Origin of the sequence: Paenibacillus sp. FSL H8-0332, from assembly GCF_037963835.1 — a bacterium.
GTDB classification, from domain to species: Bacteria; Bacillota; Bacilli; order Paenibacillales; family Paenibacillaceae; genus Paenibacillus_AQ; species Paenibacillus_AQ rhizoplanae.
The window spans coordinates 1,671,161-1,728,831 of the sequence record NZ_CP150145.1; the positions used below are offsets into that span (position 1 = coordinate 1,671,161).

46 protein-coding genes, 1 pseudogene and 1 riboswitch (2 of these 48 running past the window's edge) are annotated in these 57,671 nt (G+C 52.5%); of the genes and pseudogenes, 38 read left to right on the forward strand and 9 right to left on the reverse strand.

What is annotated here, in order from left to right; genetic code table 11:
* From NST43_RS07185 to NST43_RS07200, 4 genes are all read left to right on the forward strand, one after another.
* A protein-coding gene (locus tag NST43_RS07185) for a cobalamin biosynthesis protein (protein WP_339223420.1) crosses the window boundary here: on the forward strand, window positions 1-228 show its final stretch. Its footprint begins 957 nt before the window's first position; 228 of the gene's 1,185 nt are visible here — the last part of the coding sequence; the start codon falls outside the window, past its left edge; it ends in the stop codon at window positions 226-228.
* Window positions 229-298: 70 nt separating this feature from the next.
* Window positions 299-1,756, forward strand: a complete 1,458-nt coding sequence (locus tag NST43_RS07190; RefSeq protein ID WP_339225360.1) for a cobyrinate a,c-diamide synthase — start codon at window positions 299-301, stop codon at window positions 1,754-1,756.
* A 206-nt stretch (window positions 1,757-1,962) separates the two neighbouring features.
* Entirely contained in the window at window positions 1,963-2,844 is an 882-nt protein-coding gene (locus NST43_RS07195; protein ID WP_339223422.1) for an ROK family protein, read from the forward strand.
* Window positions 2,845-3,010: 166 nt separating this feature from the next.
* Window positions 3,011-4,027: an HRDC domain-containing protein gene (locus NST43_RS07200; protein WP_339223424.1), complete on the forward strand. Its 1,017-nt coding sequence runs from the start codon at window positions 3,011-3,013 to the stop codon at window positions 4,025-4,027.
* Between the two features lie 176 nt (window positions 4,028-4,203).
* On the opposite strand, the gene corA is transcribed toward NST43_RS07200, so the two are convergent.
* Window positions 4,204-5,139, reverse strand: coding sequence for a magnesium/cobalt transporter CorA (corA, locus tag NST43_RS07205; RefSeq protein WP_209991434.1), 936 nt, complete (start codon window positions 5,137-5,139; stop codon window positions 4,204-4,206).
* Between the two features lie 426 nt (window positions 5,140-5,565).
* Window positions 5,566-5,697, forward strand: a riboswitch (SAM riboswitch).
* A gap of 116 nt (window positions 5,698-5,813) precedes the next feature.
* Here corA and metA point away from each other — a divergent pair.
* From metA to mqnC, 3 genes are all read left to right on the forward strand, one after another.
* Window positions 5,814-6,731, forward strand: a complete 918-nt coding sequence (gene metA / locus NST43_RS07210) for a homoserine O-succinyltransferase (RefSeq protein WP_209991433.1) — start codon at window positions 5,814-5,816, stop codon at window positions 6,729-6,731.
* Window positions 6,732-6,860: 129 nt separating this feature from the next.
* On the forward strand, window positions 6,861-8,027 hold the full coding sequence (locus tag NST43_RS07215; protein ID WP_339223427.1) for an aminotransferase class I/II-fold pyridoxal phosphate-dependent enzyme: 1,167 nt from the start codon (window positions 6,861-6,863) through the stop codon (window positions 8,025-8,027).
* A 227-nt stretch (window positions 8,028-8,254) separates the two neighbouring features.
* Window positions 8,255-9,391 (forward strand): cyclic dehypoxanthinyl futalosine synthase, encoded by a 1,137-nt coding sequence (gene mqnC, locus NST43_RS07220; RefSeq protein ID WP_209991431.1) that lies wholly within the window; start codon window positions 8,255-8,257, stop codon window positions 9,389-9,391.
* Between the two features lie 95 nt (window positions 9,392-9,486).
* Here mqnC and NST43_RS07225 read toward each other — a convergent pair whose 3' ends face one another.
* From NST43_RS07225 to NST43_RS07235, 3 genes are all read right to left on the reverse strand, one after another.
* The gene (locus NST43_RS07225; protein ID WP_339223430.1) at window positions 9,487-10,188 is read right to left on the reverse strand and encodes an HAD-IA family hydrolase; all 702 of its coding nucleotides are present in this window, start codon (window positions 10,186-10,188) and stop codon (window positions 9,487-9,489) included.
* Window positions 10,189-10,434: 246 nt separating this feature from the next.
* Window positions 10,435-11,340, reverse strand: coding sequence for an IS3 family transposase (locus NST43_RS07230; protein ID WP_209994904.1), 906 nt, complete (start codon window positions 11,338-11,340; stop codon window positions 10,435-10,437).
* 14 nt (window positions 11,341-11,354) lie between these two features.
* Complete coding sequence (locus NST43_RS07235) at window positions 11,355-11,693, reverse strand: transposase (RefSeq protein WP_209994905.1); 339 nt, start codon at window positions 11,691-11,693, stop codon at window positions 11,355-11,357.
* 210 nt (window positions 11,694-11,903) lie between these two features.
* On the opposite strand from NST43_RS07235, the gene NST43_RS07240 reads away from it, so the two are divergent.
* The 21 genes from NST43_RS07240 to NST43_RS07340 all read left to right on the forward strand — a co-directional run bounded on the left by NST43_RS07240 (window position 11,904) and on the right by NST43_RS07340 (window position 40,104).
* Window positions 11,904-16,277 (forward strand): bifunctional 2',3'-cyclic-nucleotide 2'-phosphodiesterase/3'-nucleotidase, encoded by a 4,374-nt coding sequence (locus NST43_RS07240; protein ID WP_339223432.1) that lies wholly within the window; start codon window positions 11,904-11,906, stop codon window positions 16,275-16,277.
* Between the two features lie 481 nt (window positions 16,278-16,758).
* Window positions 16,759-18,696 (forward strand): threonine--tRNA ligase, encoded by a 1,938-nt coding sequence (gene thrS, locus NST43_RS07245; RefSeq protein ID WP_339223434.1) that lies wholly within the window; start codon window positions 16,759-16,761, stop codon window positions 18,694-18,696.
* 260 nt (window positions 18,697-18,956) lie between these two features.
* Complete coding sequence (locus NST43_RS07250; protein WP_339225361.1) at window positions 18,957-19,565, forward strand: 3D domain-containing protein; 609 nt, start codon at window positions 18,957-18,959, stop codon at window positions 19,563-19,565.
* A 134-nt stretch (window positions 19,566-19,699) separates the two neighbouring features.
* The gene (locus tag NST43_RS07255; protein WP_209991427.1) at window positions 19,700-19,846 is read left to right on the forward strand and encodes a hypothetical protein; all 147 of its coding nucleotides are present in this window, start codon (window positions 19,700-19,702) and stop codon (window positions 19,844-19,846) included.
* 237 nt (window positions 19,847-20,083) lie between these two features.
* Window positions 20,084-21,163, forward strand: a complete 1,080-nt coding sequence (liaF, locus tag NST43_RS07260; RefSeq protein WP_339223437.1) for a cell wall-active antibiotics response protein LiaF — start codon at window positions 20,084-20,086, stop codon at window positions 21,161-21,163.
* Window positions 21,164-22,228, forward strand: a complete 1,065-nt coding sequence (locus tag NST43_RS07265) for a sensor histidine kinase (RefSeq protein ID WP_209991425.1) — start codon at window positions 21,164-21,166, stop codon at window positions 22,226-22,228.
* Between the two features lie 63 nt (window positions 22,229-22,291).
* Window positions 22,292-22,945 (forward strand): response regulator transcription factor, encoded by a 654-nt coding sequence (locus tag NST43_RS07270; RefSeq protein WP_339223439.1) that lies wholly within the window; start codon window positions 22,292-22,294, stop codon window positions 22,943-22,945.
* Between the two features lie 54 nt (window positions 22,946-22,999).
* Complete coding sequence (locus tag NST43_RS07275; RefSeq protein ID WP_339225362.1) at window positions 23,000-23,995, forward strand: ROK family protein; 996 nt, start codon at window positions 23,000-23,002, stop codon at window positions 23,993-23,995.
* 155 nt (window positions 23,996-24,150) lie between these two features.
* A complete protein-coding gene (locus tag NST43_RS07280; protein ID WP_339223441.1) occupies window positions 24,151-25,362 on the forward strand; it encodes an MFS transporter in 1,212 nt (403 codons plus the stop codon).
* Window positions 25,363-25,623: 261 nt separating this feature from the next.
* Window positions 25,624-27,267, forward strand: a complete 1,644-nt coding sequence (locus NST43_RS07285) for a trypsin-like peptidase domain-containing protein (protein ID WP_209991422.1) — start codon at window positions 25,624-25,626, stop codon at window positions 27,265-27,267.
* A 130-nt stretch (window positions 27,268-27,397) separates the two neighbouring features.
* On the forward strand, window positions 27,398-28,084 hold the full coding sequence (locus NST43_RS07290; RefSeq protein WP_209991421.1) for a response regulator transcription factor: 687 nt from the start codon (window positions 27,398-27,400) through the stop codon (window positions 28,082-28,084).
* A 1-nt stretch (window position 28,085) separates the two neighbouring features.
* Complete coding sequence (locus tag NST43_RS07295) at window positions 28,086-29,537, forward strand: HAMP domain-containing sensor histidine kinase (protein WP_209991420.1); 1,452 nt, start codon at window positions 28,086-28,088, stop codon at window positions 29,535-29,537.
* A gap of 57 nt (window positions 29,538-29,594) precedes the next feature.
* A complete protein-coding gene (locus NST43_RS07300; RefSeq protein ID WP_209991512.1) occupies window positions 29,595-30,551 on the forward strand; it encodes a 4-hydroxy-3-methylbut-2-enyl diphosphate reductase in 957 nt (318 codons plus the stop codon).
* Between the two features lie 354 nt (window positions 30,552-30,905).
* Window positions 30,906-31,952 carry a 3-deoxy-7-phosphoheptulonate synthase gene (aroF, locus tag NST43_RS07305; protein ID WP_209991419.1) on the forward strand — a complete coding sequence of 349 codons (1,047 nt, stop codon included), beginning with the start codon at window positions 30,906-30,908 and terminating at the stop codon, window positions 31,950-31,952.
* A gap of 89 nt (window positions 31,953-32,041) precedes the next feature.
* Window positions 32,042-32,245 carry a hypothetical protein gene (locus NST43_RS07310; RefSeq protein WP_339223444.1) on the forward strand — a complete coding sequence of 68 codons (204 nt, stop codon included), beginning with the start codon at window positions 32,042-32,044 and terminating at the stop codon, window positions 32,243-32,245.
* On the forward strand, window positions 32,235-33,659 hold the full coding sequence (gene glnA / locus NST43_RS07315; RefSeq protein ID WP_209991417.1) for a type I glutamate--ammonia ligase: 1,425 nt from the start codon (window positions 32,235-32,237) through the stop codon (window positions 33,657-33,659). Before NST43_RS07310 ends, glnA begins: the two co-directional genes overlap by 11 nt.
* A 448-nt stretch (window positions 33,660-34,107) precedes the next feature.
* Window positions 34,108-36,855, forward strand: a complete 2,748-nt coding sequence (locus NST43_RS07320; RefSeq protein ID WP_339223446.1) for a cellobiose phosphorylase — start codon at window positions 34,108-34,110, stop codon at window positions 36,853-36,855.
* A gap of 145 nt (window positions 36,856-37,000) precedes the next feature.
* Entirely contained in the window at window positions 37,001-37,885 is an 885-nt protein-coding gene (locus tag NST43_RS07325; protein WP_339223448.1) for a hypothetical protein, read from the forward strand.
* 106 nt (window positions 37,886-37,991) lie between these two features.
* A complete protein-coding gene (gene serC / locus NST43_RS07330) occupies window positions 37,992-39,083 on the forward strand; it encodes a 3-phosphoserine/phosphohydroxythreonine transaminase (RefSeq protein ID WP_339225363.1) in 1,092 nt (363 codons plus the stop codon).
* 148 nt (window positions 39,084-39,231) lie between these two features.
* Window positions 39,232-39,696: a tRNA (uridine(34)/cytosine(34)/5-carboxymethylaminomethyluridine(34)-2'-O)-methyltransferase TrmL gene (gene trmL, locus NST43_RS07335; RefSeq protein WP_339223450.1), complete on the forward strand. Its 465-nt coding sequence runs from the start codon at window positions 39,232-39,234 to the stop codon at window positions 39,694-39,696.
* Window positions 39,697-39,849: 153 nt separating this feature from the next.
* Complete coding sequence (locus tag NST43_RS07340) at window positions 39,850-40,104, forward strand: AbrB/MazE/SpoVT family DNA-binding domain-containing protein (RefSeq protein WP_209991413.1); 255 nt, start codon at window positions 39,850-39,852, stop codon at window positions 40,102-40,104.
* Window positions 40,105-40,492: 388 nt separating this feature from the next.
* On the opposite strand, the gene NST43_RS07345 is transcribed toward NST43_RS07340, so the two are convergent.
* Window positions 40,493-41,560: a phosphodiester glycosidase family protein gene (locus tag NST43_RS07345; protein WP_339223453.1), complete on the reverse strand. Its 1,068-nt coding sequence runs from the start codon at window positions 41,558-41,560 to the stop codon at window positions 40,493-40,495.
* On the reverse strand, window positions 41,557-41,964 hold the full coding sequence (locus NST43_RS07350) for a hypothetical protein (protein WP_209991411.1): 408 nt from the start codon (window positions 41,962-41,964) through the stop codon (window positions 41,557-41,559). The genes NST43_RS07345 and NST43_RS07350 overlap by 4 nt, the downstream gene beginning before the upstream one ends.
* Before the next feature lie 282 nt (window positions 41,965-42,246).
* Here NST43_RS07350 and NST43_RS07355 point away from each other — a divergent pair, with 282 nt between their 5' ends.
* The 5 genes and pseudogenes from NST43_RS07355 to NST43_RS07375 all read left to right on the forward strand — a co-directional run.
* Window positions 42,247-42,903: a response regulator transcription factor gene (locus NST43_RS07355; RefSeq protein ID WP_339223455.1), complete on the forward strand. Its 657-nt coding sequence runs from the start codon at window positions 42,247-42,249 to the stop codon at window positions 42,901-42,903.
* 67 nt (window positions 42,904-42,970) lie between these two features.
* Window positions 42,971-44,188, forward strand: a complete 1,218-nt coding sequence (locus tag NST43_RS07360; protein ID WP_209991409.1) for a PLP-dependent aminotransferase family protein — start codon at window positions 42,971-42,973, stop codon at window positions 44,186-44,188.
* 185 nt (window positions 44,189-44,373) lie between these two features.
* Window positions 44,374-45,066, forward strand: coding sequence for an ABC transporter ATP-binding protein (locus tag NST43_RS07365; RefSeq protein ID WP_339223457.1), 693 nt, complete (start codon window positions 44,374-44,376; stop codon window positions 45,064-45,066).
* Between the two features lie 26 nt (window positions 45,067-45,092).
* Entirely contained in the window at window positions 45,093-45,866 is a 774-nt protein-coding gene (locus tag NST43_RS07370; protein WP_339223459.1) for a hypothetical protein, read from the forward strand.
* Between the two features lie 440 nt (window positions 45,867-46,306).
* Window positions 46,307-47,671 (forward strand): annotated as a pseudogene (locus NST43_RS07375) (IS1182 family transposase); the annotation flags it as partial.
* Between the two features lie 554 nt (window positions 47,672-48,225).
* On the opposite strand, the gene NST43_RS07380 reads toward NST43_RS07375, so the two are convergent.
* Window positions 48,226-49,116 (reverse strand): DUF2161 family putative PD-(D/E)XK-type phosphodiesterase, encoded by an 891-nt coding sequence (locus tag NST43_RS07380; protein WP_339223461.1) that lies wholly within the window; start codon window positions 49,114-49,116, stop codon window positions 48,226-48,228.
* Window positions 49,117-49,286: 170 nt separating this feature from the next.
* Here NST43_RS07380 and NST43_RS07385 point away from each other — a divergent pair, with 170 nt between their 5' ends.
* Window positions 49,287-51,182 carry a PrkA family serine protein kinase gene (locus NST43_RS07385; RefSeq protein ID WP_209991405.1) on the forward strand — a complete coding sequence of 632 codons (1,896 nt, stop codon included), beginning with the start codon at window positions 49,287-49,289 and terminating at the stop codon, window positions 51,180-51,182.
* Window positions 51,183-51,306: 124 nt separating this feature from the next.
* Here NST43_RS07385 and NST43_RS07390 read toward each other — a convergent pair whose 3' ends face one another.
* Window positions 51,307-52,188 carry a hypothetical protein gene (locus NST43_RS07390; RefSeq protein WP_339223463.1) on the reverse strand — a complete coding sequence of 294 codons (882 nt, stop codon included), beginning with the start codon at window positions 52,186-52,188 and terminating at the stop codon, window positions 51,307-51,309.
* Window positions 52,189-52,349: 161 nt separating this feature from the next.
* Here NST43_RS07390 and NST43_RS07395 point away from each other — a divergent pair, with 161 nt between their 5' ends.
* The 3 genes from NST43_RS07395 (at window position 52,350) to NST43_RS07405 (ending at window position 54,944) form a co-directional block, all read left to right on the forward strand.
* Window positions 52,350-52,934, forward strand: coding sequence for a TetR/AcrR family transcriptional regulator (locus NST43_RS07395; protein ID WP_339223465.1), 585 nt, complete (start codon window positions 52,350-52,352; stop codon window positions 52,932-52,934).
* Window positions 52,935-53,033: 99 nt separating this feature from the next.
* A complete protein-coding gene (locus NST43_RS07400; protein WP_339223467.1) occupies window positions 53,034-53,966 on the forward strand; it encodes an AraC family transcriptional regulator in 933 nt (310 codons plus the stop codon).
* A gap of 42 nt (window positions 53,967-54,008) precedes the next feature.
* Complete coding sequence (locus NST43_RS07405; RefSeq protein WP_339223469.1) at window positions 54,009-54,944, forward strand: VanZ family protein; 936 nt, start codon at window positions 54,009-54,011, stop codon at window positions 54,942-54,944.
* A gap of 48 nt (window positions 54,945-54,992) precedes the next feature.
* Here NST43_RS07405 and NST43_RS07410 read toward each other — a convergent pair whose 3' ends face one another.
* Window positions 54,993-57,395, reverse strand: a complete 2,403-nt coding sequence (locus NST43_RS07410) for a transglutaminase domain-containing protein (RefSeq protein ID WP_339223471.1) — start codon at window positions 57,393-57,395, stop codon at window positions 54,993-54,995.
* 257 nt (window positions 57,396-57,652) lie between these two features.
* Between NST43_RS07410 and NST43_RS07415 the strand changes: the two genes are divergently transcribed.
* Window positions 57,653-57,671, forward strand: the start of a protein-coding gene (locus NST43_RS07415) for a Uma2 family endonuclease (protein WP_339223473.1). 551 nt of this gene lie beyond the right edge of the window; only the first 19 of its 570 coding nucleotides appear in the window; its start codon is at window positions 57,653-57,655; the stop codon falls past the right edge of the window.

The following is a 57,671-nucleotide window of genomic DNA, read 5'->3' on the forward strand; positions in this document are numbered from 1 at the left end:
TGGGAGCTGGTTCTGTACACCCCGGAGCAGCTAAATACAGTAGAGCTGGACCATCCGTCTGAAGTGGTGTTCAGGGCAACGGGGGCTTACGGTGTCTGTGAACCTGCTGCGCTGTTGTCCTCAGGTGCGCATTCGCTCCTGCAGCCTAAGCTCAAGAGCGGCAATGTGACCATCGCCGTAGCCCGGATTGTCTATCCCGGAGAGAAGGAGGGGAGCAGCGGTGAATGATTCAAGGAATGTAGCTGGGTATGAAAAAGAGCCTGGATCAGCCCCACGGGAGCCGCAGGCGCGTCCCCGCCTGGTCATCGCAGGCACAGGCAGCGGCTCAGGCAAAACAACGGTCACGCTGGGGCTGATGCGTGCTTTTGCCCGGCGGGGCCTGAAGGTTCAGGGCTTCAAATGCGGCCCTGACTATATCGATCCCGCCTATCACAGTGCGGTCACAGATCGTCCCTCGCGCAACCTGGACTCTTGGATGACTTCAAGCGCCTATCTGCAGGAGTATTTCCTGCAGGCTTCGGCAGAGGCCGACTTGTCCGTCATTGAGGGCGTCATGGGGCTGTATGACGGCAAGGAGGATACGGCACTGACCGGATCAACGGCGGAGATCGCCATCCTGACCGCCAGTCCTGTGCTGCTGGTGGTCGATGTCCGCAGCATGGGCCGCAGTGCTGCGGCGATTGTGCTGGGCTTCCGGCAGCTGGAGCCGCAGGTGCGGATTGCCGCCGTTCTGGTGAACCGCTGCGGCAGCGAGGGTCACTACCGGTTAGTTAAGGCGGCCATTGAAGCAGCCTGCGGGATTCCCGTGATCGGCTGGCTCCCCCGCGACAGCGGACTGGACATCCCGGAGCGGCATCTGGGCTTGCTGCCCGCAGTGGAGCGCGGGGAGCTTGCGCCCTTGTTCGACCGTGCCGCCGACATGCTGGAGCAAGGCACGGATCTGGAGCGGCTGCTGGAGCTTGCAGCTGCCGCGCCTGCTGTGCGGGAGATGCTTGCGGCTGGGGATGACCAGGGTAATCCTGCCGGGCAGATAATACATAAGACACAGACAGGCCCGGTGGAGTCTGGCCCGGTCATTGCCGTCGCCCGGGACGCGGCGTTCAACTTCTACTACGCCGATAATCTGGAGCTGCTCGCACGTGAAGGTGCTAGGCTGGTTTACTTCAGCCCGCTCAGAGGTGAAGGCATTCCGCCGGAAGCCGATGGCATCTATATTGGCGGCGGCTTCCCGGAAGAATTCGCGGCGGTGATTGCCGCGAACCAGCTTTTCCTCGGCGGACTGAGGTCTGCCGCAGCTGCCGGAATGCCGCTGTATGCGGAGTGCGGCGGCTACATGGTGCTGGCCCGCAGCCTGACCGACCGCACCGGTGCGGCGCATGAGATGGCCGGAATCGTTCCGGCACATACCGTGATGCAGGAACGCCGGGCGGCACTCGGGTATCGTGAAGTTACGGCAATTCACGACTGTCTGCTGCTGAAGCAGGGCGAGCGTCTGCGCGGCCATGAATTTCATTACTCCGTCATGAGCTATCCTGAGGGGGCAGACCGGACCTATGCCTATGAGAGTAAGGGCAGAGGGGGGAGCCAGCCGGAAGGCTACATCAACGGCAGCATCATGGCTGCTTATGTGCATATCCATCTGGCCTCCCATCTCCCGGCAGCAGCCCGGCTTGTAGCAGCCTGCCGGGCCTATCGAGACCGCAAACAGACTATGCAGCAACACGATCCCGATTCTTGCAAACAACAAATGGAATAACGAATCTACCATATGTCAACCGCTTGTCATACGTATAAGAGCCACGTATAATAGGGCAAGAGAACGCTTTATTACCGCGCTCGGGCTGATCAGCCGGTTAGTTCTAGCGCAGGAAACTATCATTGTATTTATCGTATCTCAGGAATCTATCGAAATTATCAGTAGCAACAGCATATGGATGCATCAGGAGAAGGGGGAACACTGCAGTGAAATTGTTGGGAGCGATTGAAGCAGGGGGAACGAAGTTTGTATGCGGTATCGGGAATGAGGACGGGACGATTATCGACCGGGTGAGCTTTCCGACTGCCACTCCTCAAGAGACTATGAGCCAGGTAATGGATTATTTCAGCGGAAAATCCGTGGAGGCTATCGGCATCGGTTCATTCGGACCGATTGATCCCGTTATTGGCAGCCCCACCTATGGATATATTACAACCACACCGAAGCCCCATTGGGGCGGGTATAATCTGGTGGGAGCCGTGGAGGAGCAATTCCAGGTTCCGATCGGCTTCGATACAGATGTGAACGGCGCGGCGCTGGGCGAATACACCTGGGGGGCAGCGCAAGGTCTGGATAGCTGCCTCTATATCACGGTAGGTACCGGGATTGGTGCCGGTGCTGTGGTGGGCGGGAAGCTGGTTCACGGGCTGTCCCACCCGGAGATGGGCCATATTCTGGTCCGTCGTCATCCCGAGGACCACTACGAAGGCTTCTGCCCTTATCACGGCGATTGCCTGGAGGGTCTGGCAGCGGGTCCGGCCATCGGCAAGCGCTGGGGTAAGCCGGCGGGCGAGCTGTCTGCGGATCATCCGGCCTGGGCGATGGAGGCCCACTATCTGGCCCATGCGCTTATGAACTATGTGCTGATCCTCTCTCCGCAGAAGATCGTAATGGGCGGCGGTGTGATGAAGCAGAGCCAGCTTTTCCCGCTGATCCATGCCAAGCTGCAGGAGCTGCTCGGCGGATATGTGCAGCATCCGGCGCTCAATGAAGAGATTGGCAGCTATATTGTGTCTCCGCAGCTTGGAGATAACGCCGGTCTGTCGGGTGCACTGGGTCTGGCCAAGCTGGCTTTGGACCGCAAGTAGGATCTCCTGTCAAAAAGACATTGACTGTTTCGTAATATATGGTATTCTAGGTTTTAACAGTATAGCATTTAAGAGGAAGCACCTCTTTCACGAATTTCGTGGGAGAGGTGCTTTTTTTGCGTTCAAATATCATGCGTACTGTAAGACGACGAAAGTAGGGATTCATATGCAGATCGTATTTATGAACCGTTTGTGCAGAAGATCAGGAGTGGACGGGGAGGTTTTTGCCCAGCTGTGGATTGGAGAGGAAGAGGGGCAGTGGCGTCTTGGCTGGCGTGATTTCTCCGGCGAACAAGAGACGGGCGACAGCCTGTGGTATGAAGGCGGATCATGGAATGAGATGCTCTGTGTATACCGGCACGAGCTTGCCGTGAAGATGGGGGATGGCTACCGCCCGCTGATTGACGGGGTATTTCATGACGAGGATAACCTCAGCAGCCGCAGCCAGGAGCAGCTTAAGCTGCAGTATTACAGTGAGCAATACGGGAATGAAGCCATCTTCGAGGAGCTATGCTCCTGGCGCAGAGGGAAGGCCTCCAGCGAACGGAAGGCACCTTATATCCTGGCCAGCAACCGTCTGCTGCGCATGATCAGCGCGTTTCTTCCCCGCACGGAGGAGGAGCTGCTGCAGCTTCCGGGTGTCGGTGAAGGCAAAGCCTCACAATATGGAGCGGACTGGCTCAGCATCACCGCGGCGGCTGAGCGTGAGCATGATTTTCCGCTAAGCTGGGTGAATCATGCCATTGACGAAGAGAGCTTTGTATCCTGGCATTATAAGCAGAAGGAGCTTAAGTACAAGAAGCAGCTGGAGCGGCTGAGACTGCGGCGTGTTCTGTTACAAGGGATCGAAGAGGATCAAGGGATGGAGCAGCTTAGAGTGCTTAGCGGAGTTTCCCGCCGTGAAGTGCTTGAAGTGGTAGAGGAGCTGGAGAAGGACGGCTACTCGGCCGAGAAGCTCATTGCCCTGGAGCTGAGCGAAGTGAGCCCCGAAGAACAGAACAATATTTGGACCGCCTATGAACTGATCGGCGACAACTTCCTGAAGCCTGTCCTCTACAAAGCTTACGGCGACAACTTCGTTCCTGCTGACGGACTCGATCTGTATTACGAACGCCTGCGGCTGATCCGCATCCGTTTCCGGCGTGAGCATCCGGCGGTGGTAGGGATGGTCACGCCTCAATAATTATTGAGGGGTGACGGCCTGCATCAGCTTCAATCCGGCGGTCCTGATGACCTGAACTCCTGGGCAGCGCGCAGACGCATTACATAACGGTGACATATCAAAAAGACGAAGGCTCTCCGAGTCCCGGAATAGCCGGGTATACGGTGCCTTCGTCCTTCGTATTCGTCCGCTCTGCTTCATAGCCACTCCTTCTTACGGAAGATAATGAGCATTCCGCAGCCTAACGTCACCATGACGGCAATGACGCCATAGTAGCCGTACTCGGTGTGAATCTCCGGTATATTGTCAAAGTTCATGCCGTAGATCCCGGTAATCACGGTCAGCGGCATGAATATGGTAGTAATCGCTGTAAATACTCTCATGATTTCATTGGCGCGGTTAGCAATACTGGACTGATAAGCTTCACGTAAGTTGCCCATGAGATCGCGGTACGTTTCGAAGGTTTCAGAGATCTTTACCGCATTCTCGTAGATATCGCTGAAATACTTCTGCAGCTGATCGTCAATCAGGCGAAGATCCTTTTTGTTGAGCGTGTTGATAACTTCCTTCTGCGGGCCGAGCATCTTCTTCAGCCAGAGAATCTCACTGCGCAGACCGATGATCTCACTCAGATGCGATTTCTTGGTATGCATGAGGATGTCTTCCTCCAGCTTCTCAATCCGCGCTTCAATCCGGTCACCGACCGAGAAGAAGTTGTCGACAACGAGGTCGATCAGCAGATACAGGAAGCGGTCAGGCGTATTGACCTCCTGCTCCCACAGTACGGGCTTCAGGACACGCAGCTCATGGATCTTCTGCTTCGTAACGGTAATAATGAAATGTCTGCCAAGGAATACGTTGAGCGCACGGAGGAAAATTTCCTCATCATCGAACCGGATGCTGTTCACCACGATGAAATAATGACTCTCATAAATCTCCAGCTTCGGACGCTGATCCTCTTCACTTAGACAGTCTTCCACAGCCAGATCATGCAGGCCGTATATAGGCTGAAGCTCTACAAGGTCTTCCACATCCGCATCAATCCAGTAGAACCCCTCGGCAGGGGCGGTTAAAGTTTCTTCAATATTGTCAATAGGCGTAAAAACCCCTGCATTTACCAGCCGGATTTTCATCTGATTCACTCCTTATGTCCCTGGTCTTCTCCAGGGGTATGCTAATTTCAGCACACGGAAAAAAATCAGCTTGGCCGGTGGTACAATCATGGATGAAGGCCAAAAGACGGTCCGAGAGCATGAAGAAAAAGGGCTCCCGCCGCCGGCAAGCTGATGTTAATCCTGTGTGGTTGTTCATTCTGCACGCTTATTCGCGAGCCCGGGTCGCCTTCCATTTTCTCTCACCTCTTCTTTTCGCCGTTTTGGGTTTGAAACACTTGTCTAGTATAACGCCGGGATATGGCTCTTACAAGAGAAATTGTTTTCTGTCATAAGGCCCCTTCAGCATTGTATGGACTTGACGAAAAGGAGGTTCATGATTTAAAGTGAAATTTAAGAAAAAGCATCTTTCGGATGCTTCAAGGTTATTTAACTGAATACAGCTAAATCTTATCAAGAGCAGGTGGAGGGACTAGCCCGATGAAACCCGGCAACCGGCGTGTGAACGCACGGTGCTAATTCTTGCGGAAGCTTTGCAGGGCGTTATTCGTCCGGCGGAAGTTCTCTGGCAGATGAGAGAGGCGCATATGACTGCATGATATGACCTTTCTCGCCCGGGAAAGGTCTTTTTTCGCTACCCTGCCTCAGTATTAACCACCAAGTGGAACCCCATTTCAGTTAAGGAGTGAACAGCAATGCCTATCAAAATTCCCGACAGCCTGCCGGCCAAAGAAGTGTTATCCGGTGAGAATATTTTTGTAATGGATGAAAGCCAGGCCTTCCATCAGGATATTCGTCCCCTTCGAATCGCCATCCTGAATCTGATGCCAACCAAAGAAACTACGGAGACACAGCTGCTGCGCCTTATCGGGAATTCCCCGCTTCAGGTGGATGTTGTCCTGCTGCATCCCAGCTCCCATACGTCGAAGAATACTTCGGCTGAGCATTTGAAGAGCTTTTACAAAACCTTTGATGAGATCAGCCACCGCCGGTTCGACGGCTTGATTGTAACGGGCGCTCCCGTAGAACAACTGGAGTTCGAGGATGTCAACTACTGGGAAGAGCTGAAAGTGATTTTTGAGTGGAGCAAGCAGAATGTAACCTCGACGATGCACATCTGTTGGGCCGCGCAGGCAGGGCTGTATCATCACTTCGGCGTGCGCAAGGTGAGTCTGCCGGACAAATGCTTCGGAGTGTTTCCGCATACGATTAGCCATAATAATGTCAAGCTGCTGCGCGGCTTCGATGAAGTGTTCCATGTGCCGCATTCCCGCCATACCGACGTCTCCCGTGAAGATATTGAGCAGAACCCGGAGCTGCAGATTCTGGCAGAATCCGAGGAAGCCGGGGTGTACCTGGTGGCTACGCATGACGGGAAGCAGATTTTTGTCACCGGACATTCGGAGTATGATCCCTTCTCGCTGAAATGGGAGTATGACCGGGATATCGCCAAGGGGATGGAGGTTGCCCTGCCGAAGCACTATTATCCCAAGGATGATCCTACCCGTACACCGCCGGCAGTCTGGCGCGCCCATGCTAACTTATTATTCGCTAATTGGCTCAATTACTATGTATACCAGGAGACTCCTTACGATATCGGGGCATTTATCTAAGAGGTTGACTTATTATTATAGAAGCAATTAATCAGGTGCATACACATAGCCGGGTGCTTTGGAAGCGAGTTTAACCCGAAGAATGATCAGGTTGTGTACGCTTTACCAAACTTTTAGGAGGCAATGGAGATGGACGAGAAACTGAGAATTGAGAGCAGACTGGCACAGATGGGTTCGATGGAGGACCCCGCTACCGGGGCCATTAATTACCCGATTTATCATGCGACGGCCTTCCGTCACCCGAGACTTGGACAGAGCACAGGCTTTGACTACATCCGCACCAAAAATCCTACCCGTTCTGTACTCGAAGAAGCGGCAGCGGCCCTGGAATCCGGGGATGCCGGCTTCGCCTGCGCTTCCGGTATGGCTGCACTGACTACTGTGTTCACCTTGTTTGGACAAGGGGATCATCTTATTGTATCGCTCGACCTGTACGGCGGAACCTACCGGCTGCTGGAACGAATTCTCTCCAAATACGGCATCAGCGCCTCCTATGTAGATACGAATGATCTGGAGGGTCTCGAAGCGGCCCGCCAGCCGGGCACGAAAGCTGTATTCATTGAGACGCCGACCAATCCGCTGATGATGATTACGGATGTCGAAGCGGTATGTACCTGGGCCCGCCGTCACGGGCTGCTCACGATTGTGGACAATACGCTGTTGACTCCGTTCTTCCAGCGCCCGCTGGAGCTTGGGGCAGATATCGTGGTTCACAGTGCGACCAAGTATCTGGGCGGGCATAACGATGTGCTGGCGGGGCTGATTGTGACCAAGGGCGCAGAATTGTCGGCTGAAATGGCCATCCTGCATAACTCCCTGGGCGCGGTTCTCGCACCGAATGACAGCTACCAGCTGATGAAAGGCATGAAGACCCTCGCCCTGCGCATGGAGCGGCATGAGAGCAACGCCCTCGCCATTGCCCGTTATCTGCAGGAGCATCCGGCTATTGCCGAGGTCTTCCACCCGGGCCTGCCGGACCATCCGGGCTATGCCATTCAGAACCGCCAGTCCAGCGGCAACACGGGAATCTTCTCCTTCAAGGTAAAAGAGGTCAGCTATGTGGAGCCGCTGCTCCGCCACATTAAGCTGATCGCCTTCGCCGAGAGTCTGGGCGGTGTTGAATCGCTTATGACCTATCCGGCGATACAGACCCACGCCGATATTCCGGCTGAAATCCGCGATGCGGTCGGCGTGGATGATCGCCTACTGCGGTTCTCGGTCGGCATAGAGCATGTAGATGATCTGATCGCCGATCTAAGGCAGGCCCTGGAGGCCGCCCGGAGTGAGCTGGAATAAGGCAATGCGCCGGACCTGGCCCGGCATGTGAAGATTCGCAGAACGTACAAGCAGCAGTGCCTTCGGGCGCTGCTGTTTAATTTTGCCTGGGACAAGGGCAATTATCAGTCCTGCGCAGCGAAACATTTCTCAAGGACAGCTGATTGTGATACGATGGGAGAACGAGTATTTTACTTCAAATTAAATTTATCTATACTACTTCATAGATTAAGAGGAGGCCGTCAACGGTGAGTGCAATTGACCTTATTCTGGATAAGACACTTAAGGGTGAGCGTCTTCAACTGGAAGACACGATCACGTTGTTCGAGAGCAATGAAATTGAGAAGATGGGCGCTGCTGCAGATATTATTATGAAGCGCTGGCACCCGGAGCCTGTGACGACATTCGTCATCGGCCGCAACATTAACTACACTAATGTATGTGATGTATATTGCCGCTTCTGCGCCTTCTACCGCAGACCCGGTTCGGAGGAAGGCTATGTGCTTCCCGATGAGACAATCTATCAGAAGATTGCTGAGACCATGAGCGTAAACGGAACCGAAATTCTGATGCAGGGCGGTACGAATCCGAATCTGCCGTTCAGCTATTATACGGATATTCTGCGCGGCATCAAGCAGCGGTTCCCGGAGATTACGATGCATTCCTTCTCACCTGCTGAGATTATGAAAATGGTTGAGGTCTCCGGCCTGCCGCTGGAACAGGTCATGCGTGAGATTCATGCTGCGGGCCTCGATTCTCTGCCCGGCGGTGGCGCAGAGATTCTCGATGACCGTACCCGCCGCAAGATCAGCCGGCTTAAGGGCTCCTGGCGCGAGTGGATGGATGTCATGCAGACCGCACACCGGATCGGCATGAACACGACAGCCACGATGGTTATCGGGCTGGGCGAGAGCATGGAAGAGCGGGCGCTGCATCTGCTGCGTGTCCGTGAAGCGCAGGATGAATGTATTGCGAACAAATATGACTCCGAAGGGTTCCTGGCGTTCATCTCCTGGACCTTCCAGCCGGATAATACGAACCTGAAGCTTGACCGGCAGACACCGGAGGAGTATCTGAAGACTGTAGCCATCAGCCGTCTGGTGCTGGATAATATCAAGAACTTCCAGTCCTCCTGGGTAACGATGGGGCCTGAAGTAGGCAAGCTCTCCCTGCAATACGGCTGTAATGATTTCGGCAGCACGATGATCGAGGAGAACGTAGTCTCCTCCGCTGGCGCGACCTACAAGGTCAACATCGAGTCCATTACCCAGCTCATCCGCGAAGCAGGGAAGATCCCGGCGCAGCGCAACACGCGCTATGACATTCTGCGCACGTTCGAGGATGCGAATGCGAAGATTGATAATGATTTTGTGATGCAGAACTAGAATAAATAAAGAAAACAAAAATAACGGAGTTAAACTACAAATTGTAGTTTTTACTCCGTTATTTTTATGCTAAATTGCAATGCTTGTTTCATTTTTTATAAATAGGATAATAAATCGGATAGTTTTTTGATGTTTAGATACCTTGTGCTTGCTTGAGAATTCGTTCTTGATAGGACTAATACTGATTGTATACCCAGAGCTGATGCACCATCTAAGTTCTGTTCATAATCATCGACAAATACTGTTTCTGTTGCCGGCAAATGCATCGCATCAAGTGCATGGCTGAACATGCCGGGATTAGGTTTGTTTTCTCCAAGTTCAAAACTAAGTGTCATATTATCAAAATACTCATAAATACCAGCATTTTTAAGAACCCTTTTGATTGACGGGTCGGTATCTGAAATAACTCCAATCGTAACCTTTTCTTTCAGGCTTTCAAGGGTCTGTTTTGTATGATCAAAAAACACATAATTAGCATCGTTATACACTCTATCGTAGGCAATGATTTCAGCTTGTTCGTCGGTAAGGTGAATTTCAGGTAACCCTTCAGCCATTGTTTTATAGTAATTTGTATACCTTTCAAGCTCCTCATCTTCAGTTTTGTAAACTTCATTTTTGAGGTGCTCATTTGCTTTTGAAATTGCCGTATTCAATTGTTCTTGTGGTATTGACCCTAGTATTTGCGGATTTATGTATTCCAACGCTTTTAATGTTATCCTCCAATCACCTGTTGCAGGGCGGAAAATCGTCCAGCCAAGGTCGAGAAATATACCGCGTACAGGTTTTTGTATAGTCATTTCAACTCCCCCTATAAATCCTATGGTATTGTAAAAATCCATTTATAAAAGAGTAATTAATCTGTTTTTATTTCCTGTTTAACCTGTCCAACAGGATGGAGTCCAATTGAATTGGCTTTTTCCGCTTTCTTCACTTAATTGTTCGCTTAATTGTAAAATGATATCGTTATATTTTACAAAAAACCGGTTCGGCCCCCTAATTGTGGAGACATTCTGCTAAAAACTCGTGTTTTCGCAGTTTCTCGTTTACAGCGTTATTTCTATCGGTTTTAGCTTGCCCGCTTTCCATGCGGCTTGGTATTGCTTGGGGCTCAAACGCTGCAAACTGCCATGAAAACGGCGCTCGTTGTAAAATTCAATATAGGCTGCGACTGCTTCATAGGCTTCTTCAAACGTTTCAAAGTACCTTTTTGCATACAAATCTCTCTCCAAAATGCTATGAAATGACTCAATGTAGGCGTTCATATTCGGCGTTTTTGGAGGAATTCGTTCATGCTCCAGCGGACGCTGTGTTTCCGCACACAACTCGCCAAAGACGTCACTTAAGAATTGCGGGCCGTTATCCGAACGGATGACCGGAGAGGGGTCTCCAGGCTGCAAACGCCTGTCTAGAGCCTCTCTTAACGTGGCACAGACTTGCTTGGCTGTACAACTCGCTCCCACGTGGTAGCCAACAATGCAGCGGTCAAACACATCAATCATATCAAAGATAAAAAAGAAGCGGTCGTAGCCATGAACATATCCATATTTAATGTCAATCTGCCAGAGTTGGTTGGGGCCGGTGACCACTCGATTTCGTGCCAGGTGCCGAGGGTATTTTACGTTCTTTACCGGCTTTTTCTGAAGCAGCCCGAGTTTCTTGCACAGCCGATATGCCTTCTTGTGGTTGAGAATTAAGCCCTGCTGGACCCACAGGGCGTAGGCGAGGTTCCGGTAGCCATAGCCGTTCTCCTCTCCCTCCACCAGCTCACTCAGCCATTCCTCGATCTGTAGGTCACTCACCCGCAGACCACCAGTGGTGAGGGAATAGGAGGGGATCGGACGGCCCGACGTCGTTATTGCAGCAGGGCCGCCTAGAAGCCCCGAGAGACGTTTTTTATGGGCATAGTAGGTGGAGGGTTGAACCTCTATAATCCGTAGCACCAATGTCACCGTATACCCCCGCTTTATCGTTTCGTTGGCCAGTTCGAGTCTGTCTTGTAAGCGGGGTTGGCTTTTTTTAGGAGTTCACGCAGCAGTTCGATCTCCAAATCCTTTTCGCCCAGTAGCTTAATGGCCGTCTCCATCTTCGTCTCCAGGTCTTGGACACGCTCCGCATCTTCAATCCGTTCCTGAACGGACGGGGTAGCCTCTTCTCCAAACCGTTCCTTGTAGAACTTCACCCAATTGGAAATCGTGCTGGGTGAGACGGAGTACTTTCGGGCGAGGAAGGAAATCTTGGTTCCATGGATCGCTTCTTGGGCTACTTTGATCCGCTGTTCGTCGTACAACTTGTTGCTTCTCATCGGCTCCACTCCCTCTTCTTAGTGTACCTCTTACATGTCAAGGTCTCCACTTTGATTAGGGGGCTTAAGAGAAACGATCAATTAATGTGAGATTTTACACAACAATTTATAAGAGTTAATGCAATTTGATAGATTCATAGGCAGGGCTATGATACAATTTTTCGGACAGTGGTAGAATAATATAGCAATCACAGGGAGGAAATTAGATTTATGGGAGAGAGAAGATGGAACAAGCCGATAGCTTCTTTATTGGCTACCACAGTTCTGGCAGCACAGATGCTGGGCGGAGTATTCAATGTTCCTGTGCTGGCGGCAGGAAAGGCTGAGGCTTCTCCGGTGATTAATCCGGGAACCATTAATTTACGTTTGATGAGCACTACTGATGTTCATACGAACGTATATGGATGGGACTATTTTAAGGGTGCCGCCTCCGCGACTGTAGGTCTGGACCGTACTTCAACCTTAGTAAAGGCTGCACGCAATGATCCAGACGGCAAGTACAACCTTTTGCTGGATAATGGCGATTTAATTCAAGGAACACCACTGGGAACGTACATGGCCCAAGTGTCTGACTTCAAGACTAGCGAGGACCAGATTCATCCGATCATCGCAGCTATGAACCTCATGGGTTATGATGCAGCAACCTTCGGCAATCATGAATTCAATTATGGATTGGATTATCTGGACCGGACAGTTAAGGGCAATGTGAGCAGTGCAACCTATAAAGAGTCTACGGGTGCGAAATTCCCTTATGTGAATGCAAATATTTATAATAAGTCAGACGGTAAAAATACGTTTGAACCTTATCAAATCATCGATAAAGTAGTAAAGGACAGCAACGGCAATACCGTTACCATTAGAGTCGGCCTCCTGGGTCTGGTTACTCCGCAGATTATGGAGTGGGACAAGGTGAACCTGGAGAAAAACGTTGTTGCCGAAGACATTGTGGAAACAGCGAAGAAGTTTGTTCCTGAAATGCAGAACGATGGTGCGGACGTTATCGTCGCCATGACTCATTCCGGGTTCGACGCTGCGGCCGCTGAAGGAACGGGAGCAGAGAATGTCATTAACCTGCTGAGCAAGGTTCCAGGCATCGATGCCATTACCTTCTCGCATACCCACAAGGTATTCCCGACGAACGGGGATGACAGCAAGCTGGATGCTTCCTTCAAAGATCCGTCCACCAAGCTTCCTTACAATAATGATGTAGCCAAGGTAGATAACGTTAACGGCCATATCAATGGCACTCCGGCAGTACAAGCGGGCTATGGCGGAGGTTACCTGGGCCTTATCGATCTGAAGATCGCCCAGAACAGTAGCGGCGAGTGGACAGTAGACAAAGCAGGCTCCAAGGCTTCTACACGCTCTATTGCTGGCGCAGCCGTTGACTCTGCCATTGATGATCTTGCCGGAGCGGCACATCAAGCTACGATTGATTACGTGAATCAACCGCTTGGTGTAACAACTGCGCCGATGAACAGCTACTTTGCTATGGTGCAGGATGATCCGACAGTACAGATCGTAACCTATGCCCAGCAGCAGTATGTATCTAACTTGATTCATACTAACGAGAACTTGGCTGATTATAGAAACCTGCCGATCTTGAGCGTCGGTGCACCATTTAAGGCCGGACGCAACGGCCCTGAGGAATATACGGACATCAAGAAAGGCAACCTTACGATTGCCAGTGCTAGCGATCTGTATCTCTATGACAACACGCTGAAGGCGATTGTAGTTAAGGGTTCGACCGTCAAAGAATGGGTGGAGATGAGTGCAGGAGCGTTCAACCGCATTAAGCCTTCCATCTCCACGCCTCAGCCGCTTTTAAATTCAGCATTTGCTGTGTTCAATTTCGATGTGATTGACGGCATCAAATATACACTTGATGTCACCCGCAATGCGAAGTATAAGCCCGATGGCAGCATCAACGATAAGTCCTCCAGCCGGGTAACTTCCATCACTTATGACTACCAGCCACTGGATCTGGATCAGGACTTCGTGGTCGTTACCAACAACTACCGTGCAAGCGGCGGCGGGAACTTCCCGGGTGTCAAAGGCGCTAACATGATTATTGATTCCCAGATGGAGAACCGTCAGGTGCTGATGGATTATATCAGTGCTGCGGGAACGGTTGATCCAACAGCAGACAACAACTGGTCGATTGATCCTATTGAAGGCAACGTCACTGTAACGTTCCCGTCTTCACCTAAAGCAGAAGCAGTCGCTCCTGCTAACATTAAAGCTACAGAAATTAAAGATGTAAATAATTTCAAAATCTACACTCTGGACCTCAAAAAAACTGTTCCAACCCCAACAGGAGATGTTGAAGTCCATCTGCTGGGCATTAATGACTTCCACGGTCAACTGGACACTACCTCCGTGGTGAACGGTGAAGCTGTAGGAACAGCGGCTACACTTGCGGCTTATTTGAAGGAAGCCCGCGCCAAATATGAGCATTCGCTGTTGTTCCATAACGGCGACTCTGTGGGCGCATCCGCTCCGGTATCTTCACTGGAACGCGACAAGCCTACGATGGAATGGATGAATCTCATGAAGTTCGACATCGGCACCCTGGGGAACCATGAATTTGACCAAGGTGTTGAGGCTATGAAGGCTCAAATCTACGGCGGTAAAGACCCTAAGAATGAGAAAGTCGTCCATAATGGAGCAGATTTCGATTATATCAATGCCAACGCAGTGGACAGCACCACCGGCAAACCTATTATCACGCCTTATGTTGTAAAAGAAGTTGGCGGCGTGAAGATCGGCTTCATCGGAGTTGTGACCAAAGCAACGCCAAGCAAAGTATCGCCAGCCGGTACAGCCGGTGTGAAATTCCTGAGTGCCGAGGAAGAAGTCGCGGCGATTGAGAAATATGCGGCCGAGCTGAATGCTCAAGGCGTCAAGACGATCGTGGTGCTTGCCCATGATCCGGCAACAACGAAGACTGATCCGGTTACCAAAAAGAATGTATCCACCGGCGAAGCTGTAGATTTGGCTAATGCGCTTCCTGCCAATTCCCCGGTTGATGTTATCGTAGCAGGGGACAATCATGGCTATGCCAATGATATGGTGAACGGTAAGCTGATCGTTCAGGCTTACTCTTACGGAACGGCTTTTGAAGACATCAAGCTGGTGATTGACGGAGCTACAGGTACAGTGAAGAGTAAAACAGCTACTGTAACGAACACGGTTCAGAGTAAAATCACACCGGATGCCGAAACCAAGGCGTTGGTGGACTACTATCTGAATCTGCACCCTGAGCTGACTCAGCCTGTAGGAACTACTGACGGTACAGTAACCCGTACAGATGCTTACACTAAGGAATCAGCATTGGGTAATCTGATTGCAGATGCGATGCGTCATGCTATCTTCAAAGAGGGCGAGAAAGATCCTGCTGATTTCGCCTTCATGAATCCGGGCGGTATCCGTGCGGATCTTCCGAAGGGCAATGTAGCGTTCGGGGATCTGGCGAAGATCCAGCCGTTCGGCAACACGCTGGTGAAGCTGACCCTGACTGGTCAACAGATCAAGACCCTGCTGCAGCAGCAATGGGCAGTTAAGCCTGACGGCACCGTAGACACGAAGACACTGCAAATCTCAGGTCTGAAATATACAGCTAACATGTATCTGCCGGTTGCAGAGCGTGTGGCTAACCTGACTAAGGCTGACGGAACACCTATTGAAATGTCGAAGAGCTACACGGCTGTAGTTAATAACTTCATGGCTGCGGGCGGCGACAATTATAAGGTATTAACTGAGGCAAGCTCCTCGCTGGCCGGACCGATTGACCTGGATGTATTCTATGAATATATCGTCAAAACATTCAACGGCGGCGCGATCACGGCTGCTCTTGAAGGCCGGATCACTAATGTGGAAAAAGACCCTGGAACGGTTAATCCGAACCCTGGTAATAACCCTGGACCGGTGACAACTGCAACACCGAAGCCAACGGCTTCGCCTTCGGCCACTCCAAGTCCGGCAGCAACACCAGCGGCAACGGCAGCTCCAACGCCAAGCCCGGCGGTACCTGTTGTAGCCTTCAAGGATCTGGGCAAGGTAGCTTGGGCCGCAGATGCCATTAATTCATTGGCAGCTAAAGGCATTATCAAAGGGATGGACGGCACGAACTTTGCGCCAATGAAGAGTGTAACCCGCGCAGAATTCGTAACCATGCTGGTTCGTTCACTTGAACTTGGCAATTCGGCTTCACCTGCGAAATTCAGCGATGTGAAGCAGGGTGTCTGGTACTCTGATACGATTGCTGCGGCTGTGAATGCAGGTCTTGTAAAAGGCTCCGGCAACGGTAAATTCGAACCGGGCCGTGAGATTACCCGTGAGGAAATGGCGATTATGATTGCGAATGCCCTTAAGGGCCAACTGCAGCCGGTTGACGCTGCAACGTTGAACAAATTCACGGATAAGGCCAAGATTGCTCCTTACGCCCAACAGGCGGTGGCACAGCTGACTCAGATTGGTATCGTCAACGGTGTGGATGCTAAGCAGTTCGCACCGAAGAGCATGGCTAACCGTGCCCAGGCTGCGGTGATCATCTTCCGTATGCTGGAGAACAAAGCTTCATAAGTCAGATAGAAGGCCCGTGCTGAAATAGCACGGGCCCTTTTCTGGCCTGAGGACGGACAGCCGGTTTGCGCTTGACGGAAGATAAGCTGAGATTTATAATTGCCTTAATTCATGTTATCAGCGTTGACAAAGATATGAACCACTTGCTTTGGACCGTTTCAGAGAGAGGAAGCCTCAGGCTGCAACTTCCTCCGGTACCGGCTGTTGGTTTACCCCTTTGTAGCTGCGGTTATGAACTCCTGACGGCTTCCGTACTCCGGAACCTTAACGGATAATAAGAACCGCCGGTTCATGGCCGTTATCCCCATGCTAACGAAGGATTATATTCTGCAGTGAAGCTGAAGCATAAGCGGCAGCTGCAAGGATAGATCGAATTTGGGTGGAATCACGGGTGCAATCACTCGTCCCTTTGCGGGACGGGTGTTTTTTGTGTGAAGAGTTCAGCGAAGTATAGCCCAACAAACTTTAGGAGGAAGTAATCATGTCAGTAAATATTAAGCTTCCGGACGGATCGGTCCGGGAATACGCAGACGGCAGCAGCATTGATGATGTAGCCGCCTCTATCAGCAGCGGACTGCGGAAGAACGCCGCAGCAGGCAAGCTCAACGGGATTGTCGTAGACCTGTCAACACCGCTGCAGGAAGGCGATCTGGTAGAGATCGTAACTCTTGATTCGCCGGAAGGTCTCGAAGTGATGCGCCACAGTACAGCTCACCTGATGGCGCAGGCGGTAAGACGCCTGTTCGGCACCAAGGAAGTGAAGCTTGGAGTAGGTCCTGTGATCGAAGACGGCTTCTATTATGATATGGACCTGGAGCATCCGCTCAATCCCGAGGATCTGCTGAAGATCGAGAAGGAAATGGACCGCATCGTCTCGGAGAATCTGCCGATTGTCCGCCATGAGGTCAGCCGGGGGGAAGCACTGGAGCGCTTCGGCGAGCTGGGTGATCCTTACAAGCTGGAGCTGATTGAAGCTCTGCCGGAAGACAGTGTCATCACCATCTATGAGCAGGGCGAATTCTTCGACCTCTGCCGTGGCCCGCATTTGCCGTCTACGGCCAAGATCAAGGTATTCAAGCTGATGAATGTGGCCGGGGCTTACTGGCGCGGGGACAGCAAGAATAAGATGCTGCAGCGTGTCTACGGCACAGCCTGGATCAAGAAGGCACAGCTGGATGAGCATCTGCGCCTGCTGGAGGAAGCGAAGAAGCGCGACCACCGGAAGCTGGGCAAGGAGCTGGAGATTTTCACCTTCAACCAGTTAGTTGGACAAGGCCTGCCGATCTGGCTGCCTAAGGGCGCGAAGCTGCGCAGTATTCTGGAGCGTTATATTGTGGATCTGGAAGCAAGCCTCGGATATCAGCATGTCTACACTCCGGTACTGGGGAACGTAGAGCTGTACAAGACTTCCGGACACTGGGAGCACTATCAGGAAGATATGTTCCCTAAGATGACTATCGATAACGAAGAGTTCGTGCTGCGCCCGATGAACTGCCCGCATCATATGATGATCTACAAGAGTTCGATGCACAGCTACCGCGATCTGCCGATCCGTATTGCCGAGCTTGGGATTCAGCACCGTTATGAAATGTCGGGAGCCTTGACAGGTCTGCACCGCGTGCGTTCCATGACGCTGAATGACTCGCATATCTTCTGCCGTCTGGACCAGATCAAGAGCGAGTTCATCCGCGTGCTGGAATTGATTAAGCAAGTATACAGCGACTTCGGGATTGAAGATTACCGGTTCCGCCTCTCCTACCGTGATCCTAAGGATACTGAGAAATATTATGCCAACGACGAGATGTGGGAGACTGCACAGCGTATGCTGCGTGAGGTAGTCGAAGAAGCAGGTCTGCCGTTCTACGAAGCCGAAGGCGAAGCGGCCTTCTATGGTCCGAAGCTCGATGTGCAGATTAAGACTGTACTCGGCAAAGAAGAGACACTCTCGACCGTACAGATTGACTTCCTGCTGCCGGAGCGCTTTGAGCTGGAATATGTCGGCGACGACGGCCAGAAGCACCGTCCGGTTGTCCTGCACCGCGGGATTCTGGGAACTATGGAACGGTTTGTAGCCTTCCTGCTGGAGAACTTTGCCGGTTCACTGCCGCTCTGGCTGTCCCCGCAGCAGGTGAAGATTATCCCGGTATCGTCGGCCTTCGACGAATATGCGAAGGAAGTGGAAGCGAAGCTGCTGCGTAGCGGCATCCGGGCGGAAGTGGACTTACGCAATGAGAAGATGGGCTACAAGATCCGTGAAGCTCAGCTCGAGAAGCTGCCGTACATGTTCGTAGTCGGCGAGAATGAAATGAACGCCGGCAGCGTGTCAATCCGCAAACGCGGTGAAGGGGATATCGGTGCCCAGCCGCTGCAGGAAGCTATTGATTCGCTTGCACAGGAAGTTGCCGGACGCGTTATCTAGAGTATTACACTAAGCCTCTGTTATAAGCCGCATGAGACCGCCGGAACGCGGTTTCATGTATATAATTTTGTGAAACGGGAAACCTTCGTAGTATGGGGAGGGTTTAACTAATGAACAAAATGGGCTTATACCAGAGGTTTTGGTGTCTTTTCGTCACGATCGTCCTTATGCTGACCGCTGCCGGGATCTTCCCGGATTACGCGCGCAAGTCGGTTCAGGCGAGAGGGATGGAAGACACTGCAGGACAACTTGGCAGCAGTATACAGAAGCAGTCACCGGTTGGGAGTCAGCAGGCAGGCTCAGCATCTCGTCTTGGAGGCTCTTCAAGAGTCGTACGGCCGGATGCCGCAGTTAAGGCTCCTAAGCAAGAGGGACAGGCAGCTAAGCCTAAGAATGCTGTCAAGGCCCCTGGTTCAATACCGGTAGCTGCGCCGGCTCCAGAGCAGATCATCACTTCGCTGAAAGTAACAGCGACCGGCTATACCGCCGGATACGAATCCACCGGCAAGACCGCGAAGCATCCGGAGTACGGGATTACGTATTCTGGAGTCAAGGTACGGCGGGACAAGAATGCGGTATCCACGATTGCTGCGGACCCGAAGGTGCTGCCGCTGGGAAGTATTTTATATATACCGGGTTATGGATATGGAATTGTGGCTGACACCGGATCAGCGATCAAAGGGCGGAAGATCGATCTTTACTTCAGCACCACCAAGCAGGTCTACAAGGAATGGGGCAAGAAGTCGGTCGTGGTTCAATTGATTAAGCGCGGCGACGGCAAATGCACGGAAAGTATGCTGAAGAGTCTGGGTCACGCTATCCAGACCTATAAAGCGGTTCCGCAATATTTGCTGGAAGAAGCTATTTAAGGGATGCTTACGCCATACAATCCGGGAGTTTGAATTTATTTTCACGTGAGTATGCATAATACAGGGGGCTGCTTCCCATAATATCGACTGGGGCAAATACTTGCTTCTTCCGATACTATAGGGAGGTGATTCTCGTGGCTAATTCCAAGAAACCGAAGGTACAGGAAAATTTCAAAACACCAAATGAAAAATACAATGCAGAGTTCGCTGTTGAAAATGACGGCGCTACTAAGCAAAGCAGCACTTCTATGACCAAGCCGGCTCAGAAACCGCAGCAGTAATGCTGGGTTCCCGGTAAGCTCCTGAAGCAACAAGCTGTCCTGCCATGTCCGGATTACGGGCTGGGGGGCAGCTTTTTTATGTAGCTATAATATTACTTATTATTCCAGCTATCTCAGTCTGTAGACTGAGATACGGTTCCTTCTTACGCCGCTGTTCTCCGCCGCATTCTTCCTGTAGACTAAGGCTATAAGTGTTTACTAAGGAAGAGTTGTATTTACGACAAGGGGGATGACATTATGAAACGAAGGTTCACCAGTCAGGTGCTCGGGGGCCTGCTCCTCATCGCTCTGGGGGGAATGTTCCTGCTTCGGCAGATGGGCTACACGGATTTCAGTCTGGGTTCACTGATCTCCACCTATTGGCCGGTTATTCTGATCGTGATGGGAATCAAACGGTTTTTGGCTCCGGATGAGCAGCATTCAAGATTCTCGGCAACACTGGGAGGGTTCTTATTTCTGGCCCTTGGGGTGTTTTTCCTGGGACGGAATTTAGACTGGTTCTACTACTCGGCAGGCGATTTCTTCAAAATGCTGATTCCGGTCATGCTGATCGGCGGCGGATTATCCGTCATCTTCAAGCCGCGGCCGGGCACTCCGCCTATACCTCCGGCACCGCCTTCACCACCGGGATACTATCCGCCTGGACCCGGTAAGAGTCCGCTGGATACAGCGCCGCCCGCTCCGCTGGAATCTACGCTCGATCAGCAGTTCGAGCAGAAATTCGGCAAGACGGCTGGCAGCGAGGATCGGAACTGGAATGATTATCTGCATAAGAATGAGGAAGACGCAGACGGTAACCCGCTTCATGCCTCGGCGGATACCCGCTGGCAGGAGAAGCAGGAGCGCCAGGAACGAAGACGCCACGAGCGTCAGGAACGGCAAGCCCGCCGTCACGGCGAATGGCATGAGGAGTTTCAGGATTCCGGACATGATAAGGACGCGACGAACCGCTCGGCTTTTATCGGCGATGTGCATATGGGCAAGGAGCATTTTCAATTGAAGAGGACCAACATTTCGCAGTTCATCGGGGATACGGTGCTGGACCTGACCAATGCGCAGATTCCTTACGGCGAGACGAAGATTAATATTTCTGCTTTTGTCGGCGACATTAAGGTGTACATTCCAGATGATATGGATCTGGGTGTGGCTGTGACCGGCAGCTCGTTCATCGGTGATATGCAGGTGCTTGAGCAGTCGCGCAGCGGGTTCATGAGCAATGTGCAGTGCAAGACGCCATATTACAAGGAATCGGGCAAGAAGGTCCGTATCAACGTTAGCTGCTTCATCGGTGACGTTAAAGTTAAAACGGTGGGTTAAATGGGGATCTTCAGTAATACCAAGTGGATGCTGCTGGTGTATTTCCTGCTTAGCGGCGGGGTGAGCGCGGGGCTGATGTATGCCGGGACATGCCTGGGCTATATTCAGGTGGTGGATACCCGGATGTGGATCTACCTGTGTCTGGGCATTGTACTGTTCACGGTCATCATCGGCTACATCGCCGGTCAGCGGATTCAGCGGCGGATCGATCATCTGGATCTGAATATGCTACAAGTGGCCAAGGGGAATATGTCGGTGCGGATGCCGGAGAGCGAGGACCAGTCTTTTGCACGCGTCTATCATGAGTTCAACATTATGATGGATACGGTCGAGAAGAAGATGAAGCGGCTCCAGCAGCTCGGGGAACAGGAAGTCATTGAGAAGGAACAGGCAGCGGAGAGCGCGGTACTGGAAGAGCGCAGGCGTATGGCCCGGGATTTGCATGATACGGTGAGCCAGCAGCTGTTCGCTATTCATATGTCCGCCTCCTCGCTGCCTAAAGTGCTTGAACGCAGCGCCGAGCACGGGCAGACGGTGATGGATCAGCTGATCAGCATGTCCCAGATGGCGCAGAAGCAGATGAGGGCGCTGATTGCACAGCTGCGTCCGGTGGAGCTGGAGGGGCGCAATCTGTTCGAGGCACTGGAGAAGTGGTTCCCGGATTACTGCCGCCAGAACGGGCTCAAAGGGGTGAAGGAGCTCGAACTGCAGGGTGAGCTGTCCGAAGCGATTGAGCATCAGCTATTCCTGATCATTCAGGAATCGATGGCTAATATCGTTAAGCACGCCGGTGCGCGCGTAGTCAGTCTGTCGCTGCGCGAGGTGACGCGGCAGGTCGTGCTGAGCATCAGCGATGACGGTCAGGGCTTCGAGCATGTGCAGCATAAGCAAGGCTCCTACGGACTCACGACCATGCGTGAGCGTGCCGAGAAGCTCGGCGGCCAGGTCGAGATTATCAGCCGCAGGGGAGCGGGAACGACGATCCGCGTACATATTCCAAAGTTTGTCCAAGGCCGCGCGGAGACCACTGCTAACGGGACTGACGCCGATTCTGAAGAGGCTTGATGGGCTCAGCGGGGAAGAAGCTGGGGCAGTATCATGCTATACAATTGTTAGGAGGAGTGCAGAATGAGTCTCGTAAAAGTACTGCTTGTAGATGATCACGATATGGTGAGGATGGGCCTCAAAACTTATCTGATGCTGGACCCGATGTTTGAAGTGATCGGGGAAGCAGCCAATGGACATGAAGCGCTGGCGATGCTGCGTGAGCTGGGGCAGGAGGCGCTGCCGGATCTGGTGCTGATGGATCTGATGATGCCGGTGATGAACGGAGCTGAGACCACACGGGCGGTCCTGGCCGAATTCCCCGGCCTCAAGATTGTCATCCTTACCAGCTTCCTGGAGGACGATCTGGTGGTTGATGCGATTGAAGCCGGGGCTGTCAGCTATGTGCTCAAGACCGTCTCGGCAGAAGAGCTGATCTATGCGCTGCAAGGCGCCTATCGCGGCATGCCGGTGATGACCGGTGATGTGTCGCAGGCACTGACCCGCGGCATCCGCCAGCGCACGGTCCAGGGCGACTCCTCCGGCTTGACCGAACGGGAGAAGGAAGTGCTGCTGCTGATCGCCGAGGGCAAGACGAATAAGGATATCGGCGAGGAGCTGCATATCAGCATCAAGACCGTGAAGACCCATGTCAGCAACCTGCTGATGAAATGCGAGCTGGATGACCGCACCCAGCTGGCGATCTACGCGCACCGCAAGGGCTGGGCGCAAGGGTAGCAGTTGCAGACTTTTTGACTTAATCTAATGATCTATCGAACCGATAAGGAGGCTATCCGAATAGCAAACGCCAATCTGATGAAGGAAATGAATCTGAATAATGTGCGCCAGGTGATGAAACGTATGGAGACGGCCACAAAACCCCAGCTAGCTGCATTGACCAAGCTGAGCGTAGTAACTGTGAACTCATTAGTTAAGGAACTGTCCGAGTTAGGGGAACTGTTCGAAGACTTGGTGGTGCCCTCCAACGGGGGCAGACCCGCACAGACCTATCGCTATAATTATAATTTCAGCCTCGCGTTGGTGATGTACGTGACAGAAAAAGCGGGAAAGGTCCTGGTCTCCGCCACAGTTATCAATTTGAAGGACGATATTCTGATGAAGGATGAGCATATCATCCCGGTTTTCGAACGAGATTTCTTCTATACAATCATTGAACATGCACTGAGCCAGTATCCTTCCATCAAGGTGATTGGCATAGGTATTCCGGGACAGGCGGTAAACGGGGAAATTAAGGTCAGCAGTCTCCGGGAGCTGACGGGCTCACGTTTGATAGAAGAGATCGAGACCCGGTTTGGGCTGCCTATTCTGGTGGAGAATGATGTGAATGCAGCGATCAGCGGATATTGCATGAAGCATAGCGAAGGCGAAGAGCAATATTTACTGGGTCTCTACTTTCCGAACGGATACCCGCCGGGTATGGGGATATATCTGAACGGCAGTATTCTAAAAGGAAATCAGGGGATGTCAGGCGAGGTTAAGTTCCTTCCCGATATGCCTGAGTGGAGCCTGGAGATACCCCGGGATACATTCATAGCTGCAACCTGCAGGATCTTACAGACGGTGAATGCAGTGCTGGCCCCGGATAGAATTGTCATTTATCAGGACAGAGTAGAGGATGAAGTCTGGACATCGGCCTGGGCAGCCTATCAGCTTCAGCATCCCATGCCGGTGTATCCGGAGGTCGTGTTACAGCACACCTTTCAGGAAGATTTCGAGCACGGTCTGCGCAGGCTGACCCTGAAGGAGTTAGAGCCGGAGCCTACATAGACCAAACGTACTAACAACCCTTGTTAACTACAGGGGTTTTTTGTTGTTTTATTGAATAGATTAATCCGCTTCTTGACAAAAAATAAGAGAGAGCACATACTTAATTTATATACTTTATAAAGATTATTTATTAAGTGATTTTAGGGGGAGAATTTTTGTCTACGTATTTTTTGATTATAATTTATCTGGCTTTTATCAGTCTGGGACTTCCCGATTCTTTACTTGGCTCTGCGTGGCCTGTGATCTGGCCAGAGATGGGGTCTTCGCTTGGGTCGGCGGGAATCATCTCGATGATTATTGCCGGAGGGACCATCGTGTCCAGTCTGTTTAGCAATACAATGGTGAAACGCCTGGGGACAGGACGAATTACCTTTGTCAGTTGCCTCTTAACCGCCGCTTCATTGTTCGGATTCTCCGTGTCGCCATCCGTGTTGTGGTTCATTGTAATGGCCGTTCCGCTAGGTCTTGGAGCAGGAGCAGTGGACGCGGCGCTGAATCATTATGTGGCCGAACATTACAAGGCTCATCATATGAGCTGGCTGCACTGCTTTTGGGGCGTAGGCGCGACCCTGGGACCCATGATTATGGCGGTCAATCTCGTACACGCCCAGTCCTGGAGAGGAGGATATGCGGTTGTTGCCATCATTCAGTTCGGATTCGCGATGATTTTGTTAGTGACACTTCCGCTATGGAAAAAGGTTGCTGCCACGCGGGAGCCGCAGCTTCCCGCAGCACTTAGCGGCAATCTTCCAGATGATGCGGCAGTGAACCTTAAGCCGCAGGCGAACACCATCCGCTTGCGGGGCGTGAAGCCTACTCTTTTGACGTTCCTGTTGTACTGCGGAATAGAAGCGATGGTTGGACTGTGGGGCGCCAGTTATCTGGTAGGTGCAAGGGGAGTTGCGCCAGATACGGCAGCGGCCTGGATCTCCGTATACTATGCGGGCATTACAGTTGGCAGGCTGATTACCGGCTTCATCACGTTAAAAGTCCGTAACCGCCTTCTTATCCGTTACGGTCAATTGGTGACCATTGCAGGCGGAGCCGTTCTTGTAATCCCGTTCCATCCGGCCCTCTCACTTGCAGGGCTGATATTGATTGGTCTGGGCCTCGCACCGATTTATCCGGGTCTCCTGCATGAGACGCCGGCCCGGTTCGGCAAGGAGAATTCAGCCCGCCTAATCGGGTATCAGATGGCGGTAGCCTATACGGGGACAACGTTAATTCCGCCGTTATTTGGACTTTTATCCGTGCGCACCAGCATTTCCGTATTCCCTTTTGCTGTACTTACGCTCCTGATCTTCATGTTCTGCAGTGCAGAGCGGGTGAACCGGCTGCTGGGCCCATCCACTTTAGGGAGGGAATAAACGTGGCTTATATTCTTATATGCGCAATCATCTGGCTGGCCGCCTACTTTCATATGGCAGCATTCAAAGAACCTATGGAGGTGAAGCCTATCCGTACCATAGAAGATCTGTTTGATTAATCAACGATCCATCATCGTCTTGGTATCTTTTATCTCCGCTTAAATTGTTTTTAATGTGACCTTAAGGTTTACAGTACAAAATAAGGACATCAAAACAAATAACACTTTGCCTGACACGGCAAGGCGCGGGAGGAAAGTAAACATGGACGATAACAAAAACAACAACTTTAATCGTGATCATGAACCGGGACCAGATCGTGAATGGGACAATAATCATACTGATACTGATAAAAGCACTAATTCATCCGCAGAAGGCGGCTCGTACTATTATTCTTACGGACCTTTCAAATCGCTGAACAATGATGAGATGAACGGCAATGACCCGCAGCACTATAACCGCCGCGAACCTGAGCGGGTTGAGGTTACACCGCCACAGCCGGTGAAGTCCTTACCTTATAACACATCGCTCCGCACTACCGGCAATGACGGGAACGGCGGGCGCGGCGGAAATCCTCCTGAGGGAGGAAACGGCTGGCAGTACAACCGTAAGCCGAAGAAGCCGGTGAAGGCGGTATTGGTATCTTTTCTCGCTGGAATGGTGGTCTTATCAGGCTCCATGTTCATGGCAGACCGGGGGAATTGGTTCACAGGAGGCCAGGAGGCAACCACGGTTGCATTGAATCCGGCGGGGAAGACGGCTAGCGGCAATGCCAACATTACACCTTCCACTTCCGCAGCTGCGCTGGTCACCGGCTCGGGAGATGTATCCGGCGTAGTTGATGGGGTAGGGCCGGCAGTGGTCAAGATTGAGACGCTGGTGAAATCGAATAACTCGCGGAATAGAAGCAGCAGCCCGAATATGAGCGATCCGTTCTCACAGTTCTTCTTCGGGGATCAATTCGGCGGCGGCTCCGGTTCGAATAACTCGGAATCCCAGCCGGGCTCGAATAATTCTTCTCCGCAGCTTACACCTTACGGTATTGGCACAGGCTTCATCTATAATTCGAACGGTTATATCCTGACCAACCAGCACGTGGTAGATGGCGCCGATGTCATCCAGGTTACCGTAGACGGCACCTCCAAGACTTATGAAGCGAAGCTGCTGGGCTCCAGTAAGGATCTGGATCTCGCCGTACTGAAAATTGAAGGCTCGGACTTCCCGTCTGTGGCTCTGGGCGATTCCGACAGCATCAAGGTAGGCTCTGAGGTGGTGGCGATCGGTAACCCGCAGGGCTTCGACCATACGGTGACAACCGGGGTGCTTAGCGCCAGAGGCCGCAGTATTGATATCAACGAAGAAGACGGCAGCGGCGTCAAAACCTATAAAAACCTGCTCCAGACCGATGCCTCCATCAATCCGGGGAACTCGGGCGGCCCGCTGCTTAATATGAACGGCCAGGTCATTGGTATGAACGTTGCAGTTAGCAGAGACGCTCAGGGTATCGGCTTTGCCATTCCGGTAAATACCATTAAAGGCGTAGTAGATAAGCTTGAAGCCAATCAGGAAATTCCGAAGGAACCGGTACCATTCATTGGAGCCACCCTGATGACGATTACCGATGAAGTTGCCAAGCAAATGGGGACAACGATTAAAGAAGGCTCTGTAGTGGCCGAAATTGTCTTCAAATCTCCAGCCTATACAGCAGATCTGCGCCCTTACGATATCATCACAGGAATTGACGGAAAGAGCTACGCTACCAGCCAGGATCTGATCACTTACATCCAGACGCTTAAGGTAGGCGATAAGGCGACTCTGAATGTGGTCCGTGACGGCAAGAAGCTGGATCTGCCCGTAACGATCGGCAACAAGAATGATTTCGAGAATGCACAGACTCAGAAGCAATAAGCACACCGGACGGTGAGCGGCAGAGCGGAAGGGGCAACCCTTCCGCTCTGTGCTGTTCGTGTACGGATGCGGAGAGACTGGTGCATCTGATACAATAGAGATATATGAATGAGACAATGGGGGCTGCCGGATGCGACCGAATATACTAATAATTGATGATGATGAGAAAATAACCTCCATGCTCCGCCGCGGGCTGGCCTTTGAGGGCTATGATGTCAAGACTGCGTCGAACGGGGCGGATGGGCTGCGCGCTGTTCTGAACAGTGATCCCGATGTGGTCATTCTGGATGTCATGATGCCACAGGTCGACGGGTTCGAGGTATGCCGTCGTCTGCGTGAGGGCGGCAGCAGTGTTCCTGTGCTGATGCTGACCGCTAAGGATGAAATTGAACACCGGGTGAAGGGGCTTGACCTGGGTGCAGATGACTATCTGGTGAAGCCGTTTGCTCTGGAGGAGCTGCTGGCCAGAGTCCGGGCACTGCTCCGGCGCAAAAGCGAGCAGGGAGGAAGCCCGGATCAAGCGGTCTCTTATGAGGATATTACGCTGGATGTGGATTCCCGGGAAGTAACCCGCGCCGGCCGTCGCCTGGAGCTGACGGCGAAGGAATTCGAGCTATTGCATCTGTTCATGCAGAACCCGAAGCGGGTGCTCTCCCGCGATCTCATCATGGATAAGATCTGGGGCTATGATTACAGCGGGGAATCGAATGTGCTGGAGGTATATATTGCAATGCTGCGCCAGAAGACGGAGGAGCATGGCGGCAAACGACTGATTCAGACGATCCGGGGAGCCGGTTACATCCTAAGAGGTGACTAATATGTCCATACGTTTGCGGCTCACTGCCTGGTATTCTGGGATTCTTGCCGTTATGCTGCTGGTCTTGTCGGCGGTTATCTACGGCTTTGTCTATATTAATACGTATGGCGATTTGAAGGACCGGCTCCAGAATCTGTCGCAACAGGTAGAATTGAAGGCTGGCCTGACTCAGGACGGAACCCTTCAGCCGATGCTTGGGGGACCGGCGGGTCAGAGCCTGTTTGCCCAAATGTACATCTATGATCTGGACCGGCTGATTCCAAGCCCGAATATGACCGAAATTAAACTGAAATTCCAGGTTCCTGCCAAGGAGGACCTGCATAGCCAGGAGGGATTCCTGCAAGCCAGGTATGGCGGCAACCCCTTCCTGATCTATCAGCGGGCGGTTGATGTAACGCTCAACAACAGTCTGCCTGCGCCTGCTGTCCTTCAGGTCGCCGTCTATACGGGGGAACAGGTCACGCTGCTTAACCGGCTAAAGAATATTTTGCTGGCCGGTTCCTTCGCTACTCTGGTCGCGGCCTTCACCTTCGGCCTGTTCCTGGCCCGCAAGGCGATGAGCCCGATCGGCATGGTCATTGAGGCGGCGAACGGGATACAGACGGGAACCGACCTCAGCTCACGGATCGAATACGACGGGCCGGAGGATGAGATCGGGCGGCTGATCGCGACGGTCAACAGTATGCTTGGGCGGATGGAGGGCTTCTATACGGGGCTGGAGGAGGCCTATGCCACGCAGCGCCGCTTCGTCTCGGATGCTTCGCATGAGCTGCGGACACCGCTTACAACCATCCGCGGGAACATTGATCTATTGCAAAAGGTCTGGGAGATGGACCCGCAGGACAGCCGGATGACCGAGGCGGAGATCCGTCAGCTCTCGATCGAATCCGTGAAGGATATTGCTGATGAGTCTAAGCGCATGAGCCGTCTGGTCGCGGATATGCTCTCCCTGGCCCGGGCGGATACCGGCCGGACCTTCGAGATCGAGCCGGTAGCACTGGAGCCGATGATGACTGAAGTGGCCCGCCGGGCGTCGTTCCTGACGCGTGAAGCGGAGTGGTCTGTCGGTGAGATGGGCCATCTGAACGGTAAGTATATCCTGGGGAATAAGGATTATCTGCAGCAGATGATGTTTATTTTCATTGACAATGCGTTCAAATATACCCCGGCCGGTGAGGTTACGCTGGATGCATTGCTGTATCAGAATCAGGTAGGAATCCGCATTGCCGATACGGGAATCGGGATGGACAAAGATGAGGTGCCGCATATCTTCGACCGCTTCTACCGCGCAGATGAATCCAGAGGAATCACGGAAGGCATCGGGCTTGGATTGTCCATTGCCAAATGGATTATTGAAGAGCATGGAGGCTCTGTTGAGGTGGTCACCCGTCAGGGGGAAGGGACTACCTTTGTCATCTGGCTGCCGCTTCTCTTTGCCCCGCCGCTGGAATAGGTTATAATTGAGGGGCTCCTATTACAGCAGTCATTGACAGCAGAAAGCGGTGAATTCATGGAAGTCATCAAAATCTCTCCCCGGGGGTATTGCTATGGCGTCGTCGATGCTATGGTAATGGCACGGCAGGCTGCGCAGAATCTTGATTTGCCCCGGCCGATTTATATACTGGGCATGATTGTGCACAACAGCCATGTCACGAACTCCTTCGAGGATGACGGAATCATTACGCTGGACGGGCATAACCGTCTGGATATTCTAGATAAAGTAGATAAGGGAACAGTCATCTTCACAGCGCACGGCGTATCGCCCGAGGTCCGTAAGATGGCACGCGCCAAAGGGCTGACTACGGTAGATGCTACCTGCCCTGATGTGACGAAGACGCATGACCTCATTAAGGAGAAGGTTGATGAGGGCTGCGAAATTATCTATATCGGCAAGAAAGGCCATCCGGAGCCGGAAGGTGCGGTGGGAATTGCGCCGGAGCATGTCCATCTGATCGAAAAGGAAGAGGATATTGCCGGGCTCTCTATCCCTTCCTCACGGATTGTCATTACAAACCAGACTACAATGAGCCAGTGGGATATCAAGCATATTATGCGCAAGCTGCTGGAGACCTTCCCCGGCGCCGAGGTTCATAATGAGATTTGTATGGCTACGCAGGTGCGGCAGGAGGCTGTCGCTGAGCAGGCGGGCCAGTGCGAGCTGGTTATTGTGGTGGGTGATCCGCGCAGCAATAACTCTAACCGCTTGGCACAAGTATCAGAGGAGATCGCCGGAGTTACCGCTTACCGGATCGCTGACGTCTCCGAGCTGAATACGGAGTGGCTGAAGGGAATTACCAAGGTAGGTGTGACTTCCGGCGCTTCTACGCCGACACCGATCACCAAGGAAGTCATTAATTATCTGGAGCAGTATGACGAAGCGAAGCCGGAGACTTGGGAGATCACGCGCACGGTTAATATGGCGAAGCTCCTGCCGCCGGTGAAGAAAAAGACAGCGAGCACCAACTGACAGTTCGGAATAACAAGGAATTCATACGATTCAATCGGCAGTGCGGCCTGAGAGGGCTGTGCTGCTTTTTTTCGAAATATAAGAATGTATATGTTGCACAAGATACTTATCCTTCTATTTCTCGCTGAAACGGTACCGTCCTTTAAAAGGACGGCAAAGCCGTTTCTACTTGTTTTGCCACCTGGAATTCACGCGAAGCGGGGGAATAGTGGTTGACTGAAAGGGAAATATGCGGTAAAATCACTTTAGTGCTTAAAAGCGTACACGCGTCGTAGCGAGATAGTGAATTAGAGAATCAGTAGTGTGTCGGACTATCTAACAACACCAATACAGGTCCAAAAGGGGAGCTATAATATGATCGTTATTACATCCAACCAAACACCTCAGGAACAGGTGAATGAGATTATTGCCGTGATTGAGAAGGAAGGCTTGCAGGTCCACCTCTCAGTAGGGGCTGACCATACCGTAATCGGACTGGTCGGGGGCGTCACTCCGAAGCTTGCCGAGCATCTGCGCCAGATGAAGGGCGTGGAGAACGTGGTGAAGATTACCAAATCCTACAAGCTCGCAAGCCGCGACTTCCATCCGGAGGATACGGTTATCGATATCCGCGGAGTGAAGATCGGCGGGGAGAACATGGTTATTATGGGCGGCCCTTGTGCTGTGGAATCTCCGGAGCAGATCGATGAGATTGCCCGGCTGGTCAAGGCTTCCGGCGGCCAGGTGCTGCGCGGAGGTGCCTTCAAGCCGCGTACCGGACCTTACAGCTTCCAGGGAGTTGGCGTGGAAGGGCTGACGATGATGGCGGAAGCCGGCAAACGTCACGGCCTGCTGACCATTACTGAGGTCATGACGCCGGAATATGTGGATATCTGTGCCGAGCACGCGGATATTCTGCAGGTAGGTACACGCAACATGCAGAACTTTGATCTGCTGCGCAAGCTGGGGACCTGCGGCCGTCCTGTGCTACTGAAGCGCGGGTTCAGTGCGACCTATGATGAGCTGCTGAATGCGGCAGAATACATTCTCGCCGGGGGCAACCGGGATGTCATGCTATGCGAGCGCGGCATCCGTACCTTCGAGACTTACACGCGCAACACACTGGATCTGTCGGCCATTCCTGTGCTGCAGAATCTCAGCCACCTGCCTGTAATCTCTGACCCGAGCCACGGCACCGGACGCCGTGAACTGGTAGCCCCTATGGCCAAGGCCTCAGTTGCTGCCGGCGCCAACGGTCTGATTATCGAGATGCATACCGACCCTGATAACTCCATGACCGGCGACGGCGTGCAGTCCCTGTTCCCTGAACAGTTTGACAGCCTGCTGCGCGATCTGGAGAAGCTGGCACCGCTGGTAGGCCGCAAGTTCTCTCCTTCTCTGGAGGCTGCGCCTGTAGTGTGATTTTCAACGTATAATGACTAATGAACAGCTCTCTTCTCCCCGTTCCAGGGCGGAGGATGGGGGCTGTTTTTGCTGCACCTGGGACAAAGGTGACATGGAATCCGTATGAATTTGCTATTTTCACCAAAGCGTCAGAATATCTTACATTGTCGCAAGAAATACCTGACATAAGCATTGACGATGTTAGGTATGCGTTTTATAATGACGACAGCAAAAAAATAAAAACAAGAACATTTGATACGATGAGCGGCCTAATGTTCGGAATCTGGGGAGGAATTAAGCATGTCGGTTGAAAAAGTATTGCAGACGATCAAGGAAAACAATATCGAGTGGGTGGATTTCCGGTTTGTAGATTTGGGTGGACGTGCTCACCACATCTCTTTGCCCGCATCCGCAGTTGAAGAAGAAACCTTTGTAAATGGAGTAGCATTCGATGGTTCTTCCATTACAGGCTTCCGGGGGATTGAAGAGTCGGATATGGTAATGATGCCTGATCCAAGCACCACTTACATTGACCCGTTCACTGCTCACCCGACGCTGAACATTATGTGCGACATCTTCACGCCGGATGGCGAACGTTATGAGCGCGACCCGCGCGGTATCGCAGTGAAGGCTGAAGAATTCCTGCAATCCAGCGGTGTAGGTACAGCAGCATTCTTCGCACCTGAATCCGAGTTCTTCATCTTCGACGATGTACGTTACGAGAGCGGAATGAATACTTCCTCCTTCTACGTAGATTCCGAGGAAGCAGCATGGAACACTGGCCGCAAGGAAGAAGGCGGCAACATGGCATTCAAGGTTGGCGTGAAGGGCGGATACGTGCCTGTAGCTCCAGTGGATTCCCAGCAGGATATCCGCAGTGAAATGTGCCGTCTGCTTGGTGAAGCTGGCCTCGAAATCGAGCGTCACCACCACGAAGTAGCAACAGCAGGCCAAGCGGAGATCAACTTCCGTTTTGACACCTTGAAGAAAACAGCTGATAACCTCCTCACATACAAATACATTGTGCAGAACACTGCACGCCAATACGGCAAGGTAGCGACCTTCATGCCAAAACCGCTGTTCGGCGATAACGGTAGCGGAATGCACGTTCACCAATCGATTTTCAACGGCGATGCTCCATTGTTCTACGAAAAAGGCGCATATGCCAACCTGAGTGAAATGGCGCTGCATTACATCGGCGGTATCCTGTATCATGCTCCTGCATTGATCGCGCTGACGAACCCAAGCACCAACTCCTTCAAACGTCTGGTTCCTGGCTATGAAGCACCGGTCAACCTGGTCTATTCCAAGGGTAACCGTTCCGCTGCTGTCCGTATCCCGGTTGCTGCTGTGACACCTAAGGGCTGTCGCATCGAATTCCGTACACCGGACTCCACGGCTAACCCATATCTGGCCTTCTCCGCTATGTTGATGGCAGGTCTGGACGGAATTAAGAAGAAGATCAACCCTGAAGAAATGGGCTACGGTCCGCTGGACAAGAACATCTACGAATTGTCTGATGCAGACAAAGAGAAGATCCGCAGCGTTCCAGCTTCCCTGGACGAAGCTCTGGATGCACTGGAGGCTGACTTCGAGTTCCTGACAGAGGGCGGCGTATTCACCAAGGACTTCATCGATAACTATATCGCCCTGAAGCGTTCCGAAGCTCAAGCCGTTGCCATCCGCGTTCATCCGCATGAATACTCCCTGTACTTCGACGTATAAGATAAGCTGGTCTAGTGTGAATATAGCTGGATAGAGAGGCCCCTGGAATCATTGATTCCGGGGGCTTTTTGCGTGTTTGCGTGTAAAGAGCATTAGTCCTCCTGAATTCGGCGAATGTGTGCTAGTTGAGCAAATGTGGAACCCCGTTCTCATGGGTTACAAATAGCTTAATATTGTGTTTTCGTAAAGTTTCGTTATTTAAATAGTATTAATGTAATAAAGTTACAATTTAATGTGGCGTTCTGAGTTTTTGAGTATTAACTTTGCACATCAATCTCTGCTCATAAGTCACAAATAACGCTTTACAAAGGGAAATAACGGTGTGATAATGGAACCGAAACCGATTTCGGAAAGCGGATTCGGGTTATGCAATTATGTGCTCGTGTGGTCATGTTATCAACGCAAACAAGAAGAGATCTGCTGTTAGGGAACAGGGAGGATGAATGGATTGAAAGAACAAACCAATGGATCAAAAGCAGGCTGGAGCTTCACCGGGAATAACGGGGACTTTCGGCTGGAGCAGCCGGACCGGAGCAGTTTTTTATATTTTCCGCTAGTTAATGAAGGGGGCATGATGTCCTCAGTCAGTCCTAAGCTGCATGGTCAAGCCGCTTCAGGCCATAATACCTTTCTGACACCGCCCATCTCGGTGGAGGATCTGCATAATTCCCGCGCCTCGCGCAATTTCTGGGTGTACATTGAAGGTAAGGGAGCCTGGTCGGCTGCGGGCAATTCCGCACGGCAGAATGCGGCGTTCTATGACGAAGCAGCAGATGAATCCTTGCTGGAAGCAGGACTTCTGTGGCATCGGGTGACGCGGGAGAGTAGTGACCTGGGGCTAAGGGCGCAGATCACAAGCTTCGTACCCTGCGGCAACGACAAGGTTGAGCTAATGAAGGTGGTACTTACAAACAGTGGTACAGAGGCGCTTACGCTGACACCTACTGCGGCTATTCCGCTGTATGCACGTTCTGCGGATGATCTGCGCGATCACCGGCATGTCACCTCGCTGCTGAACCGGATCTATACTTCGGATTATGGTGTAGAGGTACAGCCTGCCCTGTCCTTCGACGAACGCGGCCACCGGGTGAATCATACTTCGTACGGGGTATTCGGGGCTGGCGAGGGCGGTACGCTGCCAACAGGATTATTCCCGGTGCAGGAGGAATTCATCGGCGAGGGTGGAAGCTTGGACTGGCCGGAAGCCGTTGTGAACAATCTGGCTCCGCCGATTGGGAAAGGCGGCGAAGCAGCTAAGGAAGGATACGAGGCACTGGGAGGCCTGCGGTTCGCCGCGATCACTCTGGAACCAGGTCAGAGTCATTCTTATGTCATAGCGATGGCTATTGACAATGATAGAATCGATGTGCAGGCGCTGATGGCCAAATATGGCTCGGTTGCGGCTTTTGATACATTGCTTGAAGAGAATAAGCATTTCTGGGCGGATAAAGTCAATACGGTAGAATTCCATACAGGAGATCATGCCGCCGACGAATGGATGAAATGGGTCACGCTGCAGCCGGTTCTGCGCAGATTATACGGTAACTCGTTCCTGCCTTACCACGATTACGGCAGAGGGGGACGCGGCTGGCGCGATCTCTGGCAGGATTGTCTGGCTCTATTGATTATGGAGCCTGCGGATGTACGCAGCCTGCTCCTGAACAACTACGCCGGAGTCCGAATAGACGGCAGCAATGCGACGATCATCGGTCAGCAGCCGGGCGAATTCATTGCGGACCGCAACAATATTCCACGGGTCTGGATGGACCATGGTGCGTGGCCGTTCCTGACTACCATGCTCTATCTGGATCAGAGCGGGGATCTGGACTTCCTGCTGCAGGAGCAGACCTACTTCCGCGATAGCTTCATGAACCGCTGTAAGGACCGCGATGCCTCCTGGGAACCGGGTACTGGAAGCAGTCTGCGGACAACTGCGGGCGAAGTCTATTCAGGTACTATTCTAGAGCATATCCTGCTGCAGAATCTGGTTCCCTTCTTCAATGTGGGTGAGCATAACAACATCCTGCTGGAAGGAGCGGACTGGAATGACGGCCTCGATATGGCTGCACAGCGGGGCGAAAGTGTCACCTTCACTGCCTTCTATGCCAGCAATCTGCTCGATCTGTCCAAGCTGCTGATTACCCTGAAGGACCGGACTGGCGGAGATACGCTGGAGCTGGCTGAAGAGATGGTGCTGCTGCTCGATTCACTGGGGCAAGCGGTCAACTATGAATCTATCTCTGCCAAGCATGAGCAGCTCAGCCGCTACTATGCTGCTGCACCGAACAAGGTGAGCGGGGAGAAAACCGTCCTGAAGCTTGACGAGGTTGCAGCAGATCTCGCCCGTAAAGCAGAATGGATCTTCGATCACCTGCGCCGCAATGAATGGGTAGAGAGCGGACACGGTGACGGCTGGTTCAACGGCTATTATAATAATGACGGGGAACGGGTAGAGGGTGAAGGTGCCTCAGGCACACGGATGACGCTTACCGGACAGGTCTTCCCGCTCCTGGGCCACGCGGCTGCTCCAGAGCAGATTCCTGCGATCATCTCTGCCGTAGAGCGCAATCTGTACGATGAGAAGATCGGCTACCGGCTGAACAGTAACTTTGGCGGTATTCAGCAGAATCTGGGCCGTGCTTTCGGGTTCGCCTTCGGACACAAGGAGAACGGGGCCATGTTCAGCCACATGACCGTTATGTACGGAAATGCGCTGTATAAGCGCGGATATGTCAAAGAAGGCCGCAAGGTGCTGGACTCACTGTATCGCCTGAGTGCGAACTTCGAGGTCAGCCGGATGTATCCCGGTATCCCGGAATATATCAACGAGCAGGGCAGAGGAATGTATACGTATCTGACAGGCTCGGCAAGCTGGCTGCTGCTGACCATGGTCACTGAAGTATTTGGCGTCAAAGGCAAGCTCGGCGACCTGCTGCTGCAGCCGAAGCTGGTAAATGAACAGTTTGACGGCGATAAGAGCGCCGCTATCAAGACTATCTTTGCCGGACGCGAGCTGAAAGTCGTCTATACGGCCTCAGGAAGCACGGAGTATGGAGAGTATCAAATACACGCAGCCCGCTTGAACGGAGCTGAGGTAACGCTTCAGCGCGTCTCAGAGGGCGTTGTGATTCCACGCAGCCTGCTGACAGGCCTGCCTGAAGGAGAAATTCATCTGCTGGAGGTAGAACTGGCCTAAGCCGGAGCTGCTGAATACTATCGCCTGCTCTGCCGGTCTGTGCAGAGCAGGCGTTTCAATATCCAAATATACCGTATAGAATGGGCCTGGTAATGCTATGATAGGATGTGCTGCGTCCATTTAAGGACAGAAAGGAAAGAGATTAATGACACGTATACTATCTAATGGAGTACTGACAGTAGAGATTGCTGAGGTGGGAGCCTACGGGGGCACCCGTTTTGACTGGACCGGATTTATTACAGGAGTGACGCTGGAGCAGGGCGGGCATACCTTTTGCGTTCCGGAAAGTCTGGTGCCAGGACAGGGTACGGGAGGGATAGGCCTCTGCAATGAGTTTGGCATTTCCCGGGCAATTGGCTATGAGGATGCTGCCGCCGGGGAATGGTTTCCCAAATTCGGTATCGGGCTGCTGCAGAAGCAAAGTGATGAGCCTTATTCATTCGTAGGGAAGTATCCGCTAAAACCGTTTCCGGTCACTGAAGAGTGGAGCGGACAATCGGTTACATACACTGTGCAGCCGCTGGAATGCCGGGGCTACAGCATGCGGCTGGTCAAGACGTTGAAGCTGGAAGGGAACCGGCTGGACATTTCTTACATGGTAGAGAATACAGGGACCGAAGCGCTGCGGATTGAAGAGTATATTCATAATTTTGTCGGCATTGATGGGGCGCTTGTAGGGACGGATTATGAGCTTAGGCTGCCGGGAACGCCGCAGATCGTAGCCCCGGAATCCGCTTATACGGAGAATTTGCTCAGCGTAGACGGGAATAGCCTGACATGGGCAGGGGAAGCGGACCGCCAATTCTATTGCAGACTCGAAGGCTGGGAGCAGGAAGAGGCGGATTATTACTGGGAGCTGATCCATAAGCCGAGCGGAGCCTGTATCAGAGAGAGCGGAGATTTTGCCGCCGAGCGGATCGCACTGTGGGGAGACAAGCATGTGATTTCGCCCGAAGTTTTTGCCGACATCACTATTTTACCGCGTCACAGCAAGGGGTGGAGCCGCAGCTACCTGTTTTCGGTCTCCTGAATGCGGTCTAGATTCCCTCATATGTGAATAATTATACTTGCTGGTGTTTATCGTTATCTGCTATCATAGCGATATCCATATTCATAGGAGAGAAAGGGTGGGAGTTATTTTGAGCAAGAGAGCCTACAATTTTAATGCCGGTCCGGCCGCATTGCCGCTGGCAGTATTGGAACGTGCACAGGCGGAGTTCGTTGAATTCCGGGAGAGCGGAATGTCCATTATGGAGATGTCGCACCGTGGGGCGATATACGAATCCGTGCATAATGAAGCTCAGGAACGCCTGCTTTCGCTCCTCGGCAATCCGCAGGGCTACAAGGTATTGTTCATCCAGGGCGGGGCAAGCACACAGTTCGCTATGGTTCCAATGAATTTTATCTCAGAAGGCCAGGTCGGCAGCTATGTTATGACAGGAAGCTGGGCAGACAAAGCCCTGAAGGAAGCCAAGCTGACAGGCGGCGGGCATGTAGCTGCTTCCTCGGCAGACAAGAAATTCCTGGCCATTCCTGAGCTTAGCAGCATCAAGGCTGCGGACAATGCAGCTTATCTGCATGTCACCTCAAATGAAACGATTGAAGGTACGCAGTATGCACAGTATCCTGATGCCGGTAACATTCCGCTGATTGCCGATATGTCCAGTGATATTCTGAGCCGCGATTTCGATGTGAACCAATTCGGCCTGATTTATGCTGGTGCGCAGAAGAATCTCGGACCCTCAGGCGTCACCGTAGTGATTGCCAAGGAAGAGCTGATCGCAAGTTCTCCGGCGAATATTCCGACGATTCTGCGGTATGATACTCATTACAAGAATAACTCTCTCTACAATACGCCGCCATCCTTCTCTGTATATATGGTTAATGAAGTGTTAAAATGGATTGAGGAACAGGGCGGGCTTGCCGGCACTGAAGCCAAGAACCGTGACAAAGCAGGTCTCCTATATGATTATATCGACGGCAGCGACGGCTTCTACCGCGGAGTTGCGGAAGAAGGCAGCCGTTCCATCATGAATGTAACGTTCCGGATGCCATCGGAGGAGCTGGAGAAGCAGTTCATCAAAGCTTCCGAAGCAGAAGGCTTTGTCGGCCTCAAGGGACACCGCAGCGTAGGCGGCTTACGGGCTTCGATCTACAACGCGGTTCCACATGAGAGCGTTAAGGCACTGGCTGATTTCATGAAGCATTTCCGGCAAACTCAAGGGTAATGAAAGAACGTTCCTGACCTTCCGCCTGGCAGCGGAAGGTTTCTTCTTGCCCGCAGCATCAAGAATACATCACAGGGCCAAGGAAGGAACTGCGGGTACTTACTCCGCCGCAGTCTTTAAGACCCTACAGAGAGGAAGCGTCCATATTATGGCATTACACATTGTGCTGGTGGAACCGGAAATTCCGGCGAATACCGGCAATATCGCCCGCACCTGCGCGGCAACAGGAACCCATCTCCATCTCGTACACCCGCTGGGCTTCCGCACAGACGATGCTACGCTGAAGCGTGCCGGACTCGATTATTGGCATGCGGTGAATATTGAATACCACAATTCCTTCAGTGAAGTGCTTGAGAAGTATCAGGAAGGCCGTTTCTTCTATGCAACCACCAAGGCCAAGAAACGTTATAGCGATTTCAGTTTCCGCGATGGAGACTTCTTCGTGTTCGGTAAAGAAACCAAAGGATTACCGGCAGAGATTCTGGAGGTTGGACAAGAAACGGCGATGCGGATGCCGATGAGCGAGGCGGTAAGATCGCTGAATTTATCCAATTCGGCAGCGATTGTGGTCTACGAAGCGCTCCGGCAGCTCGATTTCCCACAACTTTTCTAAAAGTTGACATCATTTTTTATTTTTTTCAGCAGGATTCGACATTTTAGTAACGAAATAGTTGAATAGTGCCGAAGAAAGTAATAGGGTACGTGAACTTAGATGTCTGAAATGGCACTACTAATCATAAGTTGAACAGGAGAGTGTAAGTTAGATATGAAACCTGCTGGCGTTGTACGTAAAGTAGATCAGCTGGGTAGAATTGTTCTGCCTAAGTCTCTGCGTAAAAGGTATCAAATGAATGAAGGTGACCCTGTTGAGATTCTGGTTCAGGGCGACCACATTATTCTGGAGCGTTACCGTCCGAAGTGTGTCTTCTGTGGATCTGTCGAAGGCGTAAGCGAATATAAAGACCGTTATATTTGTTCAAGCTGTCTTTCCGAAATGACCCAATTGCCAAGACACGCGTAAAAGCGTAGACCGCATCAATTATCTACATAGGGTAAAACGCCACAGCGGCGTCCTATAACATGGATGCTGGTTGGACTCGGCTTCGGTGAATAGTGAACAATACAAAAAGAGCGCCGCACATCAGTGCGGTGCTCCTTTTTGTGGTATGCATCCGGCGGTTCATTCGCGGGGGGCGGGTTACAGGCCCTTAGTCTTGTCGTCGTTGTAGGAAGAAGTAAGAATACCAGCCATAAAAAGTACGAATACCAGGGTCACGATCCAAAAAGTCAGGGAGAACGACATGCAAGGCACCTCCATTATTGACGATCTTCGTTATCCTGAGTATACCTTGTTAATCTGTAAAAATAAATGAAAATGTGATATTTAGCATTGACGGTTATACTCGGAATTACTTGAAGAACAGAAAGTTCGTCGGGACGCGGCGCAGATTGCCGTCGGAAGGCTTGTTAATGACCTTGCCGCGGAAAATCATGGACGATGAGCCGCCACCGTCCAGGTTATAAGCATCAATGACGCCGAGGTTGTACAGCTTGTCTTGAAGCTCGGCCAGTGTAGCACCGGAGTTGCCGTTCTCGTTATATCCGTCAGCGACCAGAATCAGCAGCTGATTATCCTTGTAGTTGCCGATAATGGTCCGCGGTGCCCGCTTCGGGGCCAGCTGCCATTTCAGCGGGATGGCTGTCTTGCTCTGATTCTTCAGCAGAACGGGGACGAAGGTTGCCCCGAATACCGGCTCCAGCTGATCCAGCTGGGTGCGGCTGGTGAACTTGCCGCCGATCAGCTGGCCGGACTTGTTCAGGCCGACGAAGCTGAGGTCCTTGTAGCTGGGTTCGAAGCCGTACAGATACTCTCCGCCGACGACGGTGGTTGAGAGCGGATAACGCTTGCCGTTCTGATCGGCGAATCCTCCGGCATTAATACCGGCTGAGGCGCCGTAGCGGTTCACGGCCTGCATGGTGGTCTCGGAAGCGCCTGTGCCGTCACCGGCCAGGCTCATCTTCATGGCTGACGAATCCTTCAGCTTAATCTTCATGGCGTATGCTGTATAGTTGCCGGGGTTCAGCCGGTATAATTCAATGGTAATCCGGTCACTGCTGATCACATCGGCGGGAATGCCGAGCCGGGAGCTAATCCGGCGGTTGTAGATCCGCTCGGGCCGGGAGGTCTGTGCTGCTGCTGTGCTGACCAGTGCGTTCATAGCGTTCGTAGTCTGCTTGTAGAGCTGTGCGCTGGTGCCGATGGAGTCTATGGTGTAAGAGGCATAGCTTTTGGCTACAGCCAGATCCTGCTTCAATTGGGCGGTTTCATTCACGGGTCCGGGAACAGCTGCGAAGGGTGCAGTATTCAGCTTAAGCTCAAGCGGCGGCTGATACAGCCACAGACAGAGCAGCAGTCCGAATAACGGAGCGGTCAGAAGCATGAAGAACCGGTTCACTCTTTTGACAGGTGTCATCATTTGAGCAGATCCATCTCTTTCTTGAGCGTATCGAGCTGTTTCTTGACTTCGCTTAATTGCGTGTACAGCTTGTTGCTATTGTCAGTCTTGTTGCTGGCATTATCCTTGGTGAAGGTCAGCAGCTCATTGAATGTCTGCACGGTGCTCTGAAGCTCCTTCACTTGTTCTGACAGGACGGCAATCTTGGACTCGTAATCGGTCTTCAAAACGGTAAGCTGCTGCTGGCTTTGAGATCCAAGCTCGCTTAGCACCTGATCTTTCAGATGATTGCTGTAGCTGTACACGGCATAAACGCCGATTGCGATCATCAGAATCCAGAACAGTAGAAACCATTTTACGGACGAGCCGCTTCTCTCTGCGCTCCGGCGAGAGTGTACCCGGGTCGATTCCGCTAGCGGTTGCATTTCATCACCTCAAGCCATATTTTTTCAAGTCCTCATTCTATCAGACTTTCAGCTTTTTCGCAAAAATGAAAGAGCCGCGCAGAAACGACAAAAAGTAATTGCATCCTGTTAAACTACTGCGATACAATTTCTATAGATTGGAATATCTGATGGACGTATTCAAGGTAAAAGTAGGAAGATTAGACTTAGACAGCATAGATCCTTGCTTGCGTGTTGACAGGAAACGCTTACAGCGCTTTCCATTCTGGAAAATTATATAGATAGCAGGAGGTCTGGGCATTAATGACGAAGGTCTGGCAGGTGGTCATCGTGGGGTGTCATCCCACAAGTATGCTGGGAACAAAATTAATTCTGGAAGATGAGGAGGGACTGACGGTAGACGGCATGTTCGCTACCTGGGAAGAATGTCTCGCGGGCATGGAGGAATTAAGGCCTGATCTGGTGCTGAGTGATTATCAGATGCATGATGGAACCGTAGAGCAGGTGCTGCCGGAAATGAAAAAAAGCTCACCGTGTTCTCACATTATTATCATGACGGAAGAGAACGATAAGGAAATATTCCTGCCCCTGATTGAACTGGGAGCGAGCGGGGTATTGTCGAAGGGAGCCACTCCGGGTCAGCTTCTGCAGATGATCCGCGGTATCCGCGAAGGGTTCCTCTCCATTCCGCTGGAGTGGATCGAAAAGGGCTTCCGTCCAGTAGCCTCCTCCAGAGGACTGGAAGGTGTCTTGCAGCTAACACAGACGGAGATGTTCATCATGGAACGCATTGTGCAAGGAATTACATACGACAAAATCGCACTTGAAATTGAAGTCAGCCGCCGTTCAATCGATAACTACCTGCGCAAGATTTATGTGAAGCTGGAAGTATCGACAAGAGCGCAGGCGATTGAGAAGTTCGCGCTTTTCTCAAGACAGAACAAGCAAATCTACGCATAATCCCTGTATTACGACATAATGGCGTCAGGACTGGAATATTCTTAAACCAGATAAAGGGGGGAAGCGTATGAAGTATGAGTTTTCTTCGCGCGCACATACATTGTTATCTTCACCGCTGCTGAGTATCCGTAAGGAGACACGCCGGGGTACGCTAATCTCGCTGGCAGAGGAGCTCCCGGCAGAAGAATTATTTCCGCTGTCATTGCTGTCTGAGGCGGCATCTACCGTTATCTCCACAGATGCAAGTGCGCTGCAATACGGGGAGCCTGAGGGGTATGGCCCGCTCCGCGAATGGCTGACCGGAGATTGGCTCCGCAGCAAAGGCGTGGCGGTAGCCGAAGGCGGAGTGCTGCTGACAACGGGCAGTCAACAGGCCATCGATCTGCTGTCCAGGGTGTATATTGATCCCGGGGATCATGTGCTGGTTGAGAATCCGACGTCTCCCGGTATTCTGCAGGCGCTGAGGATGCAGGGAGCCGTTATTATTCCGGTGCAGGGTGATAAGGATGGCCTGCTGCCGGATCATCTGCGCAGCATGATCCGGCAGTACAGGCCCAAGATGCTGTTCGCCGCGCCGAGCTTCACCAATCCCAGCGGAGTGCTCTGGAGCCTGGCGCGGCGTCATGAGATTCTGGAGCTGTGTATCTCCCATAATGTGCTGATTGTGGAGGATGATTCTTATGGCGATCTGCACTTCCAGCGGAGTGAAGGACATCCTTCCAGGCGGTATCCAACCCTCTACGCGCTGGAGAATGTCAGCGAGGGCGGGCATGTGCTATATATCGGCTCCTTCAGCAAGACTGTCGCGCCCGCGCTGCGGACGGGCTGGGCGGCGGGAAGCCGGGAGCTGATCGGTATGATGGCTGCCGCCAAGCAGATGGCTGACTGGCAGTCCAGCTCGCTGAATCAGCGGCTGCTGCATCATCTGCTGAGTGTATCGGCTTTTGATCTGCGCGAGCATATCGCCCTGCTGAACCGCGAATACAATACCCGCCTGAAGCTGATGGCGGAGCTGCTGAAGCGTCCGGCCTGGAAGAGCAGCGTGTACGATATGCCGGTGGGTGGCATGTTCCTCTGGGTATCGCTGCCCGAAGGCTTGGATGCGATGGCTCTGCTGCGCGCCGCTCTGGCGAAGGGTGTCGCCTTCCTGCCCGGGCCGCTGTGCAGTGTAAGCGGAGGCACTGACCGCATCCGCCTGAACTTCAGCCATCCCGGCCGGGATGAGCTGTTGCTCGGAATGAACCTGATGAGTGAAGCTGTCACTGAGTTCACGGCCCGTAGTTAAGGGTCCGGGTGCGAGCGAACGAACCCCTAAATAGAAGCAGGATGACCGCTGGGCCTGGATGGCTGGCGGTCATCCTTTTTTGTGCAGTCCTCCGCAGGGATTACGATGTGTAATACGTCTAAGATAACAAGTGAATATATTCACATGTACTAAGCAGGAAATACATATCTAAGGAGTTGCAGGAGATGGAGAATGTACTGGAGTGCAGCAATGTAACCAAAAGGTATGGAAGGAAGACAGCGCTGGACGGTCTTAATCTGACCATTCCCGCCGGGAGAATCGTAGGGCTGCTTGGACCGAACGGGGCGGGGAAGACGACGCTGATGAAGCTGATTGTCTCTTTGCTCAGGGATTATAAGGGGACTCTTACGGTCAGCGGGATGCGGCCCGGCCTGGACACCAAAAAAATCGTCTCTTACCTGCCCGACCGCGAGTTCCTGTACCCGTGGATGACGATTGAAGAGAGCATTGCTTTTTTTGACCACTCGTTTACCGATTTTCAGCGGGAGAAGGCGTACAGCATGATTGAAGCCTTGGGACTGAATCTGCAGGACAAGGTGAAATCCTTATCCAAAGGGATGCAGGAGAGGGTTAGCCTCTCGCTGGTGTTTGCGCGCAAAGCCCGGCTATTCGTTCTGGACGAGCCGCTGGCGGCGGTGGACCCTTCCACGAGGGATAAGATCATAGGCATCATCCTGGATAATTTCGATCCGGACAGCTCCATCCTGATCAGTACGCATCTGATTCACGATGTCGAGAGTCTGTTTACGGATGTGGTGTTTGTGAACGATGGCAAAGTGCTGCTGCAGGGAAGGGTGGAGGAGCTGCGGCGGGAACACGGTATGCCGATTGAGGATTTATTCAAACGTCTGATTTGAGCTACTTTACAAAAGGGGAGAACATCATGGTTTATTTACATCAATTCAAGCTTGAATGCCGGAAGCATTTTGCCATCTTTGCCATCTTCACTGTCTTAAGCGGTCTGGCTAACCTGTATTTTCTGTTTAATCACGGACAGGATATCGCCTTCGTCTTCCTGCTGGTAAATATGGTAATAGGCATACTGCTGCCGGTCTATATCTATATGGATTATTACAGGGAATTCTTCACAGGGACGATGCCGATTAACCATATGCTGCCGCTCCGAACCTCCGCTCTGTTCGGTGTGAAGTCCGCTGTATTTATGCTGGGGCTTACGGCGGTCTGGTCCACCACACTGCTGGATGTGTTCCTGAATCCCGAGGGGCTGTACCATCAGCGGATCGCACATTCCACAAGTCCCGCGCTGGGCGTTACCTACTTCATACTCTCCAAGCTGTGCAGCCTTCCGGCAGGCCTGGCGCTGATCGGTCTGGCCCTTGCGGCTGCCAAAAGATTCCGTAAGCCGGCGCTAAGCCACCTCTGCATTGCTGCCCTCATCGTCCTCATAACCGGTATCCAGTTTGCTTTGGTGATCCGGGGAAGCGAGCATTTCAGCTTCGGCTCCTCTGCGGCGGACAGCTTCAAGCAATATGCGAATCTGCTTACCGTGAACCCGGCGGGGCAGGAGCAGCCGTCCAACATTAACGAGACCATTAACTGGCTGTCCGTTGGCATGAACCTGCTGGTGGCGCTGCTTGCCGGAGCGATGGGCAGTGCGCTGCTGAACGGGCGCAAATATGAGCTGCACGGGAAGTGAGTGGGGAGTGTGTAGGGAGTGAGCGGGGAGTGTGGTTGGGGGTGAGCGGGCTTTTGGAGTTGTCGCGCCGCAGCTTTGCAGCGATACTGTGTGCGGAACAACCTGCGCCGGATCATCCGTGGGCCGTCTGCAGGAGCTTACAGTTGTAGCTTTTTTGGGGCGCGGGTGGATGGGGAATAGTCCAGGTCGGGCCATCCTGGTGACCGTTCCCAACCTAACGTAATAGCAGTTGGAAAAAGGATACTTAATTATGCTGAAATCCTGAAATTCAGGAGTTTAGTTGGAAAAAGTACATCTACTCGCCCGGGATACGCTAATGGGGCTCAGAATCACAGAAAATAAATGCTATTTATCAGACTGTTGAAAAAGTCTTTATTTCACACGACACCGCGTTAATCTGGTATAATATAGGTAACTTTATTTGGAAAGCGCGGTGTCTTATGTTAAACGAAAAGGATCATGGAGATAGAGGGAAATATCAAATGGAGCTTGTTTGTTTAGACCAATTGGTCCCTCCCGATCACCTCCTTCGCTTGATCGAAAAACATGTGGATTTTTCGTTCATCACCGAAAAGGTACGCCCCCTTTACAGCGAATTCCAAGGGCGACCCTCGATTCCTCCCATCCGTTTATTCAAAATGATGCTGATTGGCTACCTCTTTAACATCGGCTCTGAACGGATTCTGGAGAAAGACATTGGTGTGAACCTGGCCTACCGCTGGTTTTTGGGCCTGGGTCTCAGCGACCGCGTTCCGGACCACTCCACGATTAGTTCCAATCGCAATGGACGATTCAAGGGAACGACCGTCTTTCAGGATATTTTCGACGAAGTGGTACGGCTTGCGATCTCTCACCACATGATTGCGGGACGGCTTCTTATCACCGATTCGACGCATATCCAGGCCAATGCCAATAACAATCGTTACACGCAACAAATCACAAGCGCGTCGCCTCAGGCCTATCTGCAGGAATTGGACCAGGCCGTTCAAGAAAGCCGGGAGGCTCATGGAAAAAAGCCCCTGGCTCCTCTACGTAAAAGAGCGGCAGAGGAGCAACCGAAAAAGGAAAAGGTGAGTCTGACCGATCCCGAGAGCGGCTACATGAGCAGGAATAACAAACCGGAAGGGTTCTTTTACCTGGACCACCGGACGGTGGACCACAAATACAATATGATTACCGATGTGTATGTGACGCCAGGCAATGTCAATGATTCCACGGTATATATGGAACGTTTGAACCGGCAACTGGAGACCTTTGATTTTGGCGACACGCTGGAGGCCATCGCCTTGGATTCAGGCTACATGGTCCCCCATATTTGCAAGCAAACGATCTCATGGATGACGGTCATTGCCGAGCGTAAACCCCCTAGCAAGCCTGGCTTTTATACGAAAGAAGACTTCACATATGATGCGCAAAAAGATGTATATGTCTGTCCCTTAGGGCAAGAACTCACGTACCGAACGACAAACCGTAATGGTTATGATGAGTATATCTCGCCCAAGAAGCACTGCAGGAGCTGCCCAACATTGACACAATGTACTGAAAACCAAAAGCACGAGCGTTTGATTCAGCGGCATGTATGGGAGGACTTTAAAGAAAAAGTGCGGCAAAACAAGAAAAGTCAGGAAGGCGAAAAGATCTACAAGTACCGCGCTCAAACCATTGAGCGTAGCTTTGCTGATGCCAAAAACCTCCATGGGTACCGTCGATGCCGGATGCGAGGCAAAGCCAAGGCACAGGAGCAGGCGTTGATGACGGCTATTACGCAGAATCTGAAGAAAATAGCCCGGCATTTAGCCAAAAAGGAGGCCTACGTTTTGCATTTGGATCTGACAAACGATAGATCTTCTGATTTTACCTATTATTTAGGAATTCCCAGGAAGGTAGCAGCTTGAAAATCGGCTTTTTCAACAGTCTGTATTTATCCAACTAATCTTTTTGGACCGGATAAACCAGTGAATTTAAGTGCCTAAATTCCACCTGCTGTTGGGCAGGTGGAACGGGTACGCGATTCGCCTGTAGGGATATGGCGCTGGAAGTGAGCGTGGCTGGGCGTATTATAGGCGCATCCGCCAGAAGCAGCACTGGTAAGCTAGGCAGCACGCCTGGTACGCAGCCAGTTTGGCACCCCAGGCGGGGGTTGTAGCTAGCTCAAGCGTTGCTGCCCGGGCCCAGCGGAAGGCGTCGCTTAGATGGATAGACGGCGCAGTTGGCGCCGGGCGAATCCCGGAGCGGCTTTCCCGGTTGGGGCCGGGCGAATCCCGTGAGAGCGGTTCCTCCGGGAGTGGCTGAAAAGGATAGGACGGCGGCGCGGTTAGCGCCGGGCGAATCCCGTCAGGCGCTCCCCCGGGCGCGCCGCCTACAGCTTGGCGGCGCTGATCTCCGCGACCCGGGCATACTCGATCAGCGCTGCCCTTCCGGCGGCCGTGAGCGTGTAGCGGCCGCGACCCACCCGGAAGAACCACGAATAGTAGTTCTTCTGCAGGATCGCGGCGGCGCCGGGCACGCCGCTCCGCTTACGCAGCGCGGCGGGCGTTATGCCGCGCGGTGCCTCCGCCCGGCTGAGCGCAGCCGCCGGGCCCGCACCCGCAGCGGCATCCCCCGCCGCTGCTACCGTCCCCGCGGCCGCCGTCTCCCCGGCGGCCAGGGCAGTGCCCGGCGCGCCGCTTAGCGCCGCGCGCCCCCTGCCGAGGCCGGCCGCATCAGCGGCTTCGGCCTCCAGGGCCTGCAGCGCGAGGGCGACGCGCAGCGCCTTCTCGCGGTAGGCGGTCACGAGCTTCACGCGCGTGCTGCCGCCGGTGTTGTAGTCCCCGCTGCGCTCGCGGAACTCGTAGAGCAGACGCTCGCGGCGGCGCACGGCGCTGCGGGCCTGCGGCGGCGCCTCGCCCGGCTCCACGAGCACCTCGACGAGCGGGGCCTTCGTCTTGTAGAAGACGACGGTGATCAGCCCGAGGCCCAGGCGGCGGCACAGCCCGCTGAGCTCGCCCCAGCGCTGGTTGACCGCGCCTTTCTTCTCCCTGACGCGTTCTACCGCGAGGTAGACGTTAGGGCTGAGCCGCAGCCGTTCAATCCCCTGCAGCAGCAGGGCGAGATTGAACGATTTTTTCATCTCCACAATGAGCGGCTGGGCCTCGTCCTCCCGGATACCGACCAGATCGCAGGTACGCACCTCGCCCTTGATCTCATAGCCCTGCCGTTCAAAAAATCCCTTCAAAGGAGCATACAGCTCCGTTTCCTGCTTGATCGCCATTGGTTGTCACTCCTGCCCTGGATTGCAGCGTAATTATAATAGAGAATTCATGATTCTCTATTATAGCACAGCAAAAAAGAGGTCAACTATTCCGGGCTCGCCGCATAGGTATGTAATACACTTTCTAAGCTTGGTGGAGCAAGTAGGAGCGCAAGAGGAGGCAGCGAGCCATGGATATTTTTGAGCGTATAGCTTCGTATCGGGCTGAGAACGACCGTTTGGCGTGGAGCGGCACTTTCAAGGACTATATAGAACTGCTGAGACTAGACCCCTCTCCCGCAAAAACGGCTCATTCCCGCGTATACGACATGATCAAGTCACACGGCGTCGAGGACATCAACGGACGTAAACGGTATAAGTTTTTTGAACAGGAGATCTTTGGACTGGATCGTGCGGTGGAGAAGCTGGTGGAAGAATACTTCCATTCCGCAGCCCGAAGGCTGGATGTGCGCAAACGGATCTTGCTCCTGATGGGTCCGGTCAGTGGAGGGAAGTCAACGCTGGTAACGCTGCTGAAGCGCGGCCTGGAGCAATATTCGCGTACGGATGCGGGTGCGGTGTATGCGATTGAGGGCTGCCCGATGCATGAGGACCCGCTGCATTTGATTCCGCTGGAGCTGCGTCCGGAGATTGAGCGGGAACTTGGCGTACGGGTTGAAGGCAATCTATGCCCGTCCTGCCAGATGCGGCTGAAGAATGAGTACCACGGGGACATTGAACAGGTTGGCGTGGTCCGGGTGCTGTTGTCGGAAGAGGAGCGGGTGGGGATTGGTACATTCAGCCCTTCCGACCCGAAGTCGCAGGATATCGCTGACCTGACGGGGAGCATCGACTTCTCAACCATTACCGAATTCGGCTCGGAGTCCGATCCGCGCGCTTACCGCTTCGACGGGGAGCTGAACAAGGCCAACCGCGGCCTGATGGAATTCCAGGAAATGCTGAAATGCGATGAGAAGTTCCTGTGGAACCTGCTGTCCTTGACCCAAGAGGGCAACTTCAAGGCCGGGCGGTTCGCGCTAATCAGTGCTGATGAACTCATCGTGGCCCATACGAATGAGACAGAATATAAGTCCTTCATCTCCAATAAAAAGAACGAAGCGCTCCAGTCCCGCATGATCGTCATGCCGGTTCCCTATAATCTGCGGGTCTCGGAAGAGGAGAAAATCTACGCCAAGCTCATCGGCCAGAGTGATATGAAGCATGTGCATATTGCCCCTCATGCGCTGCGCGCGGCAGCGATCTTCTCGATCCTGACCCGGCTCAAGGAGAGCAAGAAGCAGGGCATGGATCTGATCAAGAAGCTGCGCATGTACGACGGCGAAGAGGTTGAGGGCTATAAGGAAGCGGACCTGAAGGAAATGCAGACCGAATACCTGGATGAAGGTATGTCCGGCATCGACCCGCGTTATGTCATCAACCGGATCTCCAGCGCCCTGATCAAAGGCGATCTGCAGTGCATGAACGCGCTGGATGTGCTGCGGGCGATCAAGGACGGTCTGGATCAGCATCCTTCGATTACGAAGGAGGAACGCGAGCGTTATCTGAATTTTATTTCCATTGCCCGCAAGGAATACGATATTCTCGCCAAAAGCGAAGTGCAAAAGGCCTTCGTCTACTCTTTTGAAGAATCCGCCAAAACGCTGTTCGAGAATTATCTCGACAATATTGAAGCCTTCTGCAACTGGTCCAAAATCCGCGACCCGCTTACCGATGAAGAGATGGAGCCGGATGAGCGGCTGATGCGCTCCATTGAAGAGCAGATCGGTATTTCGGAGAATGCGAAGAAGGCCTTCCGCGAGGAGATACTGATCCGCATTTCGTCCTATTCCCGCAAGGGCAAGAAGTTCGAGTACAACAATCACGACCGGCTGCGGGAAGCCATCGAGAAGAAGCTGTTCACGGATCTCAAGGATATTGTCAAAATCACCACTTCCTCCAAGACACCGGATGAAAGCCAGCTCAAACGGATCAACGAAGTCAGCCGCCGCCTGATTGATGAGCATAACTACTGCCCGATCTGCGCCAATGAGCTGCTGAAATATGTCGGAAGCCTGCTGAACCGCTGACACAGCTCCACTTAGACATACGGGTTCTGCAAAAAAGGGAATATCCCAGGCCATCATGATGGCTTAAGGATATTCCCTTTATGTTGTCTAGGGATCAGATGATTCCTTATTCGCTTGGAAGCCTCTAATCCTCCTGAGAATCCTTAGGCTCCTGCTGCTTGCCGCCAATCTTGAAGCTTAACTCGCCGTTATATTTGCCGAGCTGTCCGCCCACGCCGATGCCTGCGCCTTCGCCGCCACCGAGCTGGGCCTTGGCTTCAGCCCCGATGCCCTTGTTGCCGCCTAGCTGAACATGGGAGTCAAAACCGGCACCTTGACTAAGGCCCAGATGAGCACCCGCATCTGCATTAAGCCCGTGTTCGCCCCCGGCCTGCGCGCCCATCTGGGCAACTGCGCCTTGCCCGCCGCCGAGCTGGGCCTTGCCTTGTGCGGCCACCCCGTATTTGCCGAAGGCCTGGGCTTCAGCGTTCACGCCGAGGCCTTGCCCGTTGCCCACATGGGAATCGCCTTGTGCTTCAATACCATAGGAGCTGCTGCCGATATGGCCGCCTGCCTGCATACTTGCGCCGCTGTATGCCAGCTTTCCGCCGGCATTCAAGCCGATGCCGTGTTTACCCCCTAACTCGCCTCCCGCATCGACATGAATTCCCTTTCCGCCGACCTCACTTGTCCCGGGATGGCCTTCCACCGGCTTGTTCGCGGCAGCCGGATGTCCGTCTTCCAGGACCGTCTGCGGCTTGCTGGCATTCTGAATCTGCTGCCAGCCGTCCATTTTGTCCTCCGGATGGTCATGCTCAAGCTTATTTGGAGCGGCCGGAGGTTCGGAGGCCCGGACAGTCTGCGTATTCCCGGCAGTTGCAGACTTCTGAGCCATCCTCGGAGCGGTTTCCTCAGCGGACTCCGAACGTACCAGGTAGTGATAATGCGAATAAGGGTAGGGCTGCGGCAGATGCCGATAGCCTGACGGGTGAACTGGACTGTTCGAATCTTCGTTCCTGTAATTCATGCGGGAACCCTCCATTCTTGAATTCATTACAATAGCCTATTCACCAAAATTGGAAGTGATACGTGTCAGCTGAATATAAAAGTACATTGTAATGCCTGTAAGGCTATGTTACATTGAATGAATGAATTTAATAATATTCACTCAAGGCTGGGGGCTGGCAGATGGAAGATAAGAAGGCAGAGATTTTCAGACGCGGTACAGAGCTGTTCAACTCCAAAGGCTTCAAGGACACCAATGTGTCCGACATCACCAAGCTGTGCGGATATGCCGTAGGCACGTTCTATAATTATTATGCTTCCAAAGAGAAGCTGTTCATAGAGATCTATCTGCGGGAGAATGAGGAACTGAAGCGGAGCATGATGGCGAAGGTCAATGTGGACGATGAGCCAGCCAAGGTGCTTAAGCAGATGATGGAGCATAATTACAGCGGGATGAATGAGCACCCCATTCTGAAGGAATGGTACAATAAAGCACTCTTCAGCAAGCTGGAGAAGGAATTCTATGCGCATGGCGGGATTGAAGGTATTCATGAGATGATGAATAGCGGCATACTGGAGTTAATCCGGAACTGGAAGTCCAAGGGGAAAATCAGAACGGATCTGGAAGACGGGATGATTCTCGCCTTGTTTAACTCTATACCGTATATCGACATTCATAAGGAAGAGATCGGGGCAAGCCATTTTCCGCAGCTTCTGGATTATATAGTGGAATTCATTATGAAAGGCTTGACGGATATACAGCGCTGACCGGGCCGCAGGCATCCTGCTTGGGTCTGGAGTAATCCTGAGGATACAGCAAGGCTGGATCAGTCCCGCAGGCCGGCGTCTGCTATAATGGATTCACCTATGTATACTGAAAGGCCGGTGGAGTCACTGAATTACAGCAGGGAAATCGGGCAGACGATTGATTATATTGAGGAGCATCTTATGGACCCGCTGACAGCGGAACAGATTGCGGCGTATGCGGGGTATTCGCTGTACCATTTTTGCCGGATGTTCAGCCAGTCTCAGGACATGCCGGTCATGGAATATGTGCGCACCCGAAGATTGTCACGGGCTGCCGTAGAGTTGTTCAACGGACGGAAGATTACGGAGATTGCGCTGGAATATGGCTTCGAGACACCCGGAGGCTTCGCCAAAGCCTTCCGCAAGACCTACGGCTACAGCCCCTCCCAGTATGCGGCGCGGATGAGCGGATATCTCCGGGACAGGTTGGAGTATGAGATCAGGGCCTATATGGCAGAGCCGGTGAGGGTGGAGCGGCCTGCTTTTAACGTAGCGGGTTACGGGATTGAGACGAATGTGGAGGCGGGGAATGCTACGCAGGATGTCGCTTCCTTCTGGTATTACTATGAGGGCGACAATCTGGAGGATCAGATGTACGCGAAGCTGAATCCGCCGAAGCACGGGGAGGTCGGATTATGTATACCGTCAGATGCTGGCGGTAATGCTGTGTATCTGCTGGGGGTTATAGTGGAGGACTTCAGTAAGGTCACTCCTGACATGCTTACGGCTGTTGTACCGGCGGCGCAGTACGTGGTATTCACGACACCTCCGGTGGACGCTACCGATGAGGCGAGACCGGAGACTTTTGCTGAGGTGGTCAAGAGTACCTGGAGGTATATCTTCGAGGACTGGTTCCCGGGCAGCGGCTATATGCACGACGAGGACAAGCTGAACTTTGAATTCTACGATGAGCGCTGTCACGCCCGCGTGGATTCCGTGATGGAGATTTATGTTCCAGTGCGGGGGCGCGGGTTTCATGAAATTGTCAAATAAGTTATAGTAATATGTGGAAAAATAGAGATGGAGGAGCTAACCATGGTCAAACAACGCAAGATTTTACTAACTGTAACTGTAGTCTATACCATTATTGTGCTTTATTTTATGTTCTTCGCTTTCGGCAGAGGAGAGGCTTCGGATCATACCATCTACACCTTTATCTTCATGCCCGATAACTTCCTTAAGCTGCCGTCTCCATCTGATCTTATGCCTCCAACCCTGATGGATTTGGTGGGGTTCGGGAACACGATTGCGTTTATTCCTTTCGGTATATTGATTCCATGGCTGTACCGGGTCGGCTTCGTCCGGTTCATCACCTTGTTCTTCATCGCGATTCTTGTGCTGGAAACGCTCCAGGCTCTTACCTTCCTGGGCAGCTTCGATATCAACGACGCTCTTCAGAATTCGATTGGCGCAGCTCTCGGTTTTGGGGCGTACAAGCTTGGTTTCCGTTACCGGAGCCTCGGGCGCAATCTGGTGGCAACGGCTTTATCGGGGTTGGTCCTTTTTATAGCTTTATGGGGACTAGGCGCGGCGGTAGACAAAATAATAACAAAAGTAGAGGGTCCGTTTACGGCGATCACTGAATGGAAGGACACCTCGGGCAATTCATCCACAGGAGACAAACCGGGCAGTATTCAAATCAACGGACAGAAGGTGACGCCCGGTTCAAACCTGTATGGAGTGGAAGGCGAGGATTCCAGAACGTTCACGTACAAGTCTGAAGGCCGGACCATTTTCTGCTTCACTTTCGGAAACCCTGAACCAACGGATTATTCCGGTGAGATCAGTATTACCCGGGATGGCCAGGAGATCTTTAATTATACTGGAGATTATCAGCGTACTAATCCTGAACAGTACCCTGTGGTATACGAGATGCCGGTTGAGCCGGGGGAAGAGCTGAAGATCACGATTAAAGGCGGCTTGAAAATATGGGATGTCGGGTATAAAAAGATGCAGTATATCTGGAACTAAACATAAAAAGGCAAGCCCCTGCTGCGGGGCTTGCCTTTCTTGCGATTGTTACTGCCCGGCTGCGGCATCCAATTGAACCGCCACGTAGCTTCCCAGTTCAACCATGCCTGCACTATCCAGCTTAGTGGCATCGTGTTGCTTGATGACCTCGGCGGTTTTCTGCATCAGCTCCGAGCTGTCGGTACTACCCAGAACGCGCAGGACTACCAGCGTCTCGCCTTTCTTCAGCTGTTCGGCCAGCTTGGTCTTGTAGGCTTCCAGGGAATCTACTTCCAGTCCTTGCGTCACGTAATAATCGTTAGCATTGCTGGTGGCCTTGAACAGAGGCAGCTCATGGTCCAGCCAGTAGGCCTTGTCCATCACATACTCTACATCGGAGGCTGTAGTGTCATTGGAGTTATAGAGCAAATAAGGAAGTCCGGTATTGGTGGCGTTATTGGTCGGGTCAACGTTGACCCATTCGTCGCCGATCTTCACCTTGTTCCAGGCGTGATTCACGCCGCTCATGGTTCCTGTGACGACCATCGAAGGGACCTGGACGAGATCAGAGAGCAGCTGGAAGGTATGGGCATAGCTCATGCATACGCCGACTTTTTTAACCAGAATGCCATAGGTATTGAAGGAATCGTTATACTTCGCATCTACTGTCTTGAACTCCTGCTCCTTGGCATTCTCCAGTGCAGCATCGTCATAGGCGGTGTTATCATTCAGATAATCATAGATCGCCATCTGCTTCTCATCTGCGTTCATGCCTTCCTTGATCACAGCAGCGATTACTTTATCTGCCTCGGTAAGAATCTCCTTCTGCTTGGAGCGGATGGTCTCGGCAGAATCATCGTACTTCACATTCAGCGTCAGCTTCTCATAATCGTAGCCATAGCCGCGGAAGCCAAGAATGAGCGGGTTCTGGTAGACTACCTTCTCAATTACATCCACCAGGGTACGGGCATTCTGCGCCTCCGGGAAGGCTTGCAGCGAGATTTCGGTGTCGCCGTTAATCAGGGTCAACGCGAGATACTCCTCCAGCGCAGAGTCTGCATGAATCAGGTCTGCCCGTATCGTGGTGCCCGGAACCGCCTGTTTGTTGCCTTCCTCTACCTTGCTCTTGGTATTTTCTTTTTGCTGGTCGATAACATTATCTCCAGGTTCACTGGCGTTCCCGGTATCGTTGTTGTCAATGATGGTCGGTACATCCGGTGCAGGCACATAATCCGTGTCATTCTGCGGCTCCACATATCCCGGATTCGCCTTGTTGCTCTGGGCAGCTGCAAGACTCTTAAGGTCTGCTTCCGTCAGCTGTGAGACCTGGACATATCCCTTGAGCGCGGTGCCCTGAATCTTATACGGGACATCGGTTGGACCGGAAGACTTAAGGCTGATAGCTGCGGTGTCGTACATAACAGTTACTGAGGCTTTGGAGCCGTCAATGAACTGAACCGGTATGGTTTTGGGCAGCTCTTTGGCATTCTTGAATGATTTCAGGTTGATATTATCCTCAGGAGCCACGGTGCGCGGCAGCCGTTTGGATAATGCCACGGTGTCTACCGAGCGGCTGAACCTGGACTCTTTGTTTCCCTGAACGGCAGTAACATAATATTCACCTTGCACATTGTTGTTCTGAAGGCTGATGATGGTCTCATCCACAATGCCGAGCGCACCGCGGCCGTCCTTCATGAAATCGTTGTACGAAGTGCCCTTCACTGTTGCAATCAGCAACGGGCGCTGATCCGCATAGCCCTGCTCCGCACCGCTGAGCGGCTCATTCGTGTTCTCCATCGTGATATGCGAAGCGCTGTATATATTGTAGCTCTCAGCGCCCGGCACCTCATTCCACACCAGAGTCAGTCTGCCGTCAGGGCTGATGTCGGCATCCAGAGTCGGTGTAGGCAGATCCGATTTCACCGTAAACGGAATTATAATCGGCTGCTTCAGCGGAGTAGGCGATTTGGCATCCAGATCATAGTTAAGCCGGATGTAGTACACGGGGGCATTCCCCCAGGAGCTGCCTCCGGCTTCGCGCAGGGAATCGGAAGGGAGTACGCCGAAGCCGAGCGGCTTGATGGAGTATACGCTTTTGCCGCCTACAAGCTGTGAGTCTTCAAGGGTTCCTACCTTGCTCTCCGGCAGTGCCTTGATATCGGTATGTACAGATAACGTCTTGCCAATGGCTTCTGAGCCAAGATCGGTATTGAATCTGAAGATGAATTCCATATCCTGCTCCACATTATACATAGGCATGATGCCTGGGCTGTGAGCTGCTTCGTCCGAATCATACTTCTGCTTCAGATCGTACACGGTCTGTGAAGCCTCCGGCGGAGGGTTCCCCGAATTGTTCTTCGTTTCGGCAGTTGCCGTGGCGGCCGGGCTGGATGAAGGCGCTGGACTTCCTTCTTTGCTGCCCCCCATGCAGCCTGTCAGAATCACACACATAATGAGCAACAGTATTGCCATTTGTTTCACTTTCACTAACGTCCTCTCCCGTCTGGTTTCTGTATGAGGGTAATTATAGACCATCCAGAATTACCCATTATAAATCACAGGAGATATTTAACCCATACGGATACTATTAAAACAAAATTGGGATAATTTATATTTAAGTATTTTTTGTAGCAGGGGATCGGGGGGAGAGGGGCGCTGAGTATTGGCGGTGATTCATGTTATAATTCACTTACACGTAATCCGCTAGGAAGCGAAGGAGGCAGATCCAAGTGTCGAATCCGGATGAGC

Coding starts and splice junctions, on each gene's coding strand:
- NST43_RS07200 (WP_339223424.1), top strand. CDS start 3,011: ATGCAGATCGTATTTATGAACCGTTTGTGCAGAAGATCAGGAGTGGAC.
- corA (WP_209991434.1), bottom strand. CDS start 5,139: ATGAAAATCCGGCTGGTAAATGCAGGGGTTTTTACGCCTATTGACAAT.
- metA (WP_209991433.1), top strand. CDS start 5,814: ATGCCTATCAAAATTCCCGACAGCCTGCCGGCCAAAGAAGTGTTATCC.
- NST43_RS07215 (WP_339223427.1), top strand. CDS start 6,861: ATGGACGAGAAACTGAGAATTGAGAGCAGACTGGCACAGATGGGTTCG.
- NST43_RS07225 (WP_339223430.1), bottom strand. CDS start 10,188: ATGACTATACAAAAACCTGTACGCGGTATATTTCTCGACCTTGGCTGG.
- NST43_RS07235 (WP_209994905.1), bottom strand. CDS start 11,693: ATGAGAAGCAACAAGTTGTACGACGAACAGCGGATCAAAGTAGCCCAA.
- NST43_RS07240 (WP_339223432.1), top strand. CDS start 11,904: ATGGGAGAGAGAAGATGGAACAAGCCGATAGCTTCTTTATTGGCTACC.
- thrS (WP_339223434.1), top strand. CDS start 16,759: ATGTCAGTAAATATTAAGCTTCCGGACGGATCGGTCCGGGAATACGCA.
- liaF (WP_339223437.1), top strand. CDS start 20,084: ATGAAACGAAGGTTCACCAGTCAGGTGCTCGGGGGCCTGCTCCTCATC.
- NST43_RS07265 (WP_209991425.1), top strand. CDS start 21,164: ATGGGGATCTTCAGTAATACCAAGTGGATGCTGCTGGTGTATTTCCTG.
- NST43_RS07270 (WP_339223439.1), top strand. CDS start 22,292: ATGAGTCTCGTAAAAGTACTGCTTGTAGATGATCACGATATGGTGAGG.
- NST43_RS07285 (WP_209991422.1), top strand. CDS start 25,624: ATGGACGATAACAAAAACAACAACTTTAATCGTGATCATGAACCGGGA.
- NST43_RS07290 (WP_209991421.1), top strand. CDS start 27,398: ATGCGACCGAATATACTAATAATTGATGATGATGAGAAAATAACCTCC.
- NST43_RS07295 (WP_209991420.1), top strand. CDS start 28,086: ATGTCCATACGTTTGCGGCTCACTGCCTGGTATTCTGGGATTCTTGCC.
- NST43_RS07300 (WP_209991512.1), top strand. CDS start 29,595: ATGGAAGTCATCAAAATCTCTCCCCGGGGGTATTGCTATGGCGTCGTC.
- aroF (WP_209991419.1), top strand. CDS start 30,906: ATGATCGTTATTACATCCAACCAAACACCTCAGGAACAGGTGAATGAG.
- glnA (WP_209991417.1), top strand. CDS start 32,235: ATGTCGGTTGAAAAAGTATTGCAGACGATCAAGGAAAACAATATCGAG.
- NST43_RS07325 (WP_339223448.1), top strand. CDS start 37,001: ATGACACGTATACTATCTAATGGAGTACTGACAGTAGAGATTGCTGAG.
- trmL (WP_339223450.1), top strand. CDS start 39,232: ATGGCATTACACATTGTGCTGGTGGAACCGGAAATTCCGGCGAATACC.
- NST43_RS07340 (WP_209991413.1), top strand. CDS start 39,850: ATGAAACCTGCTGGCGTTGTACGTAAAGTAGATCAGCTGGGTAGAATT.
- NST43_RS07345 (WP_339223453.1), bottom strand. CDS start 41,560: ATGATGACACCTGTCAAAAGAGTGAACCGGTTCTTCATGCTTCTGACC.
- NST43_RS07350 (WP_209991411.1), bottom strand. CDS start 41,964: ATGCAACCGCTAGCGGAATCGACCCGGGTACACTCTCGCCGGAGCGCA.
- NST43_RS07355 (WP_339223455.1), top strand. CDS start 42,247: ATGACGAAGGTCTGGCAGGTGGTCATCGTGGGGTGTCATCCCACAAGT.
- NST43_RS07360 (WP_209991409.1), top strand. CDS start 42,971: ATGAAGTATGAGTTTTCTTCGCGCGCACATACATTGTTATCTTCACCG.
- NST43_RS07365 (WP_339223457.1), top strand. CDS start 44,374: ATGGAGAATGTACTGGAGTGCAGCAATGTAACCAAAAGGTATGGAAGG.
- NST43_RS07370 (WP_339223459.1), top strand. CDS start 45,093: ATGGTTTATTTACATCAATTCAAGCTTGAATGCCGGAAGCATTTTGCC.
- NST43_RS07380 (WP_339223461.1), bottom strand. CDS start 49,116: ATGGCGATCAAGCAGGAAACGGAGCTGTATGCTCCTTTGAAGGGATTT.
- NST43_RS07385 (WP_209991405.1), top strand. CDS start 49,287: ATGGATATTTTTGAGCGTATAGCTTCGTATCGGGCTGAGAACGACCGT.
- NST43_RS07390 (WP_339223463.1), bottom strand. CDS start 52,188: ATGAATTACAGGAACGAAGATTCGAACAGTCCAGTTCACCCGTCAGGC.
- NST43_RS07395 (WP_339223465.1), top strand. CDS start 52,350: ATGGAAGATAAGAAGGCAGAGATTTTCAGACGCGGTACAGAGCTGTTC.
- NST43_RS07400 (WP_339223467.1), top strand. CDS start 53,034: ATGTATACTGAAAGGCCGGTGGAGTCACTGAATTACAGCAGGGAAATC.
- NST43_RS07405 (WP_339223469.1), top strand. CDS start 54,009: ATGGTCAAACAACGCAAGATTTTACTAACTGTAACTGTAGTCTATACC.
- NST43_RS07410 (WP_339223471.1), bottom strand. CDS start 57,395: ATGGCAATACTGTTGCTCATTATGTGTGTGATTCTGACAGGCTGCATG.